Origin of the sequence: Actinobacillus seminis (genome assembly GCF_002263215.1) — a bacterium.
Lineage (GTDB): Bacteria > Pseudomonadota > Gammaproteobacteria > Enterobacterales > Pasteurellaceae > Actinobacillus_B > Actinobacillus_B seminis.
The window spans coordinates 1-53,282 of sequence record NZ_NLFK01000001.1 but is presented as its reverse complement, the minus strand read 5'-3'; the positions used below and the strand labels follow the sequence as shown (position 1 = coordinate 53,282).

At 39.5% G+C, this 53,282-nt stretch carries 75 protein-coding genes, 1 tRNA gene and 3 pseudogenes (1 of these 79 running past the window's edge); 18 read left to right on the top strand and 61 right to left on the bottom strand.

The window, feature by feature from the left end:
* The 4 genes from CFY87_RS00375 to CFY87_RS00360 all read left to right on the top strand — a co-directional run.
* Nucleotides 1–213, top strand: the 3' portion of a protein-coding gene (locus CFY87_RS00375; protein WP_094945345.1) for a type II toxin-antitoxin system TacA family antitoxin. Its footprint begins 57 nt before the window's first position; only the last 213 of its 270 coding nucleotides appear in the window; the start codon falls outside the window, past its left edge; its stop codon occupies nucleotides 211–213.
* A 74-nt stretch (nucleotides 214–287) separates the two neighbouring features.
* A complete protein-coding gene (locus CFY87_RS00370) occupies nucleotides 288–728 on the top strand; it encodes a GNAT family N-acetyltransferase (RefSeq protein WP_236757306.1) in 441 nt (146 codons plus the stop codon).
* A 117-nt stretch (nucleotides 729–845) separates the two neighbouring features.
* Nucleotides 846–1,109 carry a type II toxin-antitoxin system TacA family antitoxin gene (locus CFY87_RS00365; protein WP_011609927.1) on the top strand — a complete coding sequence of 88 codons (264 nt, stop codon included), beginning with the start codon at nucleotides 846–848 and terminating at the stop codon, nucleotides 1,107–1,109.
* 1 nt (nucleotide 1,110) lies between these two features.
* Nucleotides 1,111–1,578, top strand: coding sequence for a GNAT family N-acetyltransferase (locus CFY87_RS00360; protein ID WP_094945343.1), 468 nt, complete (start codon nucleotides 1,111–1,113; stop codon nucleotides 1,576–1,578).
* A 213-nt stretch (nucleotides 1,579–1,791) separates the two neighbouring features.
* Here CFY87_RS00360 and CFY87_RS11610 read toward each other — a convergent pair whose 3' ends face one another.
* The 10 genes from CFY87_RS11610 to CFY87_RS00320 all read right to left on the bottom strand — a co-directional run bounded on the left by CFY87_RS11610 (nucleotide 1,792) and on the right by CFY87_RS00320 (nucleotide 6,000).
* Nucleotides 1,792–1,935 carry a hypothetical protein gene (locus CFY87_RS11610; protein ID WP_158216592.1) on the bottom strand — a complete coding sequence of 48 codons (144 nt, stop codon included), beginning with the start codon at nucleotides 1,933–1,935 and terminating at the stop codon, nucleotides 1,792–1,794.
* 1 nt (nucleotide 1,936) lies between these two features.
* A complete protein-coding gene (locus CFY87_RS00355) occupies nucleotides 1,937–2,170 on the bottom strand; it encodes a hypothetical protein (RefSeq protein WP_094945342.1) in 234 nt (77 codons plus the stop codon).
* A 112-nt stretch (nucleotides 2,171–2,282) separates the two neighbouring features.
* A complete protein-coding gene (locus tag CFY87_RS00350) occupies nucleotides 2,283–2,585 on the bottom strand; it encodes a DUF2442 domain-containing protein (RefSeq protein WP_075294105.1) in 303 nt (100 codons plus the stop codon).
* Nucleotides 2,554–2,808, bottom strand: coding sequence for a DUF4160 domain-containing protein (locus tag CFY87_RS00345; RefSeq protein WP_094945341.1), 255 nt, complete (start codon nucleotides 2,806–2,808; stop codon nucleotides 2,554–2,556). Before CFY87_RS00345 ends, CFY87_RS00350 begins: the two co-directional genes overlap by 32 nt.
* 107 nt (nucleotides 2,809–2,915) lie before the next feature.
* Nucleotides 2,916–3,884, bottom strand: coding sequence for an ArdC family protein (locus CFY87_RS00340; RefSeq protein ID WP_094945340.1), 969 nt, complete (start codon nucleotides 3,882–3,884; stop codon nucleotides 2,916–2,918).
* A gap of 77 nt (nucleotides 3,885–3,961) precedes the next feature.
* On the bottom strand, nucleotides 3,962–4,789 hold the full coding sequence (locus CFY87_RS00335; RefSeq protein ID WP_094945339.1) for a hypothetical protein: 828 nt from the start codon (nucleotides 4,787–4,789) through the stop codon (nucleotides 3,962–3,964).
* Nucleotides 4,790–4,889: 100 nt separating this feature from the next.
* Nucleotides 4,890–5,057: a hypothetical protein gene (locus tag CFY87_RS11605; RefSeq protein ID WP_157856879.1), complete on the bottom strand. Its 168-nt coding sequence runs from the start codon at nucleotides 5,055–5,057 to the stop codon at nucleotides 4,890–4,892.
* Nucleotides 5,054–5,299: a hypothetical protein gene (locus CFY87_RS00330; protein WP_011609922.1), complete on the bottom strand. Its 246-nt coding sequence runs from the start codon at nucleotides 5,297–5,299 to the stop codon at nucleotides 5,054–5,056. Before CFY87_RS00330 ends, CFY87_RS11605 begins: the two co-directional genes overlap by 4 nt.
* A complete protein-coding gene (locus CFY87_RS00325) occupies nucleotides 5,296–5,553 on the bottom strand; it encodes a hemophilus-specific protein (RefSeq protein WP_236757305.1) in 258 nt (85 codons plus the stop codon). Before CFY87_RS00325 ends, CFY87_RS00330 begins: the two co-directional genes overlap by 4 nt.
* 96 nt (nucleotides 5,554–5,649) lie before the next feature.
* Entirely contained in the window at nucleotides 5,650–6,000 is a 351-nt protein-coding gene (locus tag CFY87_RS00320; protein WP_094945338.1) for an ATP-grasp domain-containing protein, read from the bottom strand.
* A gap of 407 nt (nucleotides 6,001–6,407) precedes the next feature.
* Between CFY87_RS00320 and CFY87_RS00315 the strand changes: the two genes are divergently transcribed.
* From CFY87_RS00315 to CFY87_RS00275, 9 genes and pseudogenes are all read left to right on the top strand, one after another.
* Nucleotides 6,408–6,818, top strand: a complete 411-nt coding sequence (locus tag CFY87_RS00315) for a TIGR03757 family integrating conjugative element protein (RefSeq protein WP_236757304.1) — start codon at nucleotides 6,408–6,410, stop codon at nucleotides 6,816–6,818.
* Nucleotides 6,819–6,843: 25 nt separating this feature from the next.
* Complete coding sequence (locus CFY87_RS00310; protein WP_236757320.1) at nucleotides 6,844–7,746, top strand: TIGR03756 family integrating conjugative element protein; 903 nt, start codon at nucleotides 6,844–6,846, stop codon at nucleotides 7,744–7,746.
* A gap of 10 nt (nucleotides 7,747–7,756) precedes the next feature.
* Nucleotides 7,757–9,757 carry an integrating conjugative element protein gene (locus CFY87_RS00305; RefSeq protein WP_094945335.1) on the top strand — a complete coding sequence of 667 codons (2,001 nt, stop codon included), beginning with the start codon at nucleotides 7,757–7,759 and terminating at the stop codon, nucleotides 9,755–9,757.
* 62 nt (nucleotides 9,758–9,819) lie between these two features.
* Entirely contained in the window at nucleotides 9,820–10,257 is a 438-nt protein-coding gene (locus CFY87_RS00300) for a hypothetical protein (protein WP_011609916.1), read from the top strand.
* A 122-nt stretch (nucleotides 10,258–10,379) separates the two neighbouring features.
* Nucleotides 10,380–10,619: a type II toxin-antitoxin system VapB family antitoxin gene (gene vapB / locus CFY87_RS00295; RefSeq protein WP_011609915.1), complete on the top strand. Its 240-nt coding sequence runs from the start codon at nucleotides 10,380–10,382 to the stop codon at nucleotides 10,617–10,619.
* Nucleotides 10,619–11,020 carry a type II toxin-antitoxin system tRNA(fMet)-specific endonuclease VapC gene (gene vapC, locus CFY87_RS00290; RefSeq protein WP_011609914.1) on the top strand — a complete coding sequence of 134 codons (402 nt, stop codon included), beginning with the start codon at nucleotides 10,619–10,621 and terminating at the stop codon, nucleotides 11,018–11,020. Before vapB ends, vapC begins: the two co-directional genes overlap by 1 nt.
* Nucleotides 11,021–11,160: 140 nt before the next feature.
* A complete protein-coding gene (locus CFY87_RS00285; protein WP_094945334.1) occupies nucleotides 11,161–11,424 on the top strand; it encodes an antitoxin in 264 nt (87 codons plus the stop codon).
* A gap of 329 nt (nucleotides 11,425–11,753) precedes the next feature.
* Nucleotides 11,754–11,900 (top strand): annotated as a pseudogene (locus CFY87_RS00280) (PIN domain-containing protein); the annotation flags it as partial.
* 26 nt (nucleotides 11,901–11,926) lie between these two features.
* Nucleotides 11,927–12,235, top strand: a complete 309-nt coding sequence (locus tag CFY87_RS00275; protein WP_094945333.1) for a hypothetical protein — start codon at nucleotides 11,927–11,929, stop codon at nucleotides 12,233–12,235.
* Between the two features lie 122 nt (nucleotides 12,236–12,357).
* Here the strand turns inward: CFY87_RS00275 and CFY87_RS00270 are convergent, their stop codons facing one another.
* The 5 genes from CFY87_RS00270 to CFY87_RS00250 form a co-directional block, all read right to left on the bottom strand.
* Nucleotides 12,358–13,329, bottom strand: coding sequence for a conjugal transfer protein TraG N-terminal domain-containing protein (locus CFY87_RS00270; protein WP_236757303.1), 972 nt, complete (start codon nucleotides 13,327–13,329; stop codon nucleotides 12,358–12,360).
* Nucleotides 13,330–13,529: 200 nt separating this feature from the next.
* Entirely contained in the window at nucleotides 13,530–13,883 is a 354-nt protein-coding gene (locus tag CFY87_RS00265) for a type II toxin-antitoxin system PemK/MazF family toxin (RefSeq protein WP_094945332.1), read from the bottom strand.
* Nucleotides 13,883–14,143 carry an AbrB/MazE/SpoVT family DNA-binding domain-containing protein gene (locus CFY87_RS00260; RefSeq protein WP_236757302.1) on the bottom strand — a complete coding sequence of 87 codons (261 nt, stop codon included), beginning with the start codon at nucleotides 14,141–14,143 and terminating at the stop codon, nucleotides 13,883–13,885. The genes CFY87_RS00265 and CFY87_RS00260 overlap by 1 nt, the downstream gene beginning before the upstream one ends.
* Before the next feature lie 320 nt (nucleotides 14,144–14,463).
* The gene (locus tag CFY87_RS00255; RefSeq protein ID WP_094945331.1) at nucleotides 14,464–14,769 is read right to left on the bottom strand and encodes a YafQ family addiction module toxin; all 306 of its coding nucleotides are present in this window, start codon (nucleotides 14,767–14,769) and stop codon (nucleotides 14,464–14,466) included.
* Nucleotides 14,770–14,772: 3 nt separating this feature from the next.
* Nucleotides 14,773–15,063: a type II toxin-antitoxin system RelB/DinJ family antitoxin gene (locus tag CFY87_RS00250; protein WP_012340733.1), complete on the bottom strand. Its 291-nt coding sequence runs from the start codon at nucleotides 15,061–15,063 to the stop codon at nucleotides 14,773–14,775.
* A 272-nt stretch (nucleotides 15,064–15,335) separates the two neighbouring features.
* On the opposite strand from CFY87_RS00250, the gene CFY87_RS00245 reads away from it, so the two are divergent.
* A complete protein-coding gene (locus tag CFY87_RS00245) occupies nucleotides 15,336–15,662 on the top strand; it encodes a hypothetical protein (protein ID WP_094945330.1) in 327 nt (108 codons plus the stop codon).
* Between the two features lie 151 nt (nucleotides 15,663–15,813).
* Here the strand turns inward: CFY87_RS00245 and CFY87_RS00240 are convergent, their stop codons facing one another.
* The 31 genes and pseudogenes from CFY87_RS00240 to CFY87_RS00095 form a co-directional block, all read right to left on the bottom strand.
* Nucleotides 15,814–17,217 carry a conjugal transfer protein TraG N-terminal domain-containing protein gene (locus CFY87_RS00240; protein ID WP_236757301.1) on the bottom strand — a complete coding sequence of 468 codons (1,404 nt, stop codon included), beginning with the start codon at nucleotides 17,215–17,217 and terminating at the stop codon, nucleotides 15,814–15,816.
* Between the two features lie 10 nt (nucleotides 17,218–17,227).
* Nucleotides 17,228–17,527: a hypothetical protein gene (locus CFY87_RS00235; protein ID WP_094945329.1), complete on the bottom strand. Its 300-nt coding sequence runs from the start codon at nucleotides 17,525–17,527 to the stop codon at nucleotides 17,228–17,230.
* Nucleotides 17,527–17,916, bottom strand: a complete 390-nt coding sequence (locus tag CFY87_RS00230) for a hypothetical protein (protein ID WP_094945328.1) — start codon at nucleotides 17,914–17,916, stop codon at nucleotides 17,527–17,529. Before CFY87_RS00230 ends, CFY87_RS00235 begins: the two co-directional genes overlap by 1 nt.
* Entirely contained in the window at nucleotides 17,903–20,704 is a 2,802-nt protein-coding gene (locus CFY87_RS00225) for a conjugative transfer ATPase (RefSeq protein ID WP_094945327.1), read from the bottom strand. Before CFY87_RS00225 ends, CFY87_RS00230 begins: the two co-directional genes overlap by 14 nt.
* Nucleotides 20,704–21,108: a TIGR03751 family conjugal transfer lipoprotein gene (locus CFY87_RS00220; protein WP_094945326.1), complete on the bottom strand. Its 405-nt coding sequence runs from the start codon at nucleotides 21,106–21,108 to the stop codon at nucleotides 20,704–20,706. The genes CFY87_RS00225 and CFY87_RS00220 overlap by 1 nt, the downstream gene beginning before the upstream one ends.
* An 11-nt stretch (nucleotides 21,109–21,119) precedes the next feature.
* Nucleotides 21,120–22,543, bottom strand: a pseudogene (locus tag CFY87_RS00215) (TIGR03752 family integrating conjugative element protein).
* On the bottom strand, nucleotides 22,530–23,450 hold the full coding sequence (locus tag CFY87_RS00210) for a TIGR03749 family integrating conjugative element protein (RefSeq protein ID WP_094945325.1): 921 nt from the start codon (nucleotides 23,448–23,450) through the stop codon (nucleotides 22,530–22,532). Before CFY87_RS00210 ends, CFY87_RS00215 begins: the two are co-directional and overlap by 14 nt.
* Entirely contained in the window at nucleotides 23,451–24,089 is a 639-nt protein-coding gene (locus tag CFY87_RS00205; RefSeq protein ID WP_094945324.1) for a PFL_4703 family integrating conjugative element protein, read from the bottom strand.
* The gene (locus tag CFY87_RS00200; RefSeq protein WP_094945323.1) at nucleotides 24,090–24,458 is read right to left on the bottom strand and encodes a TIGR03750 family conjugal transfer protein; all 369 of its coding nucleotides are present in this window, start codon (nucleotides 24,456–24,458) and stop codon (nucleotides 24,090–24,092) included.
* Nucleotides 24,459–24,500: 42 nt separating this feature from the next.
* Nucleotides 24,501–24,830, bottom strand: coding sequence for a DUF2976 domain-containing protein (locus CFY87_RS00195; RefSeq protein ID WP_419670233.1), 330 nt, complete (start codon nucleotides 24,828–24,830; stop codon nucleotides 24,501–24,503).
* Between the two features lie 97 nt (nucleotides 24,831–24,927).
* Nucleotides 24,928–25,173 carry a DUF3262 family protein gene (locus CFY87_RS00190; RefSeq protein WP_094945321.1) on the bottom strand — a complete coding sequence of 82 codons (246 nt, stop codon included), beginning with the start codon at nucleotides 25,171–25,173 and terminating at the stop codon, nucleotides 24,928–24,930.
* Between the two features lie 10 nt (nucleotides 25,174–25,183).
* Nucleotides 25,184–25,462: an integrative conjugative element protein, RAQPRD family gene (locus CFY87_RS00185; protein ID WP_094945662.1), complete on the bottom strand. Its 279-nt coding sequence runs from the start codon at nucleotides 25,460–25,462 to the stop codon at nucleotides 25,184–25,186.
* Nucleotides 25,463–25,987: 525 nt separating this feature from the next.
* On the bottom strand, nucleotides 25,988–26,269 hold the full coding sequence (locus CFY87_RS00175; protein ID WP_094945320.1) for a type II toxin-antitoxin system RelE/ParE family toxin: 282 nt from the start codon (nucleotides 26,267–26,269) through the stop codon (nucleotides 25,988–25,990).
* On the bottom strand, nucleotides 26,266–26,445 hold the full coding sequence (locus CFY87_RS00170; protein ID WP_041604593.1) for a hypothetical protein: 180 nt from the start codon (nucleotides 26,443–26,445) through the stop codon (nucleotides 26,266–26,268). The genes CFY87_RS00175 and CFY87_RS00170 overlap by 4 nt, the downstream gene beginning before the upstream one ends.
* A gap of 192 nt (nucleotides 26,446–26,637) precedes the next feature.
* Nucleotides 26,638–27,327: a TIGR03747 family integrating conjugative element membrane protein gene (locus CFY87_RS00165; RefSeq protein ID WP_094945319.1), complete on the bottom strand. Its 690-nt coding sequence runs from the start codon at nucleotides 27,325–27,327 to the stop codon at nucleotides 26,638–26,640.
* Complete coding sequence (locus tag CFY87_RS00160; RefSeq protein ID WP_094945318.1) at nucleotides 27,327–27,686, bottom strand: hypothetical protein; 360 nt, start codon at nucleotides 27,684–27,686, stop codon at nucleotides 27,327–27,329. Before CFY87_RS00160 ends, CFY87_RS00165 begins: the two co-directional genes overlap by 1 nt.
* Entirely contained in the window at nucleotides 27,683–29,914 is a 2,232-nt protein-coding gene (gene traD / locus CFY87_RS00155; protein WP_094945317.1) for a type IV conjugative transfer system coupling protein TraD, read from the bottom strand. The genes CFY87_RS00160 and traD overlap by 4 nt, the downstream gene beginning before the upstream one ends.
* Complete coding sequence (locus CFY87_RS00150; RefSeq protein WP_094945316.1) at nucleotides 29,914–30,426, bottom strand: integrating conjugative element protein; 513 nt, start codon at nucleotides 30,424–30,426, stop codon at nucleotides 29,914–29,916. Before CFY87_RS00150 ends, traD begins: the two co-directional genes overlap by 1 nt.
* Before the next feature lie 15 nt (nucleotides 30,427–30,441).
* The gene (locus CFY87_RS00145; protein ID WP_236757300.1) at nucleotides 30,442–31,152 is read right to left on the bottom strand and encodes a lytic transglycosylase domain-containing protein; all 711 of its coding nucleotides are present in this window, start codon (nucleotides 31,150–31,152) and stop codon (nucleotides 30,442–30,444) included.
* Nucleotides 31,131–31,880 carry a TIGR03759 family integrating conjugative element protein gene (locus CFY87_RS00140; RefSeq protein ID WP_169711599.1) on the bottom strand — a complete coding sequence of 250 codons (750 nt, stop codon included), beginning with the start codon at nucleotides 31,878–31,880 and terminating at the stop codon, nucleotides 31,131–31,133. Before CFY87_RS00140 ends, CFY87_RS00145 begins: the two co-directional genes overlap by 22 nt.
* Nucleotides 31,873–32,178 carry a PFGI-1 class ICE element type IV pilus protein PilL2 gene (gene pilL2, locus CFY87_RS12000; protein WP_236757299.1) on the bottom strand — a complete coding sequence of 102 codons (306 nt, stop codon included), beginning with the start codon at nucleotides 32,176–32,178 and terminating at the stop codon, nucleotides 31,873–31,875. The genes CFY87_RS00140 and pilL2 overlap by 8 nt, the downstream gene beginning before the upstream one ends.
* Nucleotides 32,172–32,501: a hypothetical protein gene (locus CFY87_RS11995; protein ID WP_236757298.1), complete on the bottom strand. Its 330-nt coding sequence runs from the start codon at nucleotides 32,499–32,501 to the stop codon at nucleotides 32,172–32,174. The genes pilL2 and CFY87_RS11995 overlap by 7 nt, the downstream gene beginning before the upstream one ends.
* Before the next feature lie 107 nt (nucleotides 32,502–32,608).
* Nucleotides 32,609–33,055, bottom strand: coding sequence for a hypothetical protein (locus CFY87_RS00130; RefSeq protein WP_094945313.1), 447 nt, complete (start codon nucleotides 33,053–33,055; stop codon nucleotides 32,609–32,611).
* Between the two features lie 168 nt (nucleotides 33,056–33,223).
* Entirely contained in the window at nucleotides 33,224–33,466 is a 243-nt protein-coding gene (locus tag CFY87_RS00125; RefSeq protein WP_094945312.1) for a hypothetical protein, read from the bottom strand.
* Nucleotides 33,467–33,567: 101 nt separating this feature from the next.
* Nucleotides 33,568–33,882: a hypothetical protein gene (locus CFY87_RS00120; protein WP_143226150.1), complete on the bottom strand. Its 315-nt coding sequence runs from the start codon at nucleotides 33,880–33,882 to the stop codon at nucleotides 33,568–33,570.
* 182 nt (nucleotides 33,883–34,064) lie between these two features.
* Nucleotides 34,065–34,712: a DUF3560 domain-containing protein gene (locus tag CFY87_RS00115; protein ID WP_094945310.1), complete on the bottom strand. Its 648-nt coding sequence runs from the start codon at nucleotides 34,710–34,712 to the stop codon at nucleotides 34,065–34,067.
* 112 nt (nucleotides 34,713–34,824) lie between these two features.
* Nucleotides 34,825–34,962 (bottom strand): hypothetical protein, encoded by a 138-nt coding sequence (locus CFY87_RS11600; protein ID WP_158216591.1) that lies wholly within the window; start codon nucleotides 34,960–34,962, stop codon nucleotides 34,825–34,827.
* Nucleotides 34,963–34,981: 19 nt separating this feature from the next.
* Nucleotides 34,982–35,236: a hypothetical protein gene (locus CFY87_RS00110; RefSeq protein ID WP_094945309.1), complete on the bottom strand. Its 255-nt coding sequence runs from the start codon at nucleotides 35,234–35,236 to the stop codon at nucleotides 34,982–34,984.
* Nucleotides 35,237–35,333: 97 nt separating this feature from the next.
* Nucleotides 35,334–35,732, bottom strand: coding sequence for a hypothetical protein (locus CFY87_RS00105; protein WP_094945308.1), 399 nt, complete (start codon nucleotides 35,730–35,732; stop codon nucleotides 35,334–35,336).
* Nucleotides 35,733–35,812: 80 nt separating this feature from the next.
* A complete protein-coding gene (locus tag CFY87_RS00100; RefSeq protein WP_094945307.1) occupies nucleotides 35,813–36,298 on the bottom strand; it encodes an STY4534 family ICE replication protein in 486 nt (161 codons plus the stop codon).
* A gap of 761 nt (nucleotides 36,299–37,059) precedes the next feature.
* Nucleotides 37,060–39,090, bottom strand: coding sequence for a DNA topoisomerase III (locus CFY87_RS00095; protein WP_094945306.1), 2,031 nt, complete (start codon nucleotides 39,088–39,090; stop codon nucleotides 37,060–37,062).
* Between the two features lie 579 nt (nucleotides 39,091–39,669).
* Here CFY87_RS00095 and CFY87_RS00090 point away from each other — a divergent pair.
* Complete coding sequence (locus CFY87_RS00090; protein WP_011609877.1) at nucleotides 39,670–39,921, top strand: hypothetical protein; 252 nt, start codon at nucleotides 39,670–39,672, stop codon at nucleotides 39,919–39,921.
* 144 nt (nucleotides 39,922–40,065) lie between these two features.
* Here CFY87_RS00090 and CFY87_RS00085 read toward each other — a convergent pair whose 3' ends face one another.
* The 4 genes from CFY87_RS00085 to CFY87_RS00070 all read right to left on the bottom strand — a co-directional run bounded on the left by CFY87_RS00085 (nucleotide 40,066) and on the right by CFY87_RS00070 (nucleotide 42,012).
* Complete coding sequence (locus CFY87_RS00085; RefSeq protein WP_094945305.1) at nucleotides 40,066–40,500, bottom strand: hypothetical protein; 435 nt, start codon at nucleotides 40,498–40,500, stop codon at nucleotides 40,066–40,068.
* A 111-nt stretch (nucleotides 40,501–40,611) separates the two neighbouring features.
* A complete protein-coding gene (locus tag CFY87_RS00080; protein ID WP_094945304.1) occupies nucleotides 40,612–41,094 on the bottom strand; it encodes a hypothetical protein in 483 nt (160 codons plus the stop codon).
* 63 nt (nucleotides 41,095–41,157) lie between these two features.
* Nucleotides 41,158–41,655 carry a single-stranded DNA-binding protein gene (gene ssb / locus CFY87_RS00075; protein WP_094945303.1) on the bottom strand — a complete coding sequence of 166 codons (498 nt, stop codon included), beginning with the start codon at nucleotides 41,653–41,655 and terminating at the stop codon, nucleotides 41,158–41,160.
* Between the two features lie 90 nt (nucleotides 41,656–41,745).
* Complete coding sequence (locus CFY87_RS00070) at nucleotides 41,746–42,012, bottom strand: hypothetical protein (protein ID WP_094945302.1); 267 nt, start codon at nucleotides 42,010–42,012, stop codon at nucleotides 41,746–41,748.
* A 305-nt stretch (nucleotides 42,013–42,317) separates the two neighbouring features.
* Between CFY87_RS00070 and CFY87_RS00065 the strand changes: the two genes are divergently transcribed.
* Complete coding sequence (locus CFY87_RS00065) at nucleotides 42,318–42,512, top strand: hypothetical protein (protein ID WP_094945301.1); 195 nt, start codon at nucleotides 42,318–42,320, stop codon at nucleotides 42,510–42,512.
* 3 nt (nucleotides 42,513–42,515) lie between these two features.
* On the opposite strand, the gene CFY87_RS00060 is transcribed toward CFY87_RS00065, so the two are convergent.
* The 11 genes from CFY87_RS00060 to CFY87_RS00015 form a co-directional block, all read right to left on the bottom strand.
* Nucleotides 42,516–42,725, bottom strand: coding sequence for a hypothetical protein (locus tag CFY87_RS00060; RefSeq protein ID WP_011609870.1), 210 nt, complete (start codon nucleotides 42,723–42,725; stop codon nucleotides 42,516–42,518).
* 3 nt (nucleotides 42,726–42,728) lie between these two features.
* Nucleotides 42,729–43,526 carry a hypothetical protein gene (locus tag CFY87_RS00055; protein ID WP_094945300.1) on the bottom strand — a complete coding sequence of 266 codons (798 nt, stop codon included), beginning with the start codon at nucleotides 43,524–43,526 and terminating at the stop codon, nucleotides 42,729–42,731.
* 148 nt (nucleotides 43,527–43,674) lie between these two features.
* Nucleotides 43,675–44,187 (bottom strand): DUF3158 family protein, encoded by a 513-nt coding sequence (locus tag CFY87_RS00050; RefSeq protein WP_094945299.1) that lies wholly within the window; start codon nucleotides 44,185–44,187, stop codon nucleotides 43,675–43,677.
* A 40-nt stretch (nucleotides 44,188–44,227) separates the two neighbouring features.
* Complete coding sequence (locus tag CFY87_RS00045; protein WP_094945298.1) at nucleotides 44,228–44,980, bottom strand: PFL_4669 family integrating conjugative element protein; 753 nt, start codon at nucleotides 44,978–44,980, stop codon at nucleotides 44,228–44,230.
* Between the two features lie 214 nt (nucleotides 44,981–45,194).
* On the bottom strand, nucleotides 45,195–45,896 hold the full coding sequence (locus tag CFY87_RS11990; RefSeq protein WP_236757297.1) for a hypothetical protein: 702 nt from the start codon (nucleotides 45,894–45,896) through the stop codon (nucleotides 45,195–45,197).
* A gap of 49 nt (nucleotides 45,897–45,945) precedes the next feature.
* Nucleotides 45,946–46,425, bottom strand: a complete 480-nt coding sequence (locus tag CFY87_RS11985) for an STY4528 family pathogenicity island replication protein (protein WP_236757296.1) — start codon at nucleotides 46,423–46,425, stop codon at nucleotides 45,946–45,948.
* A 161-nt stretch (nucleotides 46,426–46,586) separates the two neighbouring features.
* Entirely contained in the window at nucleotides 46,587–47,138 is a 552-nt protein-coding gene (locus CFY87_RS00035) for a DUF2857 domain-containing protein (RefSeq protein WP_094945297.1), read from the bottom strand.
* A gap of 10 nt (nucleotides 47,139–47,148) precedes the next feature.
* Nucleotides 47,149–48,855, bottom strand: a complete 1,707-nt coding sequence (locus tag CFY87_RS00030; protein WP_419670231.1) for a ParB family protein — start codon at nucleotides 48,853–48,855, stop codon at nucleotides 47,149–47,151.
* Entirely contained in the window at nucleotides 48,845–50,221 is a 1,377-nt protein-coding gene (gene dnaB / locus CFY87_RS00025) for a replicative DNA helicase (protein ID WP_094945295.1), read from the bottom strand. The genes CFY87_RS00030 and dnaB overlap by 11 nt, the downstream gene beginning before the upstream one ends.
* The gene (locus tag CFY87_RS00020; RefSeq protein ID WP_094945294.1) at nucleotides 50,214–51,053 is read right to left on the bottom strand and encodes a ParA family protein; all 840 of its coding nucleotides are present in this window, start codon (nucleotides 51,051–51,053) and stop codon (nucleotides 50,214–50,216) included. Before CFY87_RS00020 ends, dnaB begins: the two co-directional genes overlap by 8 nt.
* Before the next feature lie 85 nt (nucleotides 51,054–51,138).
* Nucleotides 51,139–51,214 (bottom strand) — tRNA-Asn (locus CFY87_RS00015).
* A gap of 393 nt (nucleotides 51,215–51,607) precedes the next feature.
* On the opposite strand from CFY87_RS00015, the pseudogene CFY87_RS00010 reads away from it, so the two are divergent.
* Nucleotides 51,608–52,471 (top strand): annotated as a pseudogene (locus CFY87_RS00010) (ShlB/FhaC/HecB family hemolysin secretion/activation protein); the annotation flags it as partial.
* 33 nt (nucleotides 52,472–52,504) lie between these two features.
* Nucleotides 52,505–53,282 (top strand): two-partner secretion domain-containing protein (locus CFY87_RS00005; protein WP_143226148.1); only part of this gene is annotated, 778 nt, incomplete at its 3' end.

Below are 53,282 nucleotides of genomic sequence, written 5' to 3'. Positions count from 1 at the left end.
AAGCGTGCCGCAACCCTTGAAGGACGCAGTTTAAGTGATTTTGTGATTAGTGCGGCACTGTCGGCAGCGAAAAAAACCGTGGAAAAAAATGAACTTATTCATCTTTCTATCGCTGATCAGCAGTGTTTTGCAGAAGCATTGATTTCCCCTCCTTCGCCAAATCAAAAAATGCAAGAAGCACTTCATTTAAGTACATCATTATTGGGGGAATAATGCTCCCCCCTATCCGGATCACCGCATTTGATAAAGACTGTCTACGAGATCAATTTGATTGTGGCTCACGTCCCTTGAATCTCTATTTACAAAAACCGGTTTCACAAGATATCAAAAGGCGTATTGCTTCTTGCTTTACTGTCATTGATGAAAATAAACGTATTTTAGGCTACTATACTTTAGCCTCAACAAGCATTCCTCTTGTCGATCTCCCTGAGAACCTTAAGAAAAAATTACCCCGTTATCCTAGTGTTCCGGCGGTTTTACTTGGACGCTTAGCCGTTGACAAGCAAGTAAAAGGCTATGGTTTAGGAAAGGCTTTACTCGGTAATGCATTAAAACGCATTATTCGTTCTGATATTGCTGCTTATGCATTGATTGTTGATGCCAAAGATCAAAGTGCGATGGATTTTTATCAACAATTTGGATTCATTCCTTTCTCTAATGAGGCTCACAAACTGTTTTTTCCATTAGCAAACCTCAATATTCATTTAAAAATAGAAGCCCAAACTTAATCTTCAACAATTTTTGAACACCAATAGTGGTGAAACCATATCATACCATTGAATATACAATAGATATACATTATAATTTGTGTATTGATTGTGTATTAATAAACTATGGAGATTCTCATGCGTACCGCTGCAATTAACCTACGAGTCCAGCCAAAGCAACGTGACTTAATTGATTATGCCGCTTCATTACTCGGAAAAACACGTTCTGATTTTATGCTTGATGTTGCTTGCACTTATGCACAAAACGTGATTTTAGACAGAACAGTTTTTCAGCTTGATGAAGGAAAATTCAATCATTTTATTGAAGTACTTGAACAGCCTAATTTACCTAATGCCGGGTTGGAAAAATTAATGGCAACTCATTCACCTTGGGAATCATAAAATGTATTCAGCACCTGAGCTATTAACACATCATCACAATTTAGATGCATTTAATTGTGGTGAAGAGTCATTAAATATTTGGCTTAAACGTCATGCACTTAAAAACCGGCAAAACCGAGCAAGTAGAACATTTGTGATCTGCAATGAAAATGTCGTTGTTGGCTTCTATGCACTAGCGGCAGGTTCAGTGACGCATCGGTTTGTATCCGGAGCATTAAGACGTAATATGCCTGAGCCTATTCCTGTTGTTGTTTTAGGAAGATTAGCTATAGATATAAAACATCAAGGAAAAAAATTAGGTGCTGCATTACTTAAAGATGTTGTACTACGAGCAAGAGCTGTGTCAGAACAAGTTGGAGTAAGAGCTTTGCTCGTACACGCTTTAAATGATAAAGCAAAACAATTCTATCTCAATTATGGTTTTCAACCTTCACCAATTGATGATATGTTATTGATGTTGAAGTTGTGATTTTACCTCATTAATTGGTTAAGGAAAAAATTTGAATTAACAGCAAAATAAGTCATTGTAAATTCTCTTAGCCATTATTTCTGCACTTTGACTAAAAAAGTGGTTGCTGCCAAATTATAATTTTATTGTTGGTATACCTTATGCCTATAAGGTAAATGTACCCCATGGGTGAAAAGAATATACGACACCGAAGTGTCGTATATTTAAGTTAAATTAATGACTTGAGCCTAATTTCTTAGCTTTTAAGTCATCGTGCTGTTTTCTAGTAGATTCTTCGAGTTTTGAAGCCCCATAAGCGGCTAAACAGCCTATAATTGCTAAAATCGCTAAACCTACAGATAATCCAATAGGGTTCACATTATTTCTCCTCTGATAAGCGAATTATAACTTGTCGAAAGTATCGTCCAACAGTCAAAAATGCCATTACAACTACGCTCAGCAATACAATATTAAATATTCTAAAACCTAAACTGTAATTGCTATACAGCATAACAGGAACAGCTAGAATTGCAACTTTTGCGATATCATCACTCATTTTTGACCATGCTTCCAAAGTCGAAATTTCAAATGGAGGTTTAAATAACCTGAACATAATGCTCCTTATTTTTAATTAAAATAGGGATACACTATGCCCAAGGGAATAATGTATCCCCTTGGGGTTAAAGGAATATTGCAACCAATATTCCTTAATCTTTAATAGCGTTTTAGGCTGATGGCAACGTTAGCCCCTTACGAATAAGATAATCTTTCATTGACCAATCAGGATTAAACTCGCGTTTTCCTTGTAACAATCCATTAATAGATAAATTCAAATCAAGCTCCCACCAATGAATGCCTTCTCCTGTTGGAGATAGCTCATAGTTCTCTCTTTCCGCTTGAGAAGCATTTTGTAATTTAGGAAACCAATTAAAAGGTACACCTAATACTCTTCCATCTTGCAAGGTAATTTGAAATGAATCCTGATTAATGGATACTTTAGTGGCTATCGCTAATGTTGAAAAAGTCATTCCACACCTCTACGATAAAATGTTCATATTTTTGTAAATAGTTACATATTTCTTTTATCTCTTTTGACGAAAAACCATAGACATATGCTACGGATATTGGGTTTAACCATACCTTTGCTGTTTTACCTGCCTTATCAATATGAACATGAACAGGCTCTAATGGTAATCCCTCATTTGAATAAAAGTATATTTTGTAACCTCTATAAGTTAAAACAATTGGCATAGTGTACTCCAATTCAATAAAAAAAGGGATACACTATGCCCAAAGGGATAAATGTATCCCCACGGGGTTAAAGGAGGGTTGCAATTTGCAATATTCCTCAATTTTTATTACGCTGCCTCAGCAAAATATTTTTCGTATTGTTGCTGAACGTTAAGCGCCTCCATCATGTATTCACACGCATTACGTGCAAGTCCGGAGGCTTTAAAAATTGCGCGTTTATCCTCCTTTAATACGTTAATCCAGCTCCCAATATAAGCTGCATTTTGTGGTACTTCATTGAAACCTAAATGAGCACAGACGAATGCGCTACCCATTTCAGCAACAAGCTCTTCAAAAGCATAAACTTTATTACCAAATTTAGCTTTACCGGACGCAATACCTTCACGATTTAAGCGTTTTGGATGCCCTGTTGCATGTGTCATTTCATGAAGTAATGTGCCATAAAAACCGGTTTCTGAATTGAATTGTTTCATTTCCGGCATAACTACTTTATCCTCGGAGGAACGATAGAATGCTTGATTACCCGGTATAATTTTTACATCCAAATCCATCCCTTTGATCATCTGCCGAATTTCAGCAAATAAGGTGTATTGCACTGTCCCGGTATCTGAGTTTTTTACCGGTTCAGTTTCATACATTGAATTTGGTAGTCCATCACATTGCTCAATATTAAATACAGCATGTCTTTTAAGTAGAGCAAAATGCTCCATTTCTGGGTTACCATCATCATCCAATATTGTATTCCCCTCATCATCAAGTTTTTCTCGATCAACCGGGCGATAGTTTACAATAATAGTAGCTTTTTCACCCTTGCGCACGTGACCGCCTAATTTATTTGCCGCCTGTGCGGTGAGCCATTTGCTCTGTTTATAACCTTTTTCAGCACTTGCCATCCAAAGAAGTAATATATTGACGCCGGAGTATAAGCGACCGGATACTGCATTCTTAGGCAACGCAAGGTTATAATCAGGGCTATTCCAGGGTTTTAACCATGGGGTAGCCCCTTCTTCTAAGCATTTGATGATGCGATCAGTAATTTCTTGGTAAATATCTTTTTTCTGTGTTGAATTTTTCATAGCTGTTCTCCTAAATAAAAAGGGGAACCGCTCCACAATCGGAGATGTTCCCCGATTGGGTTGAAAAGGAAGTTAATTTATTGAGGTTGACGTAATTGCGTTAAACTCGTCAACTTTTGTGCAAAGGTTCTCGCTTCACGAATGGCATCAAGGATTAAATAACGTCGATTACCCCCGTAAGCGGTATCCTTACTCAAGTAAGTACACCAACTCAAAGAACTCTCACCCATTTGAATATTGAGTTCTTTGTGATATACCGTGGCGCTTAAATCAACGATTTTCATGCCGCTCAAGATTGCTTCGCAAAATTTATTGGTATCTTCATAGCCAAAATCTTCTGAGCTAAAATAGCCATAATGAAAAGGCACGGGTTCAACTGTAAATTCAATGCGATACTGTTTGGTGTTAATGGTGCGACGTTTTTCTTCCGGTTCAATATACATCGACTCCAGCAAACGATAACCGAGACGTTCCAGCATTATTGAGGTGCCTTTAATATATTCACCTAAATCCGCAATAAAGTTGTCCCAGATTTCTCTGAATATGGCTTTATCTTTGTTGCGAATACCTCGAAAGTAAAACGCTTCTTCCGCCGGACGAGCATCAAGCGTCATCGTATTATAATGTGAATAACGATAACCGAAATGATTACGCGTAATCTCAAGCACATTGAAATACTCATTCGCCCCGATATATTCGGCAATAAATGCAAATCGGCGATAGGCTTTCTCTGTTTTTTCAGGATAAATGTGTTGATACAAATTAATCCAATCATCAGAATAAAGCCGACCATAAAAAGCAACACCATCGCCTTGGCTATAAGAAAGTGAACTTTCAATAGTTAATTCACTTGGAAAGCCTGCTTCAACTAATTTATTGTCAAAATAAGTGTGTAAAATGTTCATTGTGTTTCTCCAAAATAAAAAAGGGAAACACGCTTCCCAAAGGGAACTCTGTTTCCCTTTGGGGTAAAAGAAAAGACCTTAAGCGGTTATCGCTAAGGTGTTATTGTGAAGAGGAATGGGATTCAGAGGCTTTTTTAACGCTTGACGATTTATCATCACGCATTAAATCTGCCTTAATCTCGTCCCAACTCGCCCAGTATGCAAGTCCGACAAACGTGCCAACTAAAAGTGTAAATGAGCTTAACATAAAGAAAAGTGCCCAGTTCATTTTGTATCTCCTTTTAGATTCTTTGCCTTGATCGTGGCATAATTAGCACAGATATGCCCTATTATCCACATAATTAAACCAAAAAGAAAGAGTAAAAAGCCCTCAAGGAAGGAGATATTATCGGAAGGTAACACAATCCCGACAATACCAACCCCCATTAAATATGCCGACTTTCGTAAATCATTGCTCAATCGACTAAATACTTCAGGCCGTAAATTACTGATACTTTTTTTGATGCTCATCTTGTTCGCCCTCCTGAGACCAACAAGGTATTTTCATCTTTCTGAGTTACCTCCAAAAAACGAAAATGTAAGCCGTGTTTTGCCGGCATTTTTTGCAAAAATATGACCGCACTTTCACCGGGTTGACGAGTCACCCATGCTACTTTCGCCTTCTGAATAATTTCATCGGCTAAGGCTTGATGTGGCTTAATCCCGGATTGTTGATATTTCGGCATATAATCTCCGATTGCCGAAAGTAAAATATCTACCTTCATTGTGTTTCTCCTCTAACTTATCAGGGAAACACAATCTTCCTTTCCGGGGAAAATGTGTTTCCCCAAAGGAAGTAGCAAGGTTAACTAAACCTCAGTTTAGTAATACCAAAATAAGATAGCGGCGGACAACGCCCCCATCAATAAGCCGATTAAACTCATTGAAAGGACAACTTTTAAATGACGTCGCTTAAGTTTTTCAATTTCTTCACAATACGAAATTTCTTGTTGCTGATGCAACATTTCGTGAAAGGCTTCCTGCTCGGCCAAACGTCGCTGAACATCGTCTTCAATACTGTGATGAACTGCTTGGCTAACGCCGGATAATTTGTTTCGTGCAAAAACGACCACTTTGCCTAAACCACGTCCTACAATATAGGAAACAGATTTTTGGGCTTTTTCAGGTTGTTGAGATGACCCAAAAGGATCGAAAGGAAGTGAGTTATTCATAATGAATTCTCCATTGACGTTAAAAATACGTTCAAGGAGAAATACCCGGCAGGGATATTTTTCCCTGAACAGGTGAGATAAAAAACACATTCACAGTGTAATCACTGAAACCTCTTTCAGAATGCTGAGGCTATTTCGGCAATGAACACAACTACCACAGCGGGCTAGTCCGTTGCTATTTCAGGCGTTCTGCAACGTTTTAAGGGCTACAGATGTAGCCGACTTAATAAACTCATTATACAAAATTCATCTCTATGAAAAATCCTTTTTTACAATTTTTTTTCAGAATAATTGTTTTTATTTCAAAGAGAATTAATTATTCAGTTCATTTTGGAAGTCCGCTAAGGTTGAGCTATTTCTCTTTCATTTGGTAAAAGGTCATGATAAAGCGAACGCTCCTTTTTTGTTTGGGCATAAGTATATCTGCTTGGGCTGAGCTTCCAAGCGAAGTCAATATTACTGTTTTCAGCACGCAAGCCTACCCTATTCAAAATGCTCAATTAGCTCACCGCCTTTACCATCTCGACAGTGTAGAACAATGGGAAGAACAGCTTAGCCAAACTTTAAGTTCCAATCCGGCACAAGCGGAAAATCAAGCCAAAGCGTTCTTTCAACGTCCCGATAGCCAAACAAAAATTCGCGAATTACAACAGGCTTATCAAGGTGTAATTTTGGGTTGGCAAATGGGCATTCGCAAAGTACCCGCTGTGTTATTTGACAGTCCACAACTCGGTCAAGCGGTGGTTTATGGCGTGACTGATGTGCAACAGGCAATAACACTTTGGGAACAATGGATATCTCAAAAAGGGGAGAAATAAGGTGATACAAAAATACCCTCAAAAACTGACCGCACTTTGTACTGCACTGACCTTTGCCACAACGGTACAAGGTGAGATTAATACGGCAACCATTATGGCATCAAGTGCTTCAACCGGTTGTTTAGACTACAAAGTGGTTGGCACCTGTTTTTGGTTATTTTGCACTTATTTCGGTTGTAAGGTTAGAACCTCAACCAAAGTACGCCACTTTTTACCGGAAATGGTCGTATCTGCCTATAACCACGATGGGCAAAACCCGTGGTCGGAAATGAATGTGGTAACTCAAGGGGTCAAAGGCGGTGAGTATCGCTCCCCACAAAAAAATTACAGCCAACTTACCTTCAAAAATGCCACCGCACTTGGCCATCCTCAAGGGGCGATTGGCAACTTGTTAAAAAGTACAGGCTATTATTGCCAAACTCAGACAACCCCATTTATGCCGTATTTTTTAAGCAGTTTAGACTATTTTGCTTGGCAACAAAATTTGCCCGAGATGTTTTACCCCGAAGCACTCACACCGGGAATGCGTGAGGTGCGTTCAGAGTTGGAGATGTGGGGAAATATATTTCCTCGCAGTGGTGCGGTAACACAAGTTGATGATTATAAGGCATCCGCCGTTATTGCACAGCGTGTTGCTGACATTGTTACCCGCACCGGGCAAGTCCATATTTATCAACCTGTGGCTAGAACAGGCGGTGCGGGGACTTGGTATCTAAGGCCTGTCAAAGAAGGCAATGCCAATAATCATAAATGGCAACAACTTTTCCCCGAGATGCAACAATCTTGCAGTGCATTCCCTGATACGCCACCGACAATGTTATCTGAAAAAGGCAATTATGCCTGGGCGTTATGGCGTCCTTATAAATGCTGTAAGCGTCGCGGGCAAACCTTTTTATACAGTATTGATTGGTCTAACGATAACGAATAAAGGAAACAAAATGAAACGACTCAATAAAGTGAGTATTGCTATACTTTTCGCACTCAGTATTTCGCCCATTTATGCAGAGACTTCTCTGTTAGATAACCTTCAATTCAACAAATCAGACTCTGTGTTATCCGATCAAATTTACTATCAAATTGGCGGCGGTTCGGGCTATATGACACCACCGACACGGGCAAAATCCCTCAAAGCCATTGAATTTGGGATTGGTTGGAAAGCCAATTTAATGTGCGGTAATTTTGACATTAAAACCACCGTAAAAAATCAATTAAACGGTATCACGGAGGGATTTAAAGATTTAATGAGCAATGTGATAGAATCGGCAAAAGGTGCGGTAGCCAGTCTTCCTGCTATGGTTATTCAACGTGCTAACCCGCAACTTTATGACATTTTGACTAATGGAGTGTATCAGGGGCGGCTTGATTTTAATCGTCTAAAAACCAGTTGTGAGGCTATGTCGAAACAACTCGCTGACTATACGCTAAATGGGCGTTGGGCAAAATCGGCGGATTTGGAAAATTACAAAAGCATTGTAGCCAGCGAACCCGATGCCCAAAAAGCACAGAAAAAATCGGAAGACAACAAAGGGAAAAATGGCAAGGAATGGATTGGCGGCCAAAAACGTGGAGGCGAAAAACAAGAACAAATCAAACTGATTGAAGATGTCTCTCAAGCAGGTTACAACCTCTTACATAACCGCAACGCCTTGGACAAAAAACCACTTCTAGGGCCATCTTGTACCGGGGCAACCTGCCAAATATTCGATTCGCCACAAAAACTCTCCGACTTTTTAACCCGAACTATTGGAGAACAATCTATTTCTACCTGTATTGAAGACTGTGGTCCGAAAACCAGCTCAAAAGCGGGGGTCGGACTCGCTCCTGCGATTGAAGAAGAAAATCTGCGAACCGTAGAGAAACTTGAACAAGTGCTGAATATGGACACGCCAAGTAAAGAAATACTGGCTGAACTGAGTTCGAATACCATTCCTGTTACACGGGGACTGATTGAAGCTTTGCGTGAAGATCCCGACGTAGAACTGCTTAGCCAACGTTTGGGTGCTGAAATCGCTACAGCTAAAGTCATGGAAAAAATGCTATTGGCTCGCCGAGCAATACTTGCCGGAATGCGAGAACCCTATGTCGCAGCCGATAAAAATGCACAGGAGGAGCTGGAAAAAGCTTTAAATAAAATTGACTTGGAAATCTCTCAAGTCAAACTTGAAATGGATATGCAAAAAATGCTCACCAGTAATACAGCATCTGTCGTGATTCAAAATAAACTCAACCGTGAAGCCAATGTGGGGAACCATGGAGAAAGCTATGACAACGTGGATAAACGAGTCAATGACTTAGCTTACGGCTCACCAAATGCCGAAGATCATATGGAAGTAAGCGATATTGCATTACCTCGACGAAATATTACTCTAGATATTCCAACTGTGAGTAATATTGCACCTTATAAACCGCCTTATAAACCCGGTAGTCAAGGCGGCATTTATTCAGGAAGTTATAATCCTATAGCACCAATTAAGGGTTCTTCGCTTGATCAAGCTACAGGATTATTACGAAAATTTGAGGGATTCATCAGTAAAGCTGATTGGGATGTAAACGCACATCGTGTAGGCTACGGTTCAGATACCATTACTAAAGCTGACGGCACGGTGATCAAAGTACAACCCGGAATGACCGTAACCAGAGAAGATGCAGAGCGTGATTTAGCTCGAAGAACCCAACTCTACACGAACCAAATCAAACGAGAGATTTCAGAACAAACGTGGAATGGTTTATCTGATCGTGCTCAAGCTGTATTAACCTCTTATATTTATAACTACGGAACACTGAATAAGACCAAAAGTGTCATTAGTGCTGCACAAGCCTCAGCACAATCAGGAGATATGACCGCATTGGCCAATGCAATTAGAAGACGTCAAGTGGACAATAAAGGCGTCAATGCAAGACGCCGAAATCAAGAAGCCGATTACATTCTAGGCAAATAGACTATATTCCGTACAAATAATATGGTATAACGTTTAAAACATTTCTACTTTAGGAGAAAAATATGAGACATAAAAAACTACTTTTTTCAACATTAGCAATGGTCACATTTCTCACGATAATGCCCGTTCAAGCTGCAACAAAACCTATTTTTTCCTGCTCTACCGCACAAGGGAAAAAACTTTTAGTCGAAAAAACGGGGAGTAATTATGTATTATCTTATCAAGATCTCAAAGTAACTAACCCCATAAGTCAAATATTGGAGAGAACGAATTCTCATATCGTGAGCCGTTCAGGCTATGTGTTGTATTCACTTGAATTCAGCGATCCGAAGTATAGTTATTATATGCAATACCAAGAATCAATGGGCGATGAAAAACCACTCTTTGCAGGGCTTTTCCGAGTTGAACCAAACAGCAATAATGCCCCAACAACACTGGTAAAATGCAACTTGAAAAAACCGATTTCAAACAATTTTGAAATTAATTTAATGAATAACTAAAGATTAACTTCCTCCTAGTAATCAAAGCACGCAATAACTGAAATTGTGTGCTTTTTATTACTTTACAACACATTACATATTGCACAGTATATATAAAAATCATATACAAACGGGAGTTCAGTATGAGTATAGTTACCGCAACTGTTTTTATGAATAATAAAAACCAAGCGATTAGAATCCCTAAAATTGCCGAATTACCTGAAACAACAAAAAATGTTAATATCATTATCCAAGGTAATATGCGTATTATCACCCCTGTCAATCAGGTTTGGAATAGTTGGTTTTATGATGAACATACTATATCAGATGATTTTATGACTGATAGAGAACAGCCGCAAATGCAAGAAAGAGAATCATTCTAATGCTGAAATATATGCTGGATACGAATATCGCTATTTTTACGATAAAAAATAAACCGGTACATATGTTACCCTTATTTAATGAAAATCAATCTATGCTTTGTATGAGTTCGATTGCGTTGATGGAACTCGTCTATGGTGCGGAAAAGAGTACAAAAGTGGCTCACAACTTAGCTGTCATTGAATCTTTTTGTTCAAGATTAACGCTTCTGAATTATGATGATAGGGCGGCATATCATAGTGGGCAAATAAGGGCAGAATTAGCCAAGCAAGGACAACCTATTGGCCCGTATGACGCTATGATCGCAGGTCATGCAAGAAGTTTAGGCTTAACTATCGTAACAAATAATGTTAAAGAATTTTCAAAAGTAGAGGGATTAAAAGTTGTTGATTGGAGTAAATGAATATAAGCAATAAAATACGCCATATATTTCTATTTAAATCCTTTCTTTTCCCAAAAAATATATTAAAGAAATGGCTTGCTTTATAAATAAACAAAGCCTATGCTATGATCTATTACATTTAGACCAAGTAGAGACAAAAGATGGAACGAATTGCAAGTCTGTTCAAAAATGGCCGAAGCCAAGCAGTTAGATTACCTGTTGATTTTGAATTTAATGCGAAGCAAATTTATATCCGCAAAGAAGCAAATGGTGATGTCGTTTTATCAATGCGTTCACAACAACAATCTTCTTGGGATAAAATGTGGTCAGCTTTAGATAACCTTGATGCAGTTGATTTTTTAACTCCTGAAGAGCGTCGCCAGGAACTATCTGCTCGAGATCCCTTTGAGGGAATCAACCTGTGATATATATGCTTGATACTAATACGGTAAGTGATGTTATCCGCAAGGGATTTCTTACCGTGTCGGTTTCCTTCAAGGTAGAGGAACTAACACAATTGATAACCCGAGCGTTGACATTTACAAGAATAGACAATATGACAATACCATTGAATGTAATGTAAAAAAACCAATTAAACAAAACTTTGCGTCAACGCAGATTCAGCGAACAGGTCTCTAATCATCCAATTAAAAACTATCCTTAGAATATAGCACCTTAAGCTAGAAAGGCACATAATTAACTTTGAATAATTTGTGTGCTTTTTTACTTACCATAGCATGACAATTGTAAAGACCCAAAGGATAATCAGTTTTTAGAGGTTGCTATTAGTGCAAAAGTGATATATCTTGTTACCGGTGATAAGCGAGATTTACTCAGTATGCGTCCTTATCGTGATATTGAGATTATTTCTGTTAGTGAGTTTTTAGACAAAGCGTCATAAATTTACCTTTACGAAAGGAGGACCCAATGACCTTTTCAGAAAAAATTGGCTATAACCTTGGAAGTGTGATCAACAAATTTAAACATTGGCAGGCATCTAAATGGCTTAAAGCAGTTATTATTCTCGGCATTTTTAGCCTGTTTTTCGGTTTGTTTTATGTAATCTATCACTTATTTGCATTAATCTTCTGTTTCGCACTTTGGGTTGCATTTCAGTACCTCCCAAAAGAAAACAGCAATAAATATGAGTTTGATTACAGTCTAGATGAAGGGTATAGAGTGGGACACTCTGGTTACGGTTACTACGATAGTAACGACATAAAACTCCATGATTGATATCTGTAAATTTATCTTATTAGGTTCTAAAAAAGAGCTAATTCGCTCTTTTTTAGATTATAGTCTTAGGTTTTAGTAGTTTTGTCCCCTCAGAACCACTAGCTTGAACCTGTTTCGATGAATTAGCAAAATGACTCGCCAAATTTCCTAGCCCTACTCCAGCCCAAGACATTGACCCAATCCAAACACCCGGTAAAATCAAAAACATCGCTCCTAACACAATTACTCATAATCATATTATCGGTGTCATTTCGCAGGAAACTCCAGAACGAATCTGTATCTGTATGACTAGGTGAATGGTACATGATAGTATAAAGAGACGAATCTAACCATCTAGCCAACTCCCACCAAAATGACGTAGTTACTAATGCAAACTGCACAAACATCAACGTCACGATCGCTTTTAAAGAATAACCACTAAATATGATGACAATCGGCGTTAAAATAATAACCGCCATAATAAGTACTGCTTGGATCATCGGTAATGAATTTCGCATTGCATCAAATCCGGGATAAGCAACTAAGCTCCCCGCGGCAACACCAAGACCTGATACCGTGGATGTGACGCGATTAAGAACCGTAGGATTTAAGTTTCCACCGTACCCCTCATATACTTTCCCTCTGGAGATATTGATATTTTCAGGGCGTAATAAAGTGCGAAGTAATGCTTCATCTTGAATATTCGCATTAGTAAACATTTCCCCTAATCTCACCGTTAAATTTTGTCGCATATCTGAAAGGAGCATATCTTTTAGCCCCACTTGGCTGTCTTTCCACCATGCATCACAATGAGGGAAACCGCCTCTGCCCGTATTGGGTAGCCCCTGATCGCGGTTAGGCTCATAAGCCCAACGTTGCATCGGTTGCATTGCTCGATAACGGGGGTAAAGTTCGCTATTGTTCACTAAAATTTTCCCGCCAAGCCAGCTCACTTCTCTAGCTTGTGCCGCATTCATTGACACTTGGCTATCTAACACTTTACGACGAGCAGGCAAATAACATTGTTGCACAAATTGGCGTACTTCGGTCAACAGTGCCGGATTATTAATTTTTTCGTGTTCAAGCCTCAGCACAATCAGGAGATATGACTGCATTGGCCAATGCAATTAGAAGACGTCAAGTGGACAATAAAGGCGTCAATGCAAGACGCCGAAATCAAGAAGCTTTTTTTTTTTTTTTTAAAAAAAGCTGTCAACATACTTCAACGACTCACTCAAGCAGAAGATATAACAAGATGAATTAGACAAGAGTATTGAGGATGAAAGAAAAATTTATAATCATATAGTTATAAAATTTAATCTTTAAGAATTGCTTCAATAATGTCCTGTGTTTCAGCTAAAATATAATCAGGCACCGATTCCACTTTTTTTGCATTCCTCCCTTTAAAATCAATAATTCTGGATTGGTAGGCCACAATAACACCTTGTGTTTTACAACCTGTCCCACTTAGTGTTACAGCAAAACCATTATTTCTCGCAAGTGCTGCATTACCTTGTGTAATGGGTGCAATCATCATAAATCCTAGATTATGAAAAGTATGATCACTTAGTACCAATGCAGGACGACTCTCCCCTTGTAACTCGTTTCCTACAACAGGATTTAAGCACACTGTAATAATATCTCCTCTTTTAAAATTGTACTTAGCCATTAAATTTCATTCCCTATTGGCGTAAGTGAATCCCATTCTTCAATAACGGGGAGTTGTTCAGAAGAAGTCATTGCAATACGTTCAGCTAAGGTGAGTCTTCTTTTTTTCGGCTGATTAGGCACAATAACAATTTTGATTGTTTTGTCATTTACCTTTTCCAGCTCTAAAAAATCCCCCATATTTAAATTCATCGATTCAGCAAAGTCTTTCGGTAAACGAATTGCTTTACTGTTTCCCCATTGTTTTACTTGTAATCTCATATTTATGCTAGGCAAAACGTTTATCTTTCGATAAGCGAAAATACTGCCTCTCCTGAATTCATTAGTCTTTCCTTTAAACATATTTGTATCATTTTATGATACAATTTTAGTATAGCCTTATTTTTTGTAATGTCAAATGATTACATAAAGTCCTTGTAAATTGCCTATTCCTATTGACTTTTAAATAATGTTAAAGAGTTTTCAAAAGTAGACCAACCTTTCTTTATCAGACAGTGCCGTAAAACCACGTCCTTTAGGGCGTGGATATAAGGCACAAATATGATATACTTCTTACTTCCTTTTAAAGTTGTTAAGAAATTCTATTTTAAAGCGGTTTGTGAGTGGGTGTTTAAACGAGCAAATTTCAGCTCATCAAATTCATCGTGTATAACGTGTTGGTAAATCAGCACCAAATCCCCTTGAATATGGCAATCTCGATAACCTTTCCATTCTCCAACTAATGCGTGATCTTGATAGCTTTCAGGCAATGGCAAGCGGTTTAACAAGCAGTACATTGCTGTAATATATTTCGTTCCTACTAGCACATTTGGGTAACGTTTTGCCAAATCAGTCAAATCTCTAGCAAATTGTTTAGAGTAACTGACCTTTAATTGTTTACTAGACATTAGTTACCCGTTAAGAATGCGTTTTGTAAACTCTTCGACAGAATAATTTTCTCCAGCTTCAATAAAAAAGCTCTCTGCATTACCGCTATCTAATTCGTCCATAGCTGCTAAGGTTTCTTTATTTGGGCGAAGATAATTCAAATCAACAGGGATAGAGCGAGTCTTGGCAATTTGAGCCAAAAACATATTAAATACTTGTGATGGTGTAAGACCATATTGTTCAATGACCTGATAGGCTTCGGATTTAGTTTGCTCAACTGTTCTAAAGCTGATAGACGCATTTGTAAGTGCCATAAGTTTTCTCCATAGTATTACATTGAAAGACTATTATAGTAAGAATGAAGTTAAAAATCTACATTTTTAATGAGATTAGGGATTTTTATAGGCTTGCAATCGTTGGTTAAAAGACTTATATTACTCTCACTCAATTAGGTGCTTCGCTACCGAATAATGCGAGTTTTACAAGTAGGTGTTTCGCTACCGAATAATGCGAGTTTTAAAGTAACAGCAGTTAGTGAGTTTTTAGACAAAGCGTCATAAATTTACCTTTACGAAAGGAGGACCCAATGACCTTTTCAGAAAAAATTGGCTATAACCTTGGAAGTGTGATCAACAAATTTAAACATTGGCAGGCATCTAAATGGCTTAAAGCAGTTATTATTCTCGGCATTTTTAGCCTGTTTTTCGGTTTGTTTTATGTAATCTATCACTTATTTGCATTAATCTTCTGTTTCGCACTTTGGGTTGCATTTCAATATCTTCCTAAAGAGGCTCAACAGTTTATTCGGAATCTGCTCTCAACGGATAACGATGAAGATACTAGTGATGGTTATCGCAATGGTCATTCTGGATTCGGATTTTATAGGGGCGATGTTATAAGACGCAAGCAATGATGATAAAAAATAGCAAAATCATTTTGATCTTGCTATTTTTCTATTAGAAATAATTTACTTAATTCCTTTAGTTATCGTCTCTATTCCTTTTGAGCCACTTTTTTGAACTTGTCGTGAGCTTTGTGCAAAATTATCAGCTAACTCTCCCACATTAAAACCAGCCCAAGACATTGACCCAATCCAAACACCCGGTAAAATCAAAAACATCGCTCCTAACACAATTACTCATAATCATATTATCGGTGTCATTTCGCAGGAAACTCCAGAACGAATCTGTATCTGTATGACTAGGTGAATGGTACATGATAGTATAAAGAGACGAATCTAACCATCTAGCCAACTCCCACCAAAATGACGTAGTTACTAATGCAAACTGCACAAACATCAACGTCACGATCGCTTTTAAAGAATACCCACTAAACACAATAACAATCGGTGTTAAAATAATGACCGCCATAATAAGTACTGCTTGGATCATAGGTAATGAATTTCGCATTGCATCAAATCCCGGATAAGCAACTAAGCTCCCCGCGGCAACACCAAGACCTGATACCGTGGATGTGACGCGATTAAGATTCGTAGGATTTAAGTTTCCACCGTACCCCTCATATACTTTCCCTCTGGAGATATTGATATTTTCAGGGCGTAATAAAGTGCGAAGTAATGCTTCATCTTGAATATTCGCATTAGTAAACATTTCCCCTAATCTCACCGTTAAATTTTGTCGCATATCCGAAAGTAGCATATCTTTTAACCCCACTTGGCTGTCTTTCCACCATGCATCACAATGAGGGAAACCGCCTCTGCCCGTATTGGGTAGCCCCTGATCGCGGTTAGGCTCATAAGCCCAACGTTGCATCGGTTGCATTGCTCGATAACGGGGGTAAAGTTCGCTATTGTTCACTAAAATTTTCCCACCAAGCCAGCTCACTTCTCTAGCTTGTGCCGCATTCATTGACACTTGGCTATCTAACACTTTACGACGAGCAGGCAAATAACATTGCTGCACAAATTGACGTACTTCGGTCAACAGTGCCGGATTATTAATTTTTTCGTGTTGCACCTCAAAGCGGATTTGGCGTAAATCAAGCTTGCAAGGAATGATTGAAACCGCACCGTGTGAAATCCCCTTATTGATGGCGTGCATTAATCCCCATAACAGCGGTGCTTTGGCCTGTTTACCGGCAAATTCACTCACCATACTGGCATAACCTGTTTTTTCAGGTGCTAACGGCACTTTATAACCGCAACGTTTTGATTGCTCCACATTGTAAGCCATATTATTCAACGAAATCGGCAACATTGGGGCAAGGGTCAGCACAATCACCAGCATTGCAGGGAAAAATTGTATGCTTAACCAATCAATTAATAACTCTCCTTTATTTCCCTCATCAGCCCCTTGTTTTTTCACTTCAAGCCAAGTTTTAATCAACATTCCGATTAACGGGGCAATAAAAAGCCCGGTACTCACCAACAATCCAAATAAGCCATTATTAATGATCCAGCCGAGTAACGTCAGGAAATATTCGAGATAACTATCCACATTAAAGGTCATTTTCTCCTCCCTATAAACGATACAATAAATTGAGTCCTTCGATAACAAGAATAACCAGTGCGAGCAACCCGATTGCTTTGTGTGATAAGAGACGATAACGATGAATTTGATAAAGCAACGCTATCATTACCACGTACAGAAAACCTCGCCAAATCAGCCAATAGTTTGCACTTTTCTGCAACCACTGATTAAGATTAATCCCTGGCATATAGATCATCACTGCCACCCCAAAAAGGAGAATGGACAAAAAGAGAAGCACGCCCAGTACAAGTGCGGTCAAAAATTTACGTATTTTTGAATGGTTTTTCATTACGTTTCCCCGCCAAATAGTCCTGTCGGAATGGTTGGGGAAATCCCTATTTTTTCGCTTAAGGCATAGGCAAACCAAAAGGCATCAATGTCATCGGAAACACTTAAAGAAAGACGTGTGGAATTCATCTCGCTAACAAATTGATAATATCCGCCAATATTGAGTAAAAGGTAGGTAATACCTTTCTCGCCAATCACTTTAATATGCCACGCACGTTGCTTGAACACACGATGCGGATACAAAATAAACTGCCGTACGTCCCCTACTCTTACCAAAATCTGCTCGCAAAGAAGCACCACATCTTGCAAAACTGGAGCAAGATTAAAGGGGCGAATAATTGGGTCAGCTTGAAATAAGAAGCCGACACGACTTGTCTTAGGCTGGCTCATAAATAATTCCTCTCGCTTTATCAATCTGTTTTGCCATTATCAAGGCTGCATCAAGTTCACTGCACTGATGCTCAGCCATAATGGCTCTACGCTGTGCTTTTTCGTGTTTTTCTGTCATACCCAGTGCCAAGTAAATACTCGGTGGCACAACACGGAACAAGGCTTCCATATTGGTCGCCAACACCACACCTTCGGTATATTTCTTATCAGCTTTTTTCGCAGAAAGTAGCATCAGTTTTTGTGCTTCAGACAATCGGCGAAAACGGTTTACCTCTTCGATTTCATCATTGGTTAGATTAAGTAATTCCCACCATTCAATCATACTGAGCAATTTCTCTGCCTCTTTCGGAAAATCCTCCATATTTTGCGTAGCAAGCCATAACCAAATCCCGAGTTTTCGCCACATTTTTGACCCTTTTACCAAGAACTTGGCGAGCAGGGGATTGACAGTGATGATATGGGATTCATCGGTAATATTGACGATGGGACGGAAACTATGTTGATATTTTTCCCCAAGACTGTTGATATGGTTGATCAAGGAAATATAGGCAATGGAAAGCTCGGCTTCATAGCCTTCTCGCGCAAACATGGCTAAATCCACAAGGGTGATATCTGCTTCCGGCCAAATTTCCCCTTCACGGTTAAAAAACTTCCCATTGATTCCGGTACAAAACATATCCATCGCTTCCGCCATTTCAGCCAACCTTGCACGCCGCTCTTCCCGCGTATCGGGGTGTTGGCTCAAGGCTTCTAAGGCATCTCTGACATCGCCTGCAAGAGTTTGTCGCCCCTCTGCATAGGTTTTTTCTGCGGCTATCATAATGGCACGACGAATTTGTGCACGGTCGGCACGGCTCATTTTATCATCTTCTTTTAGTTCGCCCCCTGTGATCATCAAGCGTGTGGTCAATTCCATTTCAGCCAATAAATCACGTTGCTCACTGCCTTCTTCGTCCTCTTCGTCATCAATGACCGCCTCAACATCTACGTTCATTTCAAGGAGTTTATGTGCTTCGGAAAAAAGCGGTAAGGCAATATCACTGCTCGGCTCAAGGGAAATACGGTTTACCGTTAAACCATAGCGTTGAGCGTAATCGGCAAATAACCCAAAGGAGTTGCCTGCCTCAACCACAAATAAACGTGGCCGATGTACAGCCATCAGTTGTGCCATTTGTGCATTCAGTGTGGCTGATTTTCCTGATCCTGTTGGTCCTAACAGTAATTTATGGGCATTTTTAGCTCTGTCTTTTGGATTAATGGGATCAAAATCCAAGGGCGAGCCACCGCGATTAAAATAGGTAATACCGGGATGCCCGGTGCCGGTCTCTCGACCAAATACCGGCAACATATTGGCAAGGTGTTGCACAAAATAATACTTGGTATAGTAATGGGTTTTCATATCCAACTGTGGATTGAAATTCATTGGCAACCAACGTAGATAACTGTTCAACGGGGCAATTTCGGCGTTTTCTTTGACGGGAACAAGATTATTACTCAGTAAAATAGTTCTAAGTTCACGAGAACGTCGCTTGAGTTCTTTTTCATCTTTACCGTGGATATAGAACGCAAGACCGGCTTGATAGAGTTTGTGACCATCTTTAAGGTATTCCATTACGGTTTTGACATCTTGTTTCAGGTAAATCGATTCATAATTTTCACCTACTGCACGAGAGCTGATTTTTTCAAGATGTGCCTCTAATTTGTCTTGAGGATACACCACAATGGTCGTTACCATAATGGTCGATTCCGGCAATAAGTCAAATAAGGCATTAATATTCTTGCCACGTCGTACTTCACCGGTAAAATGCCCAATAGTGGGGGTATTTCTTAAGTTATCGACAACCACTACTTCATGGGGAAACCCATCAAAATACCAATAATCCTTTTTGCTTTCAGGCTGGTTATAAAAGAGATTTTCAGAAAAATCTTGCCCAATAAACGGTAGATCATCGCTTATTGGTTGATGCAGTTTGTCATAGCAACTGCCATTATCGAGATCAAAAGACATCGCCGGATTAGGGTTAAACCAACGTAAAAGCCATTGATGAATTTGCTCGCCGGTTTGACGCGTTAAATGAAGACCTGCGGTCGTTAATGCCCCAACCACACGCTCGCAGGCATTATTTAAACTTTCTACCGCACTTTGCTTTTCGTTTTTACCCACATAGCGATAAATTATCATTCGGGTGCGACGAATACGTCCGGACCAAATGGTGTTGGTAATACGATCATCTACAAATAAGCCTCCCGGTTTACTTATATCCTTTAAATGCTTTGCCGTGTTTTTCAACCATTCTTGTGTAAACGCACTTTGCCGAATGTCAGGGCGAATATAGGTGTTCAATTTCTCTACATAAGAACGTAAGTCTTGTTCATCTTGACAATAAAACTGAATAACATACGGATAATTATCTAACTCATCAAAGCTGTCTTGAAGCGCGTCTTTAACAAGGCTGCGCACACGACTTAAATAGTCCTCGCTACGTCCTTCAGTCCCAATAGGTTTGACATCAAACACCACACCGACACTACGTACATCATCTAACAACATCACTCCTTCTTGTTCTAAAAATTCTCCCCAAGGCAGATAATCCACAAAGGAGGGCTGTTTACCGTATAACCGTTTATGATGTGCCGCTTGTGTGAGTTTACCGGTCCGTTTCACTGTCTCATTGCCAATCACATCTTCGGCATTCGGTTCAATATTTGCACGACGTTCTGATTTTTTAGCGAGCTTATCTGCCTTATCCGGAAAAAAAGAAGATAACACATCCTGCATCAATCCCATTATAGCCCCCTTGTCCGTTCACCCGGTTGGGCATACTGCACTCGACTATAAAACGGGATGGCAGTCGAATAACCCGGTACCGGCATCGGTTCTCCACTAGCCGATAAATGCGGATAGACGTACATAATTAAATCCGGATTAGGTAATTGCGGGAACAGATTTTTAATTTCGTTTTCAGCGCTTCGAGTATAGCTTTGCTGTTCTCTTGCCGGGACATAGCTCACCGGATCGATGCGACGATTATTACCATCTCGATAAACCTGCAATTGCCCATCGCTACTGCCTTTGTTCCAAATATCACGCATTGTTTCATTACCTGTTGGTAAGAGTTCTTTTTGTGAGGTTGAACAAGCAGATAGTAAAAAAGTGAAGCCGATAAGCGTTAATAACGTGATTTTCTTCATTGCATTATTCCTTAATCAAGCTGAGGTGAACGGGACAATTGACTGTATTTCACTTTACGTCCTTTGACGTCGTAATCAATATCAATGGCTTTATCAATATGAATGGCAACAGGGTGTCCGGGTGGCACATAAATAGCATCAAAATTTTGCCCATAACGCTCTTTAAACCAATTGGCAGTTTCTTGAATGCCCTGACCAAGTGCCTGACCAACCACATATTTACCTTGTTGCCCTGTAACCGCTCCTACAACTGCATTACCATCGACTACGGTTGTGGTTTGTGCTTGAGAATAGCCTTGTGCGGCAGCACCTGCAGCGGCCAACAAGAAATGCGTACCTAAATATTCCGGGGCATTGGTTTTTCGCTCACCGGGAATGCAAGGGATACCGTGTGGGTCTGATAACCAGCCAATTTTTTCATTCCCTTTGCCAGTAGTGACAATCCGCCCGTCATTGAACACAAAGGTCAGACTTTTTATATCCCCTCGTACGCAAGATAAGGTCCAATCCCCTGTCGCTGTGCCTGACACAATGGCTTGTTCAATATCTGGCAGTTCAATCCCATTAGCAATTAAATTGTCCCGTCCAATAATAGCTTTAAACGGATAAGGGTCATTCACTGTGTTACCGATTGGGATACGTCCTAACAAGGCAGTCATAGAAGTTGATCCCATCAGCGTTGAGTTTTCAGGAATGGTATAAACGGCAATTTTAGTTTTTGTTTTTCACTCGATGAACCTCGGGAGGTTATGCCACGGTCATTCTCATCGCTACCTGAAATAAAAGGTAACCCTTTTTTGCCTGAAGGGGCATTAAGCCCATTAAGGTTTAGAAAGCCAATTTTAGCCGGGTTACGCTCATCTTCAATTTGATCATCGGGATTTACCCATTCAATGCGTTGCACGTTTTCTTCTGCCTCCATTCCTACTTGCCCATTTCCAATAGGTAACGCAGTATCTTCCTCAACGCCAATACCATTGGCTGTATTGCCCTGATAAGCGGTTGGTCCGTTAGACTGCGAACGCCCCGCTACTAATTGCGCCATTTCTTCGCGAAGCATCGCAACCATATTTTGTAGCTCTTGCGTTCTGCCTTGCACCGCTTCATCAACTTGTTGCTGTACATCTTGCTCACGTTTACGCAAGGCTTCGTTCTCTTTGAGAATTTTTTCATTTTGCGAGATCACTTTCTCATAACGACGGTTACTTTCTTTTGCCGCACCAATTAATGTGCGTACCGTGTCATTTTTCGTATCACCCTCTAAACCAAGTTGACGAATTTCTTCAGGCGTAAGATCTTTAAGTGCGGTATCCAACACATTGTGTTTTGCTTTTGAAGGCGATGATGACGAACCGCTAAACAACAAATAAGATACGCCCCCAACCATTAAGAAAATAATCGCTCCAATGACAATAAACATCTTATTGGCTTTCATTTTGTGCCTCCTCAGCTGTTGCCGAACGGGTTTGCTCAATCACTTTTTTCACAACAATTTTGGTGCGTTTTACTTTTTTCGGTGGCACATATTTTTTAGATTCAGGAATGATGGCTTGATTTGGACGCCCCTCAGTGACCAAATAAAGGGTTGTGGTGTCTTCTGTTGAACCAAAGCGCCCTAACCAATGATGTTGAAAGGTCGCCGCATAAAAACGCCCTTGTAACTCACGAGGGTCAAGCTCAAGACGTGAGGTACCTCGATTTTGTAAACGAACGGCAGTTACCACATAATCGCCCAACTGCCAGCTCATCAATGGCGTGGCGGTAACAGGATACGCAGGTAGCAAGGTGGTAATTTTTGAAGGCAAGCCGTGAGCAATCCGGCGAATACCCGGAGCAGGTTCGACCGTACGCAGTGGGGCATAAAGCATTTGTGCGGCATAACGGGTCAGTGCCGCCGGCACGGGTAGTTGCGGTGATGCCGGTAAGTTTTCTTCTGTCGCCTCTTCATCTTGATTTAAACTGCCCGATTGATTTTCTAATTTGCCCTCATAAATCAAGCGAATAGTTTCTTGTGGATTAACTACCTTTTCTTTTGCAGTAACATCCAGCAAAATGATTTCGTTTGTCAGCACATCTTTGAACTGTAACCGTGCGGTAGGAAAGGGTTCTAAGGCTTTAAGATACACCGCACCACCTGTTGATTGTAAACGGATTTTTCCCTCCAATGCTTTGGGATAACCCACTTTGACGTTTTTATCGACCAAAATCACCCGCTCTTTCTCCACCTGTAAATCAATCGGTAAAGGCAGACGCTGCCACTTCATTAAAAGCTCTGCTTGCACATTACACGCAATGACGGTACAACAAAGTGCGGTCAAATTTCGTAAGGTTTTTCGCATCATTTATTTTTTCTCCTCACTCTCGCTTGCCTCTAAACGTAATGGTATTGAGGCATAACAGTTAAAACCTAATCCCCAAGGATTACGCTTTGAATCAATATCCATTCGCACGATACTGATAGGGAAACGGGTTAAGACACGTTTAACGGGCTCATCTTTGTAGTATTCATCAACACTTAAATCCAAATTCACCGTCCAGCTATCTCGGCTATGGACAATGACACGATCATCACTAAATCCCCGTCCCGGGATTTCATACACACCTCTGACACGATCACGCAATTCACTATGACGCTGTCTGTCTTCATAATCCTGTTGCAAAAAAGCCTCGCAAGAGGGTGTTAAAAAAGGTTTTAATGCTTTAATGTTTTTTTCATAGTCTTGGGTACCATCCAGTGTCCAGCGATTGAGCTGCTGGAAAGTTTGATATGCAAAAGCATACACTGTTGATGGCGGTACCTCCCACCAAGGACGCTGACTTCCTGCTCTTAAATCAGGGGGAAGTAAGATTTTTAAGGTACTTGGGAAGGTGTATATGATAAACATTAAGGCAAAACAGATAATCGTCATGCAAATGATAGCAATTTTTGCTACCGTTAATTGACGATCTTTGTGATTGAGTTCACTTTTTAATCTACTCATCTAAAACAGTCCTTTTGAAGAACGACGAGTGGCCCAAAAGCCTACCCGTCGAATAAATTTATTGCCGCCTAAAAGCGAATCCTTGCGTTCTTCAATCAGACGGTTTAAATAGGCTTCCGGTTTGCCCCGTTTTAAGCGTGCAAACAATACTTTGCCAATCAGCACAAAAATAATGCACATTAACATCGCAAGAGCTGGAGCGAGAATCCAAGACAGTCCAATCGCCCACAGTACAAGCCCCAAAACTAGTCCCATCGCAAATCCAATTGTAGCTGCAATCCCAAATTCAGGCACCGTCATACCACCGTACACGGTAGCTTCTCGATTAAGTCGAGTGGGTAAAAATTGAATCTCTTCTTGATTTGACATAGCGTATCGTTATCCTGTGAGCAACGGGTAAGTAAAATAGAATTAGAAAAGCCCAACGGCCATCTTTATCAACCAGAGTGAGAAGAAGATAAGAATAAAACCAACGATCAATGCAACAATAAACGGCCCCCAACCTTTTTTATCATTTTCATCGGTTGCTTGGTTGTAAGTTTTAATTAAGGCTCTAACGACGGTTAAAATACACCAAGCCCCAAATAAGACGGCGGCAAGGGTTGCCAATGCCTTAGCCACAATAAAAATAATTTCCATAGGATCTTTTGTATTGATATCTACTCCGGGAATTTTAAAATCAGGAATTTTGCCTGCATCAGGTCCTGCTGCTAAGGCATGTTGCATTGCACCAAAAAACATGACAGAGAATGCCAAATAACGTTGTGAACCCCATTGCCAAGCACGTTTTACTTGCTGAAAAAAAGAATGAAAAAGAGTCATAATTACCTCTTAGAAATCAGTAAACGAAAAATATCACCACAACGATAAGCACCGTTGCTCCTTTAAGAATCAATTTTAAGTAGTCAAAGATGTCATTTCCGTTAAATCCATTAAATAACCCGCTGTAACCTTTTTTGATTGCCCACACATAAGCAAACAGCAACAATGCCACGAAAATAATCGCAAAAAAGGCACGAAGCTCTGTAGCATTTAAGCCACTGGCAATTTCAAAGGCGTTAAGTGGGGTATGAGCGCTTGCCATACAATCCTCCTTAATATCTTAACTTGGTATAGTCTTCTTGTAAGCGACGGAATGCTTTGGGATCGCGAGGAATGGCACGTTTTGGATTGATATATTGGTTAATACCGCTTTTAATCGCATTAATATCTCGACGTGCAGCCTGATAATCAAAATATTCACGGTTTTTCTCCGAGGTCTGAGCAACTGCCTCCGCTCGAGTAAGCGAAAGCTGAGCAGCTTCAAGCTGCTTGATAGCTTGGGCTAACTGTGCTTTTTCTGAGGCTTGTACAGTCAATGTCATCATAGACATAGAGACAGCGAATAAAACCTTTTTTCCTGACGTATTCATCGACAACTCCTTAACTTAATTTGATTCGACTTAAGGTTGCCAAAAACGCAATGGAAGTTTAATGAGAAATTCTATTCAGAATTGAGAGAATTTTTAGGAAAATTTCAAAAATGGGGACAGGAAATACAATCCTAACGCCAATGTCCCCAAACCCAGCATAAAATAAACACTGCTCCAAAGGTATTGGCGAGGCTCACGAAAAAGATGGCTTATCCCTACAAACGTATTCATACCACATATCATAAGTAAGATGATACTCAGATAAAATAACACCATAATAAACTCCACTTAATACAGTGTAATAGCCAACAATCCTGGATTGTTGTTCGTTTATAAGCACAAAACACTTTGCAAGCCCTTTTTTTACATCTTGAGAAACATGCCTATGAAAGTAGTTTTCTAAAGGTTCAACTGAGCAAAAAAATGAGCTTCAAAAACGGTTTAACGGAGGCACTCTGGGTAGACAAGGATTATTTCTATTGCGTTTTAACCTATATTCAAGCCTTTAGGATGAAAAGCATAGATCATTACATAATCCTTTATTACTAAAAATTTTACAGAATGTCCGTTTTTCAAAGGGAATATGTGAAACTTTCCATCGTTATAGGCAGATGCAATATAACTTAATTTTTCGGCTAAACGCTCAATGTCATCAATAAATTTATCCGCAACCTCAGGGCTTTGACTTTGTTCCTTGATATATTCTGCCTTATCAAGCAACTGAAACCGAGCTATTTCAGACCAACGAACGATGTAATCTTGTTTCATCTCTTCAGTGCCTTACGCAAATCTGATACGACTTCTTCGTGCGAATAGGTTTTTATTTTACCGGTTAAAATACCTTGCAAAAAACGCTGTTCCTCCGTCAAAGAATGCTCAAACGAGGACAAAATTTCTTGTTCAAACACTGCTAATGATTGCTGCTGTAAATGACGCTCCCTCATTACTTTCATGATCTGTTTTTCCTCTATCATTCTGAGTTTTCTAAATAATTTGTCCTTTTGATCCTCTCCCTCTCAGAAAGGCTTAGGGAAGGAAGGATATCAACGAGTAAAGTGCTAACGTTTTAATTCCTTATCGCTATTTATAATCATTATATACTAGAAAAGGTGGTAAATCGTCTTATTTTCTCGTAGTTATAAGTATTTTTTAAAGCTCGCTACGGTAATGCAAATCGACAGCCCAAATAAAAATGCGGCAGGTATTAAAATGATATTCGGGTAAACTGAAACAGGAATGGACAGATAAAGTACCCAAGATCCTATCATCACAGGTTTAATATAGCGTCTTGCATGGTGATACAAAAAACTTGATTCTCTTCCTGAACCAAATTTACGCAAATCACGCCTCATTAAGCCTTCCGTAAAACCCGCAAAGGCAGCTAATAAAAACAAAGGACTGGTAAAAATGATCACAATTAGCCGCACTACAAAAGTAATCGACACATAAATGACAGACTCTAAATACGCTCGCGTATAATGGTAAATCAGGTATTCCCAATCGCTGTGTTTGTTAGGCGACTGTAACCAAGGCTGAAACCCTGTTTTCACAAACAGCCAATCATGCAAAGTAAGGGTGATAGTATTGGCAAGCTCACTTGGTGAATAACCAAAGAGGCTACGTGTTGTACTTTCCGAAATCCAGCCTAATTCCTGAATCATCATCGCTTGGCTATGCAGATAACCCTGTTCTGACCAGAAAAATGCAATGCCTAACCATTCAAAGAGAATACTCAATAATAGAGAAATCAACAGTGCAGCAAGCAAGGCAGATAATGTGTAAAACAGCCCTTTTTTCTTGACTTTTTTATTCGTCTGTTCGACCATTATTGTAAGAATTCCTTATGACTCACACAACAATGAATCAAGGCATAACCTTGTTCATTTTTACTTGAGACCAAGTAAAAATAAGCACGTTGATGCTGAATATCCTCTTCCGTTATCGGCACATCACTCGCTGTCCAGAGAGAAATTCCCTCATCAGCATATTTGGTTGCAAATTGATGAACGGAATCATTACTTTCCACCCAATTATTAAGATAAGGCTCAAAATAAAAGAGCAGATCTTTTGAGTTCGGCAATGCACAAGAGACGGCAAAATCCGCCTCAAAGTCAATATATTGATTAGGTAAATCTAATAAGTTGGTTTCTTGTTCAAAGGCGTTAGTTTCTTGTTCAAAAGTCATTCTTCCTCCATATCCTGTTCATCCGTATCGGCTTGACTTATCGGCTCGGCTTCATCATCTTCAGGCAGATCAATATCAGTACCCCAATCTAAATCGGCTTTTGCCATTTTTTCCTCTGTCACCATATTTTCAAATGAATCGGCAATATCCTTTGACGGCGTATAGTCTTTAAATGCCGGCTCCCACCAATTCACGGTAACGTGATAATTTTTTTGCATATTATCCAGTAACGCCTGCATTGACGGCGGTATCAAATCTTCCTCATCAATAGCAGGTAACGGCATTCTTACCTTATATAAGGTACTCCCGTTCATCAAGATAAAGGCCTGTCCTTTCGGCAAATTGGTGATATTCGCCACATCGAGCAACGGCACTTCTTTTTGCGAGATGCGTTCCCCGGTATTTGAGGTAAAGGCTTTGTCGTCATCCGGATTGCTGGAATCAGTGAAACTGGAGGTCACCATGCTTTGTAAAATCGTCACTTTATGCAGTTGATCGGTTAATAGTTTCGCCGTTGCCGGTGATTTTACCCGAAACATGATTAACGTATTAAAGTTACCGATAGTCTGTTCCGCCTTAGCCCGATTGCCAAGACGAGCTTCAATATCAGCAATGGTTTGAGTATAAGCCGTGACCTGCATTCCGGCTCCTCGCCCCTTATTAATCAACGGAATGAATTCATCACCCATCAACTCGTTAAATTCGTCACAATGTAAATTGATTTTAACCGACTTTGACTGACTTTTAAATGCCTCCGGCAACCCTTCATCTACTCCGTGTTTATAGATATGTCCTGCCATAGACACGAGATCGGCAAACATACTATTCCCAACCGCTGCAGCAACGGTTGCATCCGATAGGGCATCCAGCCCCACATAGACAATGCCCCGTTTACGAATCACCTCTTCCCAATCAAAAATCGGTCGTTCATCATTCACATCTGAATAATTTGGTGATAGTAACTCTTCGATTTTCCCTGTCGTCAATTTTTCCAAGAGCGGTAATAACGACGCCACAATTTTATCAAAATAAGTTTTATCATAACGCACTGCTGTCGCCAACCCCTCCAAGACGGGATCGAAAATTTTATTTTCTAAAATATATTGATTAATCACCCAAATCAGCGGACGGTCTTTCATACCAAAGGATAAATTTTTTACATCAACGCCTGCAGCAATGGTTAATAGCTGTGGCCAAAGTGCGGTATCCCGAGCATCAAAATAGGTTTTGGCGTAATTCAGAAAAAGGGAATCAATATTTTGTACAAAACGAGAAATTTGCGAATAATTGGGACGTTCGCCCATTTCAACCAATGCTCTTGCGACAATATTCACAAAACGCCAAGCAAATTCTTTAAATGCGGCTGAATTTCCCGCTCCACTTAATTGTCCTGAAATTCTTCCGGCGACCTCTGAAACTCGCCCAAAGCGACCAATGGGGTTATAGCGTGCCGACTTTTCAGGATAACCGAGATGAAACATATAAAACTCCTTATCGCGTCCTGCACGTTTCGCCTCTGCATACATCCGTTTTAACATATCCGGGTCGCCTTTCGGGTCGAAGAAGACCACAACTTCGCGATCTGCTTGCATTTTACCTCGATGAATATCTTGTGTCACTAACACCTCGGCAAAACGGGTTTTACCTACTCCCGTTGTGCCAAAAACAGCGGTATGCCCACCTCTTGAATTGAGTGGTTGCATAACATCAATTTCATTTAACTCAATGCCGTGAATCGCAGGAATACCCTCAACCGGCGGTAAGGGTCTTACCGGATTAAAGCGTGAATCTGATGTTGTTAACTTAGTAATTAGATTTTCGTGATGTTTTTCATACTCTCTTGCCATATTAAATAGCTTAGAGGGACGTAAGTATTTTTTGCCATCGGCGGAAAAACAATCATAGAGCCGCTGGGTGTGTTCCGGTTGCCATTCAAATCCGCGACCTAAAAATAAGAATTTTTTATTTACCGGAATTTGACAGCTGGTTAGGGCATAATGAGGCAGACGCTTTAAATTACGATGATAACGTACAATACGCCAACCTTGGCGAAAACGCAGATAGCTTATCCCACCAAAACCCGCTGCAAGACCATAGCCAATCATTGGGTTTAAAGCAAGCGACCAAGGTGCGAGCGCACAAATATAGGCACAGGCGGCGTGAGCTGCAGCAGGATAAAATTCCACAGGTGGACGCAGTAACCCTTCTAATAAATACTTTGATGCCATTATTGTGATATTCCTGTTTCAGTGATCAGTGCGGGATAATGATTCAGTTTCAAACGACGACTTAAATCGTCCGCAGCGGTTGGTAATAATGGTAAATTCGGAGCAAGTTGGCGTAGCCCGACCAATTCCTCAAGGGTTGTCACATTCACTACTAACCCCACCGCTTGATTGGCTAATAATACGTCATAATGTTGTTTAAGCCATTGACGAGATAAGTTATCGACTCCGACCAAAAAAAGCGGTGACATTCCGGTAAGATCAAGGGTAACAGGATTGACTTGACCGGGAGTTAAACGATGAGATACCACAGGAAGCATATCTGCTTCGGTAATCATATCAGGAATGGCATTTGGGAAGTTGGCAGCACTTTCATCAACTTCAGGCTGAATTCCCTCATAAAAACGCACCGCACTTTCACCGCCTAAATCGGCAATGACGGGCAGCTCTGCTGAAACGATACTCGCACCCAAAACAAATATCATGCCCAGCATGATCAAACGAAATCGGTTCATTTATTTTCTCCTCATTTACTTTGGTTCAATCCAAACAAGCGTTGTGTTTTGTGGTTCAATCCAAAAAACAGCTTGATTTTTCACCGCACTTTTAGGTGTAACCCAAGTATAGTTTTGTTCATTTAAATGGATTAGGTTATTGGCGATTTGTTTATGTCGTTGATAACGCTGTCCTTGATAAGCGAGAAATTGTGCAACCGACATACCATGACGCATACCATTGCGACGCATATTGCGAATATCTTCAGTATTCGCACGCCCCAATAATGCACGATACAATCCCTCCAAACCAATGTTATGGGCAAGATAGAGATGTTCATCCGTTGGCTTAATGCCTCGGAGTGCAAACTGTTCTAAATGCCAACGGGCTAATAAGGCTGTCGCATGAATGTTTGTGCGGTGATGATGTCGCGGATCGGATTTTGTGCCACGATTTGAGGGCGTAATTAATTGCATCCCTAAGGCTTTTCCCCGTAGGGTTTGTGCTAACCAATTCCAGGTTTTTTGCGTAAATTGTCCAACACCTAATGCTCCTGTTGGTGAACGTTTCCCATACCAGCCATCTTCCATCTTCACCAAACCTCTTAACATCTCCTCACTCACTTGATAATGTCGTGCCGCATTATGAATATCTTGATCGATGTCTTGACCAAAGCTAAACGCCTGTGCCGAAACTATACAGGCATTCAATAGAACAACAGCTGCTAATAAACGAGTGATTGCCATTGTCCATCCTGTTGAATTTGGAACGCTGCGGGCATTTTGCCTTTCGCATACTGCAACCAATAGCCCGTATCGTGATTTAAGGTGATTAACTGTTTTTTCACTTTAATCGGATCAATGTGATGCTTTCTCGCCCACTCTCGAATGGCTTTGTCATTGTTGCTACCGACAACATAAATATCAACAGGCGTATTTTTATCGACATGGGTGAGGATACGACTTATATCGGCTTCGCACTTAGCACAATTATCTAAACGGGTAAAATAAATCACCCGTCCGGCAGATTGAGAAATATGCGGTTCAACCTCAAAAGGCAATTCATTAGGATAAAGTTTGGCAAAGGCTTTGTCATAAGCACGTTGGAATGCAAGTTCCCGCTCAACACGTTCATACATTTTACGGGCTAAGAGCTCGGCATATCGGGTACGTTCTTCCTCTGTTTTAGCTTCAATACCCAAAGTCGTTAACGGGTCAAGATTTGGCGACCATATTCCACGTTCCCCTTTTTGTAATTCAAGGTAACGTTGCCATTCTTCAGTGGTCAGTCCCCATTCTTGGGCTTTTTGACTCAACTCTGTTTGATTGAGTGATTTAACATCAAGGCTTTTTTCAGTCGATAAGGTACGATTGGCGGTCTCATAAAGCAATCGGTTACTTTGTGTTGGATCCGCCTTCGCCATACTGCTTACCACTAAAAATGATAAAAGGGATAACTTAATAAATTTATTCATCAACCACCTCGGTTTGCGTTGTGGTTGAAATAATCTCAATACGTTTTTTATCCGTTTCAAGTGGTTTTTCGCGAGTTTTAAAACACACTGTACGGGTAATATCATTTAACGTCACATAATAGGCTGGGCCCGCAAGCATTTGTAGTGCTTCACGCAACTTAATTGGTCCAAATTGATGATGGATTTTAGGGAGTGGCAGCGAAAAGAGTGATGCGGTTTGATTAAAATGAGAGCCTGCACAAAGACGTAATCCTGTTCCTGACAAGGTACGAGTTAAACCCTGTTCAACCGTTACCACATTGGATCTTTTTTCTTTGGTAGCATATTTACCGTAACCATCTGCTCCAATAAATATTTTTGCCCCTCCTCCGGAGAGGTATTGACGAGTGTATAACGCCCCTGACGCACAATTTGGGTTACCGGCTCAGGCTCATCAGCATACTGATAAATATCCGGCACAATAGTTTGTTCTGTGATAACCGGCGATGACTTAATGCTTTCAGAGACAGAGCCGGCTGCCGGCAATGGATGGGTTTCCACGTTGGATACTGTCTCTTTTTTCGGATGTTGAACACATCCGATTAAGGCAAGGCAAAGCACACTAGCGATTATTTTTTTCATTTTTCTTCCCCAAGGTAGCAATTAACGTTCGTATTACTATGGAGAAGATAATCTTGAAGTGGAATAATTTTTTATTATGGCAATAGAAATAAAAAGCGATGATCGGCTTAGTGTTGATACCAATAGTCAAAATCTGCATAACGCCCCGCTAATCTTAACCAAAAATTTATGGGTAGCGTAGGAATTTTCCCTCCAATTTCTAATTTTTTGAAGGTATCCAAAAACAGGGTAATAGGAAACGTAAAACGGGAAACCGTTTTTTGAGGGGAAACTGAGGTTAGATCAAAGTATTTTTTCTGTATCAGAAAAGCAAAATTTTCATCACAATAATTGCATTGAAAGGTGATATGATGAGTAGGATCAATACGTGCATACCAAGGTGAATAGAGGTAAGGTTGATGTGGAGAGGACTCAATAGCACAAACAACTTGTTTAATCCATTGGTCAGGAATATTAGGGGTAAATCCTTTATCTTTTAACCAAATGAGGCTTTCTATCATCTCTTTTAAAGATAAACTAAATAAGTCATCGTGATGACGAAACAAAATTTCCACGGTAGTGCTCCTCAATAACGGTGATAACAATCTTTTACTATACGGGAGAATTTTGTTAAACAAATCAGAAATTCATTTTTGCCAATAGTTAAAATAAGAGAAATAACAAAAAGCACTCAAAAATGACGATAAAAAACCCGTTTATTACATAATAAACGGGTTCGTGAGTTAATTTTGCTTACATATAACAGGATTACCTTTAGTGTCAACTTTTACTGTTAAAACCTCATTTTTTATCCTTAAGTAAGTAACATCATCAATACAAATTTCTTGTATTTTTGAATGAGAAAAAATCGCCTCACCTGTCACTTTCTCATATATCAACTTAACGAATAGTGAAAGAGCAATAACGACTAAAACAAAAAATATTCCTCGTAATAACTTAAGTGAATATTCATTTTCATTGTGCATAAGTTTACCTCAATTTTTATTCAAAATTTCAAGGAAAACCTCCCATAGGGAAAGTTTCCCTTATGGGATATAGTACGACGAACATTCGCCATACCGGGACGTTAATGTAATATGGATTTGATTTCTTCCACTTTTGCCATAAATTCATCAAGTGTAGTTATGGCGTCTCCGTCAATACAAAAATGGCTATCAAGGTCATTTACAAAGGTAGAAACATCAATGTGTTCGTCATCTTCGTCTAAATCAAGCTGCTCAAAGAACAGACTTTCCAACCTATCAAGAACAAGGCTTTGGTAAATGTTACCCAGGTGAGGAATTTCCTCACAACATCGTGCAACCGCCCAAACCTCGTTATCTTCGACACTGACATTAAAATGAAAGAGAATCTCTTCCCAACCTGCTAAATCTTCACTCACCCCGTCAATATAAAGTTGGGGGTACAATGCTATAGGTTCTGTTGTAGTACATTGTATTTCTCCTAAGAATCAATCAGAGAGAAATACCCCTAAAGGAAAGTATTTCCCTCTAGGGTTAAGATAGTGTATGGGTAAATAAAGTGCGGTGCTATTGCAACACACTTTTTAGATTTTTAGATAAATTAAGCCCAAAGTAATGTCGCTAATTCCACTTTTTTTGCCAATTCATTGACTTTTTTCTTGGCGTAAGTGAGTGAATAGCTACACAGACGTTTATCCGGATTATCCTTCAAATCTTGATGGTTTTCCTTGGCTTTAGCCAATTCAAACTGAAAATATGCAAGACTTTCCGGCATAGATAAATCGATAACTTCTGAACGCTCTAGCCAATAAGGGATTTTGTCCTCATATTGCTCGGCTTTTCGCATTTCTTCGACGGCTTTATCCATACGTCCGGCATTGCGTTCAATTAAAGCACGGTGTCGTCTTTCGCTATGATGTCCCACTTTAATAGGTTCACCTAAGCGTAAAAACTCACGTCCTTCATTTGCTGCTTCACAATACTTTTCGCTACGCGTTTGTGCATTATCTGCCACCGTTTGATAATGTGCTGCTTTTTTAAGTGCATATGTCTGATGATTTACGCCATCGCAACGCACGAAAGAATAAAAATAGAAGTCATCTTGTTGCTTCACAAGGTTGTAGATTTCTACTTCCGTTTCTTTCCCATATTTACTGGTTAGTGTGACAATATCCCCTCGTTGATGAGGTTCGGGACATTTCGCCAAAAACACGTTTGGGACAAATTTTGCATAAGTGTTAAGTGACATAAGATATTCTCCTAATAAAACGGGGAATATCTGCCCCACAAGGGAAAATATTCCCCTATGGGTATAAATTGAAATCGACCTATTCAAAAATAGGCGGATTTAATGTGAAGAGTTAACGGGGTTTGGCTTGTTTATCTGCTTTCACGTTTTTTCCGGAAATCAGCTCCCAATTCGCCCAATATACCAAAGCGGTAAAAGTGCCTGCCACTAGGACTAAAACACTTGACACCCCTAATAACCACCAGTTCATACAAGCCTCCTTAATGACGTTACTTCGTGGTGCGTTTAACTGATTTATGTGTCTTTTTTGAGATTATATCTGCCACATAATTGAGAAGCAACCCCAATAGCCAAAAGGTAATACCGACAGTTAAGAGTACGAAAGCCTCTATTTCATCAATATTATCTTTAGCTAAGACAAAACCAATTAATCCAACACCGGCGATGGTTCCCGCTTTACGAAAATCCTCCGCAATATATTGCAACGTTTTCGCTGGAATTTTGTTAAAAAATTTGTGAATCATATTGTTCACCACCTTTCATAAAATTAAGGGAATGACACCACAAGGGACATCATTCCCTATGTGGGGTTGAGTGAATGTTAAAACAGACAATCAACGATTAATCATCGCGATAAATATCACCTGAAACCGTATTAACTGCCCCCTGTATCCGTTGTGCTTGTACATCACCATTCACGGTTTTAACACTACCTGACACATCGCCGTGTATCGACACATCACCATTGACCGTTTCAATGCGTTCGACATTACCTGTTACCGCAATATCAGTGACATTGCCTGCATCAATGTGATTTACATTGCCAAAGACTTCAATGTGTAAGACGGGTGCCTTTTCAAGCACAATCACCTGACCATCAATGCTAATCTGTGGGGCTTGAATTGACACTTGTCCATTCTCTATTGAAATAGTTTGTGATGAGGCAACCATATTTTTCACATTGCCGTGAGCAATCTGAGTGAAGACAGGTTTTCCGTTAACATAAATACCTTTTTTCATTGTATTCTCCTGCTAAAAAGAAAAATGAGGATAAAGAAAAAGGCTGACAAACGTGCCAGTCTTTCCGTTGAGTGTAATGATTAAGCGTTTGGTGTGGCTAATTCTACTTCGGCATTTTCAACATTTTCTGTCTTTGCTTCAGTAGGGCTGGTATATTTGAGCTCACCATCAATTTTAATCATCTTGATGTTAATCAAGCGACCTTTCAATGCCACGCCTGTATCGCCTTTCTTGTGATTTTTCCCCTCTTTTTGATAGGTAAAAGTATCAAACCGAAGGTCTGACATCACAAATGCAATCAGGACTTTTTTGTTAGCATTTACAGCATCTTGACAACGTTTAACCAGATTTTCCGTATCTTTCCCGGCAACATTACAGTTGAAAAAACGGTATTCAGGCTGAGAAGAATCTCCTACTAATGCGGCAATATCGCAAGAGTAGAAAGGTTTTCCTTTTTGAAAAGGTGTTCCTTTTTTCGGCTCAACTAAACGAATATTGTTTAAATAACCTAAGCCTGTTGTGTGAAGATTGAAATATTTCACTTGTTGTGAATTTTGAGTAGACATAATGTTTCTCCTAAAGTAAAAATAAAAAAAGCGGAGAAACACTCTTACCCAACACGGGAAAAATGTTCCCCGCTAGGGTTAAACAGATGAGGTGGCATTCCTGTTTTTCACAGAGTCATCTTTTCAGAATGCTGATGACATTTCGGCTGGTGTTAACACAACTACCACAGCGGGCTAGTCCGTTGCTCTTTCAAGTGTTTGGCAACTTTTAAGAGCTACAAAGTAGCGACTTAATATCTCCATTTAACCGCAAATACCCCATAATTTCATAGCAAAAATTAAAAAGACAAATAAAATAATTTTGCCTTACAAAAACAAATAAGCCATTGATGACACATTTCATCAATGGCTTATTTGCTTTTTAAGATGACAATCTGAAAAAAGATTGTGGAAAATTGACCAATATAAACGGATTTTTGAAATCATCCCATCTTCGTTACAATGTCTGATTTCTTATCTCATCTACCTGATTACATTGTGGTCTTTAATCAGTACAACGGAGGCATCTCAATTGATACAAAGGGCACCCAATTTTTCACCAGTGGGCTCTGGCCAAGAGAAAGAAGCAACGTATTGCTAAGTCGTCATACCATTTAATAAAATGCTATCAAGACTTAGCAATAATCACGCTATTGTCGATAAAAAGATAAAACACACACTCCCGGTATCACAGAACCCTTTTTCAGAGTGCTAAGGGTATTTCGGCACAACATTGATGACCGACAATGTTAAAACGGTTTACTTTTGGCTACCATACTACCTTATTTGACGGATTGACGCAAATTTGCAAATTGTTGTGAAAGGTTGACAGGGGTAACTTTTCCGGCAGATGTTTTTCTTTTCGCACTCGATTCAATATATTTGCATGTCGGATAACCCGTACAGCCCCAAAAATCCCCGTTTTTTCCTTTCATTTTTCGAAGTGGCTTACCGCATTGTGGGCATTTTTTTATATCGATATTGTCCATTTTGATACCTTGATGTCCACAGGTTTGAATAAGATGGCAGATAAATTGTTCTTGCTTTTGCATAAATTCCTGCAAGCTCATTTGGTTCTCGGCAATTTGATTTAATGCTTGTTCCCATAATGCCGTTAACCCCGGATCTTTTAATACCGTCGGTAAATTATCAATCAACATCACGCCCGCATCTGTCGCCACAATGGATTTCCCTTTTTTCTTGATATAACCGCGATCATAAAGGGTTTTCATAATACTTGCCCGAGTAGCCTCTGTCCCGAGTCCTTCCGTTTCGCGTAATTGTTTCTTTAGTCGTTCATCTGTAACAAAACGGGCGACATTCACCATTGCCGTGAGCAACGTGCCTTCCGTATAGTGTGCAGGCGGTGTGGTTTTAAGTGATTTTACTTCCGTATTCATCACCTTCAACATTTGTCCACTATTCAGTATTGGCAAACCTTGTTTATCTCCCTGCTCATCTTTAGATGCCCGAAACAATGCTTTCCAACCTGCAACCACAATCACTTGACCTTTTGCGATGCATTGATACTCTCCACAAGATAACCTAACCCGGGTTTTATCCACTTCAAAGTGCGGTAAAAATTGTGCGAGATAACGCCGACGAATTAAGTCATAAACGTTAAACTCATTCTCGTTCATTTTAGCAATATCAACCGGCTGTGTTGTGGGAATAATCCCGTGGTGAGCGGTAATTTTTTTATCATTCCAAGCGCGGGATTTTTGGTTCAAATTAAGCTGTACCCGCAAAGGTTGTAACTTGGGATCTGAACGCATAAGACTGTTAATGACCTGAGGCACTTCAAGTAATTGTGCTTCAGGGAGATAACCGCAATCTGTACGTGGATAGGTAGTTGCTTTGTGTTTTTCATAGAGGGATTGTGCAATATCAAGCACTTGTTGCGTCCCTAAATCATAAAGGCGATTACATTCTGCCTGCAAATCACTTAATGCAAAAAGTAACGGCGGACTTTCTTTTTCCCGTTTCGTTTCTACATTCTGCACACGCAGTTGACCCGCTTGACGAATCTGTTGATCTGCTTGCTGAAGCACCTTTATGTCTAAACAACGCTTCTCTTCATCACAATATTGTTCCGGTACAAGAAGCGTTGCATCAAAAGAAGAAGTATTGTCACCGCTTACCTGAACCAACAAAGCATAATGAGGAGTAGGAACAAAATGAGCAATTTCCTTATCTCGATTCACCACCAGTGCCAATGTGGGGCTTTGCACCCGTCCCACCGAAAGAGGTGGACCTTGATAACCTTGTTGTTGTGCCAGAAGCGTAAACATTCGACTAAAATTCATTCCGATTAACCAATCTGCCCGACTACGCGCAAGCCCGGCATAATAAAGCGGCAAGGTTTCTTCATTGGTTTTAAGCCGGCTGAGTGCTTTACGCACACTGATTTCATCAAGTGCGGTGATCCATAGTCGCTGAATATGTCCACGATAACCCGCAATGTCTAATAACTCACGGGCGATAGTTTCCCCTTCACGATCAATATCGGTTGAAATCACCACCGTGCGTGCTTTTTTCAGCAATGTCATCACGGTTTTATATTCTTTTTTTGCATCGGGTTTAGGGGAAACCTGCCATTGGGAAGGAATAATCGGGAGGGTATCTAATCGCCACGCTTTAAGGGCAGGATCGTATTGTTCTGGCGAAAATTGCTCAACTAAATGTCCTCTTGCCCAAGTCACAACGATTGTGCCATCAGCTGTAGATAAATATCCTTCCCCTTTTTGTGTTGCCCCCAAAACTTTTGCAATATCCCGTCCTTGACTGGGTTTTTCGCATAGAAAGAGTTTCATTATTTATCCTTTTATAAAAATAGTCATTCCAGGCATGACTTTCTAATCAATTAGATTGAATTTAAATTACTTTTAATGTAAAAATGATGATTAATTGTCATGAAATATAAGAGAGTTTTTCAGATCCTATTCACAAATAATGATTTCAGCTCTTTTCGACAACTGCTCATTGTATGAATAGCTAACAGCAGGTATTGGCATTGTTCACATGATGAAATATGTTCTAAATTTCCGCTTGAATTATTTTGGTGACGACTTACACAATTATGCCAATCATCAGGAAATACTCCTCCGTGGAGAATAACAAAATAATCTCTAATTTCATCAATTGAGGCTGAAAGCACCCAATTTTCTAATTCAATTTGATAGTCAAGCAAAACTTGTTCGGGTATCCGTGGATAAGGAGAAGATGACATAATAAGTGTTCATTTAATTATATTTCCGATAATTAAATAAAATCTCTTTCGCATAAACAACCATTTTTTCTCTTATGACTAAATTGAATTAATAACGAGCTTTATTCTATTCCTATGATAAAGTTCGTTATTACTCAATTCGTATTAACTAGGAGAGCATTTAATGAAAAAACATCATAATGACGTATTATCAAATCGAGCTATTCTTAATAATGTAAAATCACCGGAATGCCATCAATGTGATGAGCCTATTATTTTTTCATTACAGGACAATCACCATCATTTCTCTCTTAGCTTATCTACCTTACTTGAATGTTTGAAATTTGCTGAAAACGAAAATGTGATACCACCTATTCATGAAACTTGGTGGGACGAAATATCTAAAATAGTAGAAATTCCATCTCACCGGATTTAAAAAGTAAAACCTTTCTCTTGTGCGACTTCTTTTGCTATTCCAAGAAGTACTTTATTACTTTCTCTTATTTTTTTCACTTAATTTATTTTGATCAAATGTATAATATTTCAATATATTTGGATCCAATTTTTTTTTTTTTTTTTTTTATGCAAATGATTTACTGATATATATTCCCGTGTATTTAGAAATCAGATAAATCATACGGTCAAAATTTAGAACAAGCTTTTGGATAATTGAAAGAACAAGAGGATTAACTTCAGCTTTTCTGGTCTCTTTATCATATTCTTGTCTTTTAGCACGGTAGGGACAAAAATCATAATCTGCCTGATAATAAGTTGCTAATCCCGATAAAGAATAATTAATATGCTTACCATAAGGTTTATCTGTATTAAGCAGTTTTTTGTAGAGTCCGATAACCTGTACAGGTCCATTACAAGCAGGACAGATAGCATATTGATTAATTTCATTGGAAGCATTTTTACGATTAAATAGTTTGGATTTACGCGTCTTTTTCTCAAAAAGATTTTTATCTATAGGGTAATTTTGATTATCATTTTGATCAAACTTTATTCTATCCATAGCACCTCCTATATCTAACTACGTTCAATCATAACATTTACTACCTTATGAGCAAACAAAAAAGCCCAATCATCAAGATTGGGCAACACTGAGGTTTTAGAGCAAACAAACCTATTTAGCCGCTTTTAAAATATCCGCTTTTATTTGATTGGCAAAGTCTTGAGACCCTTTCACCCGCCAAGAAATAAGGGTATTTTTGCCCTCTTTTTCTAGGGTAACTGCGACATAATACCGCCCCTCATTACCAAAAGAATCCGCCATTCGATAATAAACGCCCGGCGTTTTTTCATGAACATAGCCGCCTTCGGCAATTGCAGCTTTTTTCCAGGCACAATTCTTATTTGATTCAGGATCGCATTTCAACATTTCTTCCATTGTTTCAAACCCTACATTACGCTTAATGCGTACATACAGGGTATCAATATCTCGTTTAGAGGTTAAGGTATCCGAGAATTGTTGTTTATCTGCGTTGAGCGTACGATTGATTTCTCCTGCCCAATCGCCCACTTTTTGGTTGATTGCAGAAAGTTCTGCGCAGCCGGTGATAATTCCCAACATAAAAAGTGCGGTTGTAATTTTCAATGTTTTCATCATATCAACTCCGAATTGCTAGCTAGAATGGAATTTCACTCTACCTTAAAATAATTAAATCACAACTCAAAACGGAATCTGATCATCAATGCTAGGCAATGGTGCGGGCTGAGAAGCTGCAGTTTGATTTTGTGGAGTTTGATAAGCAGGTTGACTGTTTTGAGCATATTGGTTACGTCCCGGTTGCATATTGCGTCCTTGCGGAGCTTGTCCACCTTGATTACGTTCAGGGCAGCTATCCAGCATTTGTAGTACATCCCCTTGGATTTCAGTCATATATCGATCTTGCCCATTTTGATCTTGCCATTTACGGGTTCTTAAACGTCCTTCAACATAGACTTTTGAGCCTTTGCGTAAATACTCTCCTACAATCTCCGCTTGGCGACGATAAAATACAATACGGTGCCATTCGGTTAATTCACGTTTTTCACCAGTCGTTTTATCTGTCCAACTTTCGCTAGTTGCCACACTAATATTGGAAACCGCTTCGCCATTTGGCATTGTTCTCACTTCTGGATCTGCACCAAGATTCCCGACAATAATCACTTTATTAATCCCTGCCATAATGTTGTCCTCACAAATGATCGATAATTGACGTTATCTGTATTAAACGTGATTTTAGCCAGGAATAAAGGGGGTAATTCAATTTCAATTTTAGATAATTATTGAGCTGCTTAGCTGATTTTTCAAAGCAAAACTCAGTTCCTTGGGGTTTTGCTTTTTTAGTTCTTCCAAATCAGCCCAAGGTTTTGCATTAATCCATCTCTCAGAATGAAATTCATTCATTTTATCGATAACCTCTTTAGCGAGTTGACGCTCTTGAGAAAAACAAGTACGTTTTTCCGCTTGAGCTTCAATTTGATGTGAAATAATCGTTTCACCATCAATTTCAATACTAAATGTAATTTTTACATTATTCATAATTAACTTCCTGATTACCGTATATTCTACTAAAAGTTACGCCATTTTTCGTTAAGGTAAGGGGCTTGTCCCCTGCACCAAGGTTTCCCACGATAATCACTTTATTAATACCGGCCATCGTATTTACTCCTTCAACGAATTAAATTAGGTTTATTAAACTTGATTCGAGTAAAGAAAAAATCATTTAATTAAAATTCTGTTGGAATGAATTTCCAATATGTGAGTCGCTTATTTAGCCACACCGACTCAATGTGGTATATTGAATTTCCATTTTTATCTACCACAACAAAAATAGGAAAATCAATATGTCAGAAAAACTTAGTATTACCTTTGGTGAAGCCGTTATTGCAGCCTCAAATCTCTTGTCACTAGATTTAGGAGAAAGAAATCCAAACGACCTTATAAAAAAATGGAATAAATCACCCTATTCTCAGGAAGATTTTATTGCGATTAAACTAAATACCTTAGCAAAAGCTATTTATAAAATCTGTAATCGATAATACCTACGGATTTTTATCTATTGTAAAATTGTCCCAAGGTCTTGCGTCGAGCCATCTTTCAGAATGAAACTCATTCATCCTATTTATAATTTCTTTCGTTAATTTACGCTCTTGTGAAAAGTAAGAGCGTTTTTCTGCCTGTTCTTTAATTTGATGCTGAACAATGGTTTCACCATCAATTTCGACTGTAAACGTCATTTTTACATTAATCATAAATTACCCCTTGAATAAATAAGACTTAAACCGCTGTAATAACGATTTTTGCACATCTTTTGTTTGTTTTTTTAGCGATAGCCGGGATGTGACTTCAACGAGCTTTTTTTTGGCTTGTTCAAAATTTAATTCTTCGAGTAATTCATGATGACTTTCTTCATCATATTCCTTCCAAATCAAATAAGGTTGAAAATAATCAATCATCCAACCGGCTGTATCTTCTCGTTTTATTAATTTTGACTCAGCTGTCAGAATAACCGGCAAACCAAAGCGTTTAATTTTATCATTTAGTTCGCAATACATTTGGTAAAACATCTCATCAATATCATAATGATTGATAGTGACACCATGTAACTGGGTCTCACCGGTTTCATAAAACATAAATTTTGCAATACAAGTTCGATGATTACCATCTTGACCAATGTAGTAATTCATTCCATCAAGGGTATTAAAATACATTGACGGTGATTTATTTTCTGTTGCCCGATAATATTCCGGCTTCTTATCTTGCAGAGGAAGGTTAATATCCATTCGCTTACCGGATGTTAATAAATCCATCCAGGGGCGATTTTGGTATTGTTGATGAGCTGTTCCTATCACTTGAAATACATTAATTGAACCTTGTGACGTCCAATAGTGACGACGAACAAATGCTCCCATAAGAGAGCGATAAGGATCTTCCCAAGGTTGAATAATATCAAATGCCCAAGGAGGCGGATTTTTAATCACACGCAAGAAAAGTGGTGTTCTCATTTCTTCATAAACCGGACTATTTAATAAAGAATCAATATCAAATTTCATAACTTATTCCAATTTAAAGGAAAGGCTCCTTTTTTCGTTAAGGTAAGGGGCTTGTCCCCTTACCTTTAAAAGGCCTTTTGTATCCAGCGAGTACAAACCTTGAAAATCCAATGAGTACAAACTTGAAAATCCAGCCTTTACAAACTCTTTAATTAGACGATATTTCACCTTGAGAAAGGTCTTCAACTTCAGCTAATTTATCAATAGTTGCGGATAATTGTCTCATCATCGAATTTAATACCGACATTTGCATATTCAGCACTAATCGTTCTTTTTCCATCTGAGCAATGCGTTTTTTAATGCTATCAGATATTGCTTTATCTTCAATAAGTCCTTTCCAAATCAACTTGCCTTTTTCAGCGGATTGATTAGTTTTCCCAGTAGTGATACGCCAACGTAAAAAATGCCCACCTGAGGAAGAAGCTTTGTCCTGCATTAAACGAAACCCTAAGGCTTTTGTAATATCATTACTTCTTAATTTTTTGACAATATCTTGATGTTGGCTGATTAAATACTCTCTCACCTGATAAAGTGATAGCTGTAATTGCTCACAATCCTCAATATCAGCTATCTCACTAAAAAACTGTTTCAATACCAAATTAAGTGGGGTATGCACCGCTAAATCACGGTACATACTTTTTGGAATTAACTCATTTTTCATTCTTTCCCTCTTAGCACTGCGTCATTCTTATGTTATTTGATTACTCTGAGCCATTCTCAACAAATTCATCTTGTTCCGGTTCAGCCTCAGATAATGAGGTATTTTTTATAACCGGAGCAAAATTTGCACGTTTTTCCCCAGATAAGATTTCAGGGGATAACTCATACTTCATCCGTTTTATTGCTGCTTTATAGCGTGCATTATTTTCAATTGCATCGCGACGAGTAATCCCTGAATGGCGATAATTTTCAACCAATCCAAAACACTGACGAATTAATTTAGCCCCAGCTTCAATCCAATCTGAAGCCTCACTACGGGTCATTAAGGCAATATGAGAAGCTGCCATCACCGCACAAGCAAGCTCATCAAATTTCAAGAAAAGGAAAATTAATTGATAGCCAAGTTGAGAATTAAAGGTCAGTGCATAACGTGCGGGCTCAATACTCACACTGTTTTCCATATGGAATGCAGCAGGAATTTGTTCGCTATAAAGGTAATTCACTTTTTCTACAAGTTGTTGCATTTCCTGACGATAACCCAGCACCTTGGTTTCAAACCGTAGTAAATAATCATCAGCATAAGGGTCATCATTCGCTGCCGCACGTTGAATTTGACTTAATAAACTCAAACAATTCGGCATACTGATGATCCCTGCACGGATAATTTTGCCTTGTTCATTTCGCATGGCTGTGCGACCTACCCATAATTTAGAGGCATGATGGGTGTTGATTGTAATTTCAGGGGCACTGCGTAGTGGTCCTGGTCGTTGATTTTGAAGATCGGTGGTTGTCATACGGATACTCCTATTTTATGGTTAATTTTTGTACTTTGTAGAGTCCCTCTACACTGGTTAATTTTTGTACTTTGTAGAGTCCCTCTACACTGGTTAATTTTTGTACTTTGTAAAGCCCCTTTACAGTGGTTAAATTTTGTACTTTGTAAAGCCCCTTTACAGTGGTTAAATTTTGTACTTTGTAGAGCCCCTCTACACTGGTTAATTTTTGTACTTAATTCAAAAGCTGCGTTTTTAAATTACGTATCATTTCGGCACGTGCTTTCCGCTGTTCCAATGTTGGCACAGATGATGGCGGTGGTGTTTTATCCCGCTCTGGCACAGTAATATGTGTCAGTGATTTATTCATCATTGATAGATTACACTGGCTCAAATGTTGTTCAAGTAAATAGGGGTTAAATTGTCCTAAATGAGCTTTTCTCACTAGGCTCAGTAAATATCCCTGTGGCTTCTTAATAGTCCCTTTCTCAAGGCGTTCGCCCGCTTCAAACAAAATGGCTTGGCACAGCCCTAAATCAAGCCCTTCCATTGCTTTGGCAACAGTACGTTTCTCAAAGTGGTTTAAGTTAAGTGTCCAATCAATTTCTTCCGGTGTACCTGTACTGTATTTATTTATAAATACTGTACTGTACTTGTACTGATTCACTGAGTTCCTTAATGGAACTGAGCCTAAAATCAATGACTTACCCTGTTTTTCTTGGCTGAGTTCCCTATTGGAACTTGGGGTATTTTGACTGAGTTCCTTAATGGAACTCGGCAAATTGCTCATTTTTTCACTGAGTTCCTCACTGTTTTGACTGCGTTCCTTATTGGAACTCAGCAAATTCTGCTGCACAGTATCTAAATTTAAATAAGAAAAATCAGCCTCTTTTTCATTTCCAAAACGAGAACAATAATCTTGATAACGGGCTTGCATCCAATCAATATGTGAAACATAGTGCCATTGGGTTTTATCTGAAAGAATATTATCGACAATATACGTAGCGACCCCCCCTCACCACGATGTCTTTATGTTTTGTCGCAGAATGTAATAAATGGAGATAATCTTCGTTAAGTTGAATCGCATCTAATATGGGGATAGGCTCATCGTGCAATAAATAGACATTTCCTTTTACTTGCCCTAATTCATTACGCACCGTTTCACAAAGGGTCAACCACCGTGTTAGGCGTAACAACAATAAGGTTTGACTGACGGTTTTGCGAGATAGGCTCACATTCAGGTAAGGCTTATCTGACAGCAGTTTCCCCAATACCTCGTAAGACGGAAATAATCCCCCTTGAAACTCTCTTGCCTTATGCTTGATCAGTTGCCAAGCAAATTTGGCTCGCGGAGTTAAATAAGGATCATAAAGTAGCCTTGTCGGCACGGTTTCATGCTGATTTCCAAAAAAGAGTAATCCCTGTTCTGTTTTGTTCGGTGTAATGAGTTGCTCAAAAATTGTCATTTTTAATTCTCCAAAACCTGTATTGAATTATTCCGCTTGTTTTGGGTCTATATTTCGTTATAATGCTCTTGCTTTCTTAACAAAGGCAATGAGGGGAGTCAGTAATACTGTCCCCCTCTATCCCCCGATGTGCCTGATACTCACCTCGGGGGAGTTTTTTGTTATTTTTTATTGCGATACCAAGGCTCAACAGTACGCCAAATCGCTGTCAAATTAATTTGTGTTTCTTCCGCAAACAGCATTAATAATTCCAGACCTTCCATTGACTCTAAATTCTGAATGCTGTCTTTATGCTGACACCATAATTCCCATAGCACGGTCTTTTGTTCATCGGTTGCCGTGGCTTTTCTTCCGGGTTCTTCACGAATCCCCAATAAACTGCGTCTTGCCGATACTTTCGTGGTACTTAACCCAAAATAGGCATTCAACATTTGAATGGACGCACCAAGCAGCAAGGCACGATCAATAATCATTCGTTCCTGCGAATTGACTTGTGCCATTTTGACCATTTTCCAAAAGGCACTATGATCGATATTAATCGCCGCAATCGGCACTTTAGATTGGGCAATATCGTACATTTCATCAATGCTTAACTGTTGGATTTCGCTGAGCTCTGCCGTTGAAAACCCAAGGTGATGGCAGGTATTCACATTGCCTTCACGAATATTATTTACAATGTGGTCTAAAATCACTTTATTTAAATTATCAAGCATAATGCCTCCATTAAGCTGAAGCCCGTAAATAACGAACAAGACGAATGAGTCGAAATAATTTCACCAAGGCGATATCATCGATTTCAGGTTCCCGGTCTGCCGAACCTAACAATAATGCCGTATCAAGAAAACAGGCTTCCGCATAAGATAAATCCTGTGTTTGCAGCATATTGAGTAACTCATAAATTGTACGTTGTGTATCGTCTTTTAAAGAATCGTCCATGGCTTTCATCTGAAAGCTGTAATCGACAGGATCGTTTACAACGTGTTCAACGAGTTCATCAATCCCAAATTGCTCGGCAATATCTAAGGCAAGCGAATAGGCTTCTGCTTTATGTTGACGACTTGGGTATACCTGCCAAATATCCGCAACAGGTTGACGACCGACACAAGCAAACTCCAACCCATTTGCAATGGCTTGTTGCTCACGTTGAGCCTGAATACTCATTCCGGGGGTAATACCGTAATTTTGAGCAAATTGCCGGGCGAGATCTTGGAGTGGTTCAGAAATAGAAACCTCATCACCTGTTTCAGTATTCACAATGTCATTTACTGTTTCAGTCTCTAAATTATCGATGCTGACATCTTCCACGAAAGTGCGGTCATTTTTTTCTACATTTTCAGCATGCTCATCAGAGACTGGAGAAATGGCACTTGTACTTTCTGTTTCTGTCATCTCAATACGTTGAACAGGCTCGGAAAGGGATTTTTCCAATTGCTGTTGCTGAAATCTCGCCACATCTTCTTCACTATGCTGAATTTGGGCATCAATTTCTTGCTGCTTTTTCGCCAATTTCTGAAATTTACGCTCATCCAGATCCACTTCCATATAGAGCATTTCATAGCTGACTTTACCTTCAAGGGCATCCGTCATCTCATTAATTAAAGCATCTTGAAAGGTTTTCACATTAAAGGGATTATCATCATTGCAACGGGATAAACTGTTTTGCCAAATGGCTTCAAACGTAATTTCTGTTTTAAATTGATATTGCTGCCAAACTTCAAGGGAGTTATTGCGAATGGCTAGCAACTTATCTATTGGGCTATTACCTAAGCCATTAAATAAGACATCAGGAATAAAAGGATATAAAAACTCAACACATCTTGCCATTTTTAATATAGTTGTATAATGAATAATATACCCACCATTTTCCAATTCACTTGAAAGCTCTCGAGCTGATAATGAACGCCCAAGTTTTTTCTCGTAATACTTTTTCGCCTGCTGAATTCCTAGAGCTTTCTCAATAAAGGTTAAATCTGCACGGGTGTCATTCTCAATTAAATGACCGATCAGCAAATCAAGTTCCGCTTCCACACTGTCCGCTGTCTCACCTTTCCAAGGTTTATATAAGCATTCAATCGCCCAAAAACGTTGGTCTTGGGTTTCACTGAATAACTCTTTTAAAGCTTGAATCCTTGTATTCCCTCCATCTGCGATGATATAAAACGGCTCGCCCGGGCGTTGGGTAATATTGGGCTTATGATCTAATCCGCGACGTCGAATGGATTCTTTTATCATCTCAAAGTTAGGATTACGGGTTTTGCGTGGGTTATGCTCATAAGGGCGTAATTTATCCAACGTTACCGTAATGTACCGAGAGGTTGTAGGATAATGGGTTACAGCCGCTCCCACATAAGAGGGTGAGGTATTCACCATAGGTGAAACATTTAAATTGCGTGCCACAGCGTCTGATAATTTTTTGTTCTTAGTATTCATAGCGATATCCATCTAAATTCATTTCATTTTCAAATAAACTAAACTCACCATAAAAACGGCATTTCACGCTTCCTAAAGGTCCGTTACGCTGCTTGCCTATAATGATTTCAGCCAACCCTCGATCTACACTTTCCGGATGATATACCTCATCACGGTAGATAAACAAAATCACATCAGCATCTTGCTCAAGTGAGCCCGATTCGCGTAAATCCGCATTAACAGGGCGTTTATTGGTGCGTTGTTCCAAACTGCGATTTAATTGAGAAAGGGCATAAACAGGGCGATTTAATTCTTTCGCAAGGGCTTTTAATGCCCCTGAAATTTGAGTGATTTCAAGGTGACGGTTTTCTATTCTGCCGGTACCTCGCATTAATTGGAGATAATCAATGAAAACCGCCGCAGGCAAGCCATATTGTCGGCTATATTGACGCACTTTACTACGTAATCGAGGGATCGTTAATGCCCCTTCATCATCAATAATTAAACGCTTGCTCCAGTTTCGTTGAATAAGCCCCACCGAATCAGAAAGTTTGCTCCAATCTTCTTCCTTAAGCTCTGTCGCTCGACGAATCTTTTGCAGGCTTACCCTTGATTTCATCGCCATCAAACGCTGTAAAAGTTGATCTGCCGGCATTTCCTGACTGAAATAAAACACAGATTGCTCGTCCAATTTATCTAAAATACTTGCGGCAGCTGTAAGTGAAAGTGCTGTTTTACCCATTGCAGGACGTGCTGCGATAATGATGAGCTCTCCCGGTTGCCCGCCGGTAGTTAATTCATCTATTTGCTGAATTCCCAAAGGTGTACCGGTCACGGGATCCGCGTTTAGCGTGGATTTCTCCATCCTGTCAAAGATCTCACCAAAGACATCCGATAAATTCACCGCACTTTTATCCTGTTGACTTAAAGAAATCTCGGTATATTGCTTTTCAATACGCTCCGCAAGCTCGTCAAGCTGTTCTGCATTTTTTGGGGTACGCATTTCACCAAGAATAAATTGTCCTAAGGCCAGAAATTGACGTTGCTTGCTGTACTGTTTAACGAGGTTTGCATAAGTAATAAGATTGGAGGCTGATGGGGTATTGTTTACCATTTCAGCTAAATAAGCCAAACCGCCAACCTCATCTAAGCAGGCTTTTTCTTTGAGCCGTTCTGATAATGTCAACATGTCAATCGCTTTATTTTTATGGGCCAACTCACTGATGGCTTCAAAAATATAGCGATGTTGAATTAAATAAAAATCCTGCGCCTTTAATATTATGTCAACATCATCAAAATATTCCGGTTTTATTAATAAACCGCCAATCACCGCACATTCCGATTCCACAGAATATAATTCCGGTGAAGAGTTCTTCTCCTTACCCATTAGAACCTCCTCGAACTTGTTCAAAGTGCGTGATAAATTGAGGTAATAACAGGGAACAAAGTGATTTAATAATGTCATATTCAGCTTTGCTATGACGATAAACCGGTAATGAATAAGTAGCCGCTTCACGGTAGGCAACTTTATCGGGAATATGGAAATCCAAAAGTGTTTTATCTTTACTCATATTTTGCTCAAATAACTGCTTGAGCTGTCCAAGCACAAATTTGACATCATTCGTATGATCAACACAGTTTGGTACGGCTTTAAGTGGAGGAAGCCTAAAGCCGAAAGCCTCAAAAGTCTGAAGCTCCTGATACATACCTATCGTACCACGAATAAATTCTTTGGCAGATAGAATATGAGGCAGAATTGGACAAAATAATAAATCGGCAGCAAGAACGGACATATCTACCGTAATATCTCGTGTGCCACGCGTATCTACAATAATGAGGTCATAGCCTCGTAATTTTTTTAGCAAAAAACTAAAACGAATAGCACCATCAGGTGCATTACGCAGCATTTGACTGACGTTATTATTCGGATCATTAGATTGAATGAGGTCTAAATTAGGTAGGGAGGTTTTTGAAATAATATGGCTCGGCTCAACATCTTGATAAGTTAAAAACTCATGAATACCACCAAAAGCAACATAATCTAAGGAAAAATAAGTACTGAGTGTCGGTTGCGTATCGGTATCAATTAGTAAGGTTTTCAACCCGTGATCTGCACAAAATGCTCCGATATTCGCCGCATTGGTACTTTTTGCCGAACCACCTTTGGTTGAGGCAACGGTAATGATGAATGGTTTTTTAGATAAGTTCGAATTTCTCATTTGATACTCTCTTAACAAAATGATTGTTAATAAAGTATCGACTAGGAATTAGATATGATTCTGTAACATTACTAAGCAACGAATTTGGCTCCTCCTGCTGGACTTGAACCAGCGACATATGGATTAACAGTCCACCGTTCTACCGACTGAACTAAGGAGGAGTAGATTTTACGACTTAAGGAATGGTGCCTCGAGGCGGAATCGAACCACCGACACGGGGATTTTCAATCCCTTGTATAGCCCATTAACCTAAATAGCTCTTAGTGGAATATCCAGCCAATACCGCCACAAGATCTACTGTTTAACAGATGAGCCGATCTTACACCAATTCTAAAGTTTGTAAAGACCGGATTTTAACTTTTCTCGTAAAATACGCAACCTATAATAAGGCTGAATTTACCGTATTTCTAATCATTTCTACAATATATTCAAGAAAATTTTGACACTATGGAAAACCTAATCATAAATGCCCGAATAACGATAGATAGCCATTCTCAAATAAACCAACTATATAGTCCCTGATTGATCAACCCGCTTTACTTTTTATTCATTGAGCAACGAGAAACTATGGCTTCTATTATTCTGTTCCTTTTGGTTATTGGACACTCTCTGCTTCACTGTATAAAACGGATTACCATCAAGATGTTTTTGGGGCGTTTGATAATACTTACCTCTATGCTGGGCGTAGTGAAACAACCAATTTAAATCTTGCATATCGTCTTTATCGAGATGCGGTACGTAAAACCACGATTTCAGGCGGGTTTTGGTCTCGCCACTCGAAAAACTACATTGATGATGCTGAAATTGATGTTCAACGCCGCCGAATGGCTGGTTGGCAACTCAACCTTAGCCATATTAAATATATTAAGGCAGTAACACTGAAGCTTTCTCTAGGATTTAAATGGGGAACAGGTGTAGGTCGCACCATAGCGGCACCGGAAGAATATTGGGGAAACGGTACTTCTCGTCCTAAAATTATTACCGCCTCGGTAGACATTAATTATCCTTTCTATATGGGGAAGCAACCCTTGGCATTTAATACGACTTGGTCCGCTCAATGGAATAAAACCCCTCTTATTCAACAAGATAGATTGAGCATTGGTGGGCGTTATACGGTGCGTGGATTTGACGGTGAGTTATCTCTTTCCGGTGAAAAAGGTTGGTTATGGCGAAATGAGTTGGTTTGGAATATGGGAAACAGCGGTCAACATTTTTATTGGGCGGTTGATCAGGGCAGAGTATCGGGGTGGTCAACTCAAAATCAAGTTGGGCATAGTTTGGTCGGTACAGCAATCGGCTTACGTGGTAATGTAACGTATTTTTATTATGATGTTTTCTGGGGAAGACCGTTAAAAAAACCGACAGGATTTAGAACATCGCATACCGTAACCGGCTTTAATATCGGCTTAACCTTTTAATTTAGTGCATTAGGCTTAAACGAGGATTTTCTTATGAATAAACGTCAGTTTCGTGTGATTTTTAGCAAAATATTGCAACCTCTTGCCGTGATTTCAGAGCCAGTAAAAGCTGAAGGCAAAGCAAAAAGTGAGATGCCTCAAATGCAAAGTGCGGTTAATTTTCTACCCATTTTTGCCGCCTTAACTCCCCTTGTCTTTCGTTTATTCTGTGCTTTGAGTTTTGTCTTTTCCTCGTCTGTATTTGCGGAAACCTTAATTATCAAAGCCGATCCCAACGCACCTAAAAATCAACAACCTATTGTGTTGCAAACAGCGAACGGATTACCGCAAGTCAATATTCAAACCCCGAATGATAAAGGGCTTTCTCATAATAAATACCAAGATTTTAATGTAGATAAAAAAGGGGCGATTCTTAATAACAGCCACAAAGACACACAAACACAGCAAGCAGGTTGGGTACAAAGCAATCCTTATCTTGCTCGTGGCGAAGCAAAAGTGATTCTCAATGAGGTTACGTCCACGCATCCAACCCAACTTAAAGGTTATTTGGAAGTGGCAGGAAAAAAAGCTGAAGTAATCATCGCTAATCCAAATGGGCTTCATTGTGATGGGTGCGGCACGATTAATGCGACACGCTCAACAATGACCACAGGTAATCCACTGCTCGAAGATGGACGTGTAACAGGCTTTCAGGTTGAAAAAGGCAAAATGGTGGTGAGCGGCAAAGGGCTGGATAACAGTCGTGTCGATTATACCGATATTCTTGCTCGAGAAGCGGAAATCAATGCGGGCATTTGGGCGGGGAAAAAGC

What these genes read in the sequence shown, in the direction of transcription:
- CFY87_RS00365 (WP_011609927.1), top strand. Translation starts at nt 846, where the DNA reads ATGCGTACCGCTGCAATTAACCTACGAGTCCAGCCAAAGCAACGTGAC.
- CFY87_RS00360 (WP_094945343.1), top strand. Translation starts at nt 1,111, where the DNA reads ATGTATTCAGCACCTGAGCTATTAACACATCATCACAATTTAGATGCA.
- CFY87_RS00355 (WP_094945342.1), bottom strand. Translation starts at nt 2,170, where the DNA reads ATGTTCAGGTTATTTAAACCTCCATTTGAAATTTCGACTTTGGAAGCA.
- CFY87_RS00350 (WP_075294105.1), bottom strand. Translation starts at nt 2,585, where the DNA reads ATGACTTTTTCAACATTAGCGATAGCCACTAAAGTATCCATTAATCAG.
- CFY87_RS00345 (WP_094945341.1), bottom strand. Translation starts at nt 2,808, where the DNA reads ATGCCAATTGTTTTAACTTATAGAGGTTACAAAATATACTTTTATTCA.
- CFY87_RS00340 (WP_094945340.1), bottom strand. Translation starts at nt 3,884, where the DNA reads ATGAAAAATTCAACACAGAAAAAAGATATTTACCAAGAAATTACTGAT.
- CFY87_RS00335 (WP_094945339.1), bottom strand. Translation starts at nt 4,789, where the DNA reads ATGAACATTTTACACACTTATTTTGACAATAAATTAGTTGAAGCAGGC.
- CFY87_RS11605 (WP_157856879.1), bottom strand. Translation starts at nt 5,057, where the DNA reads ATGAACTGGGCACTTTTCTTTATGTTAAGCTCATTTACACTTTTAGTT.
- CFY87_RS00330 (WP_011609922.1), bottom strand. Translation starts at nt 5,299, where the DNA reads ATGAGCATCAAAAAAAGTATCAGTAATTTACGGCCTGAAGTATTTAGT.
- CFY87_RS00325 (WP_236757305.1), bottom strand. Translation starts at nt 5,553, where the DNA reads ATGAAGGTAGATATTTTACTTTCGGCAATCGGAGATTATATGCCGAAA.
- CFY87_RS00320 (WP_094945338.1), bottom strand. Translation starts at nt 6,000, where the DNA reads ATGAATAACTCACTTCCTTTCGATCCTTTTGGGTCATCTCAACAACCT.
- CFY87_RS00305 (WP_094945335.1), top strand. Translation starts at nt 7,757, where the DNA reads ATGAAACGACTCAATAAAGTGAGTATTGCTATACTTTTCGCACTCAGT.
- CFY87_RS00300 (WP_011609916.1), top strand. Translation starts at nt 9,820, where the DNA reads ATGAGACATAAAAAACTACTTTTTTCAACATTAGCAATGGTCACATTT.
- vapB (WP_011609915.1), top strand. Translation starts at nt 10,380, where the DNA reads ATGAGTATAGTTACCGCAACTGTTTTTATGAATAATAAAAACCAAGCG.
- vapC (WP_011609914.1), top strand. Translation starts at nt 10,619, where the DNA reads ATGCTGAAATATATGCTGGATACGAATATCGCTATTTTTACGATAAAA.
- CFY87_RS00285 (WP_094945334.1), top strand. Translation starts at nt 11,161, where the DNA reads ATGGAACGAATTGCAAGTCTGTTCAAAAATGGCCGAAGCCAAGCAGTT.
- CFY87_RS00275 (WP_094945333.1), top strand. Translation starts at nt 11,927, where the DNA reads ATGACCTTTTCAGAAAAAATTGGCTATAACCTTGGAAGTGTGATCAAC.
- CFY87_RS00270 (WP_236757303.1), bottom strand. Translation starts at nt 13,329, where the DNA reads ATGCAGTCATATCTCCTGATTGTGCTGAGGCTTGAACACGAAAAAATT.
- CFY87_RS00265 (WP_094945332.1), bottom strand. Translation starts at nt 13,883, where the DNA reads ATGGCTAAGTACAATTTTAAAAGAGGAGATATTATTACAGTGTGCTTA.
- CFY87_RS00260 (WP_236757302.1), bottom strand. Translation starts at nt 14,143, where the DNA reads ATGAGATTACAAGTAAAACAATGGGGAAACAGTAAAGCAATTCGTTTA.
- CFY87_RS00255 (WP_094945331.1), bottom strand. Translation starts at nt 14,769, where the DNA reads ATGTCTAGTAAACAATTAAAGGTCAGTTACTCTAAACAATTTGCTAGA.
- CFY87_RS00250 (WP_012340733.1), bottom strand. Translation starts at nt 15,063, where the DNA reads ATGGCACTTACAAATGCGTCTATCAGCTTTAGAACAGTTGAGCAAACT.
- CFY87_RS00245 (WP_094945330.1), top strand. Translation starts at nt 15,336, where the DNA reads ATGACCTTTTCAGAAAAAATTGGCTATAACCTTGGAAGTGTGATCAAC.
- CFY87_RS00240 (WP_236757301.1), bottom strand. Translation starts at nt 17,217, where the DNA reads ATGACCTTTAATGTGGATAGTTATCTCGAATATTTCCTGACGTTACTC.
- CFY87_RS00235 (WP_094945329.1), bottom strand. Translation starts at nt 17,527, where the DNA reads ATGAAAAACCATTCAAAAATACGTAAATTTTTGACCGCACTTGTACTG.
- CFY87_RS00230 (WP_094945328.1), bottom strand. Translation starts at nt 17,916, where the DNA reads ATGAGCCAGCCTAAGACAAGTCGTGTCGGCTTCTTATTTCAAGCTGAC.
- CFY87_RS00225 (WP_094945327.1), bottom strand. Translation starts at nt 20,704, where the DNA reads ATGGGATTGATGCAGGATGTGTTATCTTCTTTTTTTCCGGATAAGGCA.
- CFY87_RS00220 (WP_094945326.1), bottom strand. Translation starts at nt 21,108, where the DNA reads ATGAAGAAAATCACGTTATTAACGCTTATCGGCTTCACTTTTTTACTA.
- CFY87_RS00210 (WP_094945325.1), bottom strand. Translation starts at nt 23,450, where the DNA reads ATGATGCGAAAAACCTTACGAAATTTGACCGCACTTTGTTGTACCGTC.
- CFY87_RS00205 (WP_094945324.1), bottom strand. Translation starts at nt 24,089, where the DNA reads ATGAGTAGATTAAAAAGTGAACTCAATCACAAAGATCGTCAATTAACG.
- CFY87_RS00200 (WP_094945323.1), bottom strand. Translation starts at nt 24,458, where the DNA reads ATGTCAAATCAAGAAGAGATTCAATTTTTACCCACTCGACTTAATCGA.
- CFY87_RS00195 (WP_419670233.1), bottom strand. Translation starts at nt 24,830, where the DNA reads ATGTTTTTTGGTGCAATGCAACATGCCTTAGCAGCAGGACCTGATGCA.
- CFY87_RS00190 (WP_094945321.1), bottom strand. Translation starts at nt 25,173, where the DNA reads ATGGCAAGCGCTCATACCCCACTTAACGCCTTTGAAATTGCCAGTGGC.
- CFY87_RS00185 (WP_094945662.1), bottom strand. Translation starts at nt 25,462, where the DNA reads ATGTCTATGATGACATTGACTGTACAAGCCTCAGAAAAAGCACAGTTA.
- CFY87_RS00175 (WP_094945320.1), bottom strand. Translation starts at nt 26,269, where the DNA reads ATGAAACAAGATTACATCGTTCGTTGGTCTGAAATAGCTCGGTTTCAG.
- CFY87_RS00170 (WP_041604593.1), bottom strand. Translation starts at nt 26,445, where the DNA reads ATGAGGGAGCGTCATTTACAGCAGCAATCATTAGCAGTGTTTGAACAA.
- CFY87_RS00165 (WP_094945319.1), bottom strand. Translation starts at nt 27,327, where the DNA reads ATGGTCGAACAGACGAATAAAAAAGTCAAGAAAAAAGGGCTGTTTTAC.
- CFY87_RS00160 (WP_094945318.1), bottom strand. Translation starts at nt 27,686, where the DNA reads ATGACTTTTGAACAAGAAACTAACGCCTTTGAACAAGAAACCAACTTA.
- traD (WP_094945317.1), bottom strand. Translation starts at nt 29,914, where the DNA reads ATGGCATCAAAGTATTTATTAGAAGGGTTACTGCGTCCACCTGTGGAA.
- CFY87_RS00150 (WP_094945316.1), bottom strand. Translation starts at nt 30,426, where the DNA reads ATGAACCGATTTCGTTTGATCATGCTGGGCATGATATTTGTTTTGGGT.
- CFY87_RS00145 (WP_236757300.1), bottom strand. Translation starts at nt 31,152, where the DNA reads ATGGCAATCACTCGTTTATTAGCAGCTGTTGTTCTATTGAATGCCTGT.
- CFY87_RS00140 (WP_169711599.1), bottom strand. Translation starts at nt 31,880, where the DNA reads ATGAATAAATTTATTAAGTTATCCCTTTTATCATTTTTAGTGGTAAGC.
- CFY87_RS11995 (WP_236757298.1), bottom strand. Translation starts at nt 32,501, where the DNA reads ATGAAAAAAATAATCGCTAGTGTGCTTTGCCTTGCCTTAATCGGATGT.
- CFY87_RS00125 (WP_094945312.1), bottom strand. Translation starts at nt 33,466, where the DNA reads ATGCACAATGAAAATGAATATTCACTTAAGTTATTACGAGGAATATTT.
- CFY87_RS00115 (WP_094945310.1), bottom strand. Translation starts at nt 34,712, where the DNA reads ATGTCACTTAACACTTATGCAAAATTTGTCCCAAACGTGTTTTTGGCG.
- CFY87_RS11600 (WP_158216591.1), bottom strand. Translation starts at nt 34,962, where the DNA reads ATGAACTGGTGGTTATTAGGGGTGTCAAGTGTTTTAGTCCTAGTGGCA.
- CFY87_RS00110 (WP_094945309.1), bottom strand. Translation starts at nt 35,236, where the DNA reads ATGATTCACAAATTTTTTAACAAAATTCCAGCGAAAACGTTGCAATAT.
- CFY87_RS00105 (WP_094945308.1), bottom strand. Translation starts at nt 35,732, where the DNA reads ATGAAAAAAGGTATTTATGTTAACGGAAAACCTGTCTTCACTCAGATT.
- CFY87_RS00100 (WP_094945307.1), bottom strand. Translation starts at nt 36,298, where the DNA reads ATGTCTACTCAAAATTCACAACAAGTGAAATATTTCAATCTTCACACA.
- CFY87_RS00095 (WP_094945306.1), bottom strand. Translation starts at nt 39,090, where the DNA reads ATGAAACTCTTTCTATGCGAAAAACCCAGTCAAGGACGGGATATTGCA.
- CFY87_RS00090 (WP_011609877.1), top strand. Translation starts at nt 39,670, where the DNA reads ATGAAAAAACATCATAATGACGTATTATCAAATCGAGCTATTCTTAAT.
- CFY87_RS00085 (WP_094945305.1), bottom strand. Translation starts at nt 40,500, where the DNA reads ATGGATAGAATAAAGTTTGATCAAAATGATAATCAAAATTACCCTATA.
- CFY87_RS00080 (WP_094945304.1), bottom strand. Translation starts at nt 41,094, where the DNA reads ATGATGAAAACATTGAAAATTACAACCGCACTTTTTATGTTGGGAATT.
- ssb (WP_094945303.1), bottom strand. Translation starts at nt 41,655, where the DNA reads ATGGCAGGGATTAATAAAGTGATTATTGTCGGGAATCTTGGTGCAGAT.
- CFY87_RS00070 (WP_094945302.1), bottom strand. Translation starts at nt 42,012, where the DNA reads ATGAATAATGTAAAAATTACATTTAGTATTGAAATTGATGGTGAAACG.
- CFY87_RS00065 (WP_094945301.1), top strand. Translation starts at nt 42,318, where the DNA reads ATGTCAGAAAAACTTAGTATTACCTTTGGTGAAGCCGTTATTGCAGCC.
- CFY87_RS00060 (WP_011609870.1), bottom strand. Translation starts at nt 42,725, where the DNA reads ATGATTAATGTAAAAATGACGTTTACAGTCGAAATTGATGGTGAAACC.
- CFY87_RS00055 (WP_094945300.1), bottom strand. Translation starts at nt 43,526, where the DNA reads ATGAAATTTGATATTGATTCTTTATTAAATAGTCCGGTTTATGAAGAA.
- CFY87_RS00050 (WP_094945299.1), bottom strand. Translation starts at nt 44,187, where the DNA reads ATGAAAAATGAGTTAATTCCAAAAAGTATGTACCGTGATTTAGCGGTG.
- CFY87_RS00045 (WP_094945298.1), bottom strand. Translation starts at nt 44,980, where the DNA reads ATGACAACCACCGATCTTCAAAATCAACGACCAGGACCACTACGCAGT.
- CFY87_RS11990 (WP_236757297.1), bottom strand. Translation starts at nt 45,896, where the DNA reads ATGCAAGCCCGTTATCAAGATTATTGTTCTCGTTTTGGAAATGAAAAA.
- CFY87_RS11985 (WP_236757296.1), bottom strand. Translation starts at nt 46,425, where the DNA reads ATGACAATTTTTGAGCAACTCATTACACCGAACAAAACAGAACAGGGA.
- CFY87_RS00035 (WP_094945297.1), bottom strand. Translation starts at nt 47,138, where the DNA reads ATGCTTGATAATTTAAATAAAGTGATTTTAGACCACATTGTAAATAAT.
- CFY87_RS00030 (WP_419670231.1), bottom strand. Translation starts at nt 48,855, where the DNA reads ATGAATACTAAGAACAAAAAATTATCAGACGCTGTGGCACGCAATTTA.
- dnaB (WP_094945295.1), bottom strand. Translation starts at nt 50,221, where the DNA reads ATGGGTAAGGAGAAGAACTCTTCACCGGAATTATATTCTGTGGAATCG.
- CFY87_RS00020 (WP_094945294.1), bottom strand. Translation starts at nt 51,053, where the DNA reads ATGAGAAATTCGAACTTATCTAAAAAACCATTCATCATTACCGTTGCC.